The organism is Microbacterium sp., from assembly GCF_041909575.1.
In the GTDB taxonomy this organism is placed as follows: Bacteria; Actinomycetota; Actinomycetes; order Actinomycetales; family Microbacteriaceae; genus Microbacterium.
Map to the genome: position 1 here is coordinate 1 of NZ_JAYRDE010000001.1, position 47,432 is coordinate 47,432.

Annotated in this window: 41 protein-coding genes and 1 pseudogene; 22 read left to right on the forward strand and 20 right to left on the reverse strand. The window is 71.0% G+C overall.

Translation table 11 applies throughout. The features are described from left to right. The 3 genes from ACE3O1_RS00005 to ACE3O1_RS00015 all read right to left on the reverse strand — a co-directional run. The coding region (locus ACE3O1_RS00005; protein WP_374311132.1) for a phosphoenolpyruvate-utilizing N-terminal domain-containing protein at positions 1–629 on the reverse strand (629 nt) is incomplete at its 3' end. A gap of 4 nt (positions 630–633) precedes the next feature. After that, positions 634–909: an HPr family phosphocarrier protein gene (locus tag ACE3O1_RS00010; protein WP_374311134.1), complete on the reverse strand. Its 276-nt coding sequence runs from the start codon at positions 907–909 to the stop codon at positions 634–636. A 19-nt stretch (positions 910–928) separates the two neighbouring features. Further along, complete coding sequence (locus ACE3O1_RS00015; protein WP_374311136.1) at positions 929–1,321, reverse strand: PTS sugar transporter subunit IIB; 393 nt, start codon at positions 1,319–1,321, stop codon at positions 929–931. A gap of 183 nt (positions 1,322–1,504) precedes the next feature. Between ACE3O1_RS00015 and ACE3O1_RS00020 the strand changes: the two genes are divergently transcribed. Then, the gene (locus ACE3O1_RS00020) at positions 1,505–3,430 is read left to right on the forward strand and encodes a transcription antiterminator (protein ID WP_374311138.1); all 1,926 of its coding nucleotides are present in this window, start codon (positions 1,505–1,507) and stop codon (positions 3,428–3,430) included. Positions 3,431–3,541: 111 nt separating this feature from the next. Here ACE3O1_RS00020 and ACE3O1_RS00025 read toward each other — a convergent pair whose 3' ends face one another. From ACE3O1_RS00025 to ACE3O1_RS00045, 5 genes are all read right to left on the reverse strand, one after another. Further along, positions 3,542–4,495, reverse strand: a complete 954-nt coding sequence (locus tag ACE3O1_RS00025) for a hypothetical protein (RefSeq protein WP_374311140.1) — start codon at positions 4,493–4,495, stop codon at positions 3,542–3,544. A gap of 213 nt (positions 4,496–4,708) precedes the next feature. After that, a complete protein-coding gene (locus tag ACE3O1_RS00030) occupies positions 4,709–5,293 on the reverse strand; it encodes a GNAT family N-acetyltransferase (protein WP_374311142.1) in 585 nt (194 codons plus the stop codon). A gap of 63 nt (positions 5,294–5,356) precedes the next feature. Next, a complete protein-coding gene (locus ACE3O1_RS00035) occupies positions 5,357–6,739 on the reverse strand; it encodes an MFS transporter (RefSeq protein WP_374311144.1) in 1,383 nt (460 codons plus the stop codon). Positions 6,740–6,851: 112 nt separating this feature from the next. Then, complete coding sequence (locus tag ACE3O1_RS00040) at positions 6,852–8,558, reverse strand: phospho-sugar mutase (RefSeq protein ID WP_374311146.1); 1,707 nt, start codon at positions 8,556–8,558, stop codon at positions 6,852–6,854. Next, on the reverse strand, positions 8,555–9,388 hold the full coding sequence (locus ACE3O1_RS00045) for a purine-nucleoside phosphorylase (protein ID WP_374311148.1): 834 nt from the start codon (positions 9,386–9,388) through the stop codon (positions 8,555–8,557). The genes ACE3O1_RS00040 and ACE3O1_RS00045 overlap by 4 nt, the downstream gene beginning before the upstream one ends. An 81-nt stretch (positions 9,389–9,469) precedes the next feature. Here ACE3O1_RS00045 and ACE3O1_RS00050 point away from each other — a divergent pair, with 81 nt between their 5' ends. Continuing rightward, positions 9,470–10,927 (forward strand): NAD(P)H-quinone dehydrogenase, encoded by a 1,458-nt coding sequence (locus ACE3O1_RS00050; protein WP_374311150.1) that lies wholly within the window; start codon positions 9,470–9,472, stop codon positions 10,925–10,927. A gap of 189 nt (positions 10,928–11,116) precedes the next feature. On the opposite strand, the gene ACE3O1_RS00055 is transcribed toward ACE3O1_RS00050, so the two are convergent. After that, a complete protein-coding gene (locus ACE3O1_RS00055; protein ID WP_374311152.1) occupies positions 11,117–12,883 on the reverse strand; it encodes a biotin carboxylase N-terminal domain-containing protein in 1,767 nt (588 codons plus the stop codon). A gap of 75 nt (positions 12,884–12,958) precedes the next feature. Then, the gene (locus ACE3O1_RS00060) at positions 12,959–13,663 is read right to left on the reverse strand and encodes a nucleoside triphosphate pyrophosphatase (protein WP_374311154.1); all 705 of its coding nucleotides are present in this window, start codon (positions 13,661–13,663) and stop codon (positions 12,959–12,961) included. 23 nt (positions 13,664–13,686) lie between these two features. Between ACE3O1_RS00060 and ACE3O1_RS00065 the strand changes: the two genes are divergently transcribed. The 4 genes from ACE3O1_RS00065 to ACE3O1_RS00080 are packed head-to-tail and all read left to right on the forward strand — an operon-like array spanning position 13,687 to position 18,009. After that, a complete protein-coding gene (locus tag ACE3O1_RS00065; RefSeq protein WP_374311156.1) occupies positions 13,687–15,024 on the forward strand; it encodes a class I SAM-dependent RNA methyltransferase in 1,338 nt (445 codons plus the stop codon). A gap of 9 nt (positions 15,025–15,033) precedes the next feature. Beyond that, on the forward strand, positions 15,034–15,711 hold the full coding sequence (locus ACE3O1_RS00070) for a response regulator (RefSeq protein WP_374311158.1): 678 nt from the start codon (positions 15,034–15,036) through the stop codon (positions 15,709–15,711). Beyond that, positions 15,701–16,948 carry a sensor histidine kinase gene (locus ACE3O1_RS00075; protein ID WP_374311160.1) on the forward strand — a complete coding sequence of 416 codons (1,248 nt, stop codon included), beginning with the start codon at positions 15,701–15,703 and terminating at the stop codon, positions 16,946–16,948. Before ACE3O1_RS00070 ends, ACE3O1_RS00075 begins: the two co-directional genes overlap by 11 nt. Further along, complete coding sequence (locus ACE3O1_RS00080; protein ID WP_374311162.1) at positions 16,945–18,009, forward strand: hypothetical protein; 1,065 nt, start codon at positions 16,945–16,947, stop codon at positions 18,007–18,009. Before ACE3O1_RS00075 ends, ACE3O1_RS00080 begins: the two co-directional genes overlap by 4 nt. A gap of 425 nt (positions 18,010–18,434) precedes the next feature. Here ACE3O1_RS00080 and ACE3O1_RS00085 read toward each other — a convergent pair whose 3' ends face one another. Together ACE3O1_RS00085 and ACE3O1_RS00090 are read right to left on the reverse strand one after the other, a co-directional pair. Further along, positions 18,435–18,665, reverse strand: a complete 231-nt coding sequence (locus tag ACE3O1_RS00085; protein ID WP_374311164.1) for an acyl-CoA carboxylase epsilon subunit — start codon at positions 18,663–18,665, stop codon at positions 18,435–18,437. Further along, on the reverse strand, positions 18,662–20,251 hold the full coding sequence (locus tag ACE3O1_RS00090; protein ID WP_374311166.1) for an acyl-CoA carboxylase subunit beta: 1,590 nt from the start codon (positions 20,249–20,251) through the stop codon (positions 18,662–18,664). Before ACE3O1_RS00090 ends, ACE3O1_RS00085 begins: the two co-directional genes overlap by 4 nt. A 205-nt stretch (positions 20,252–20,456) precedes the next feature. Between ACE3O1_RS00090 and ACE3O1_RS00095 the strand changes: the two genes are divergently transcribed. The 10 genes from ACE3O1_RS00095 to ACE3O1_RS00140 all read left to right on the forward strand — a co-directional run bounded on the left by ACE3O1_RS00095 (position 20,457) and on the right by ACE3O1_RS00140 (position 32,342). Beyond that, on the forward strand, positions 20,457–22,607 hold the full coding sequence (locus ACE3O1_RS00095) for a serine hydrolase (protein ID WP_374311168.1): 2,151 nt from the start codon (positions 20,457–20,459) through the stop codon (positions 22,605–22,607). Between the two features lie 22 nt (positions 22,608–22,629). Further along, complete coding sequence (locus tag ACE3O1_RS00100; RefSeq protein WP_374311170.1) at positions 22,630–23,427, forward strand: biotin--[acetyl-CoA-carboxylase] ligase; 798 nt, start codon at positions 22,630–22,632, stop codon at positions 23,425–23,427. A gap of 66 nt (positions 23,428–23,493) precedes the next feature. After that, a complete protein-coding gene (locus tag ACE3O1_RS00105; RefSeq protein ID WP_374311172.1) occupies positions 23,494–24,063 on the forward strand; it encodes a PH domain-containing protein in 570 nt (189 codons plus the stop codon). Between the two features lie 55 nt (positions 24,064–24,118). Continuing rightward, the gene (locus ACE3O1_RS00110; RefSeq protein ID WP_374311174.1) at positions 24,119–25,255 is read left to right on the forward strand and encodes a 5-(carboxyamino)imidazole ribonucleotide synthase; all 1,137 of its coding nucleotides are present in this window, start codon (positions 24,119–24,121) and stop codon (positions 25,253–25,255) included. A 128-nt stretch (positions 25,256–25,383) separates the two neighbouring features. Continuing rightward, positions 25,384–25,851, forward strand: coding sequence for a 5-(carboxyamino)imidazole ribonucleotide mutase (purE, locus tag ACE3O1_RS00115; protein WP_374311291.1), 468 nt, complete (start codon positions 25,384–25,386; stop codon positions 25,849–25,851). Continuing rightward, positions 25,848–27,323, forward strand: coding sequence for an LCP family protein (locus tag ACE3O1_RS00120; RefSeq protein WP_374311176.1), 1,476 nt, complete (start codon positions 25,848–25,850; stop codon positions 27,321–27,323). Before purE ends, ACE3O1_RS00120 begins: the two co-directional genes overlap by 4 nt. Position 27,324: 1 nt before the next feature. Next, positions 27,325–28,446, forward strand: a complete 1,122-nt coding sequence (locus tag ACE3O1_RS00125; RefSeq protein WP_374311178.1) for a glycosyltransferase — start codon at positions 27,325–27,327, stop codon at positions 28,444–28,446. A 120-nt stretch (positions 28,447–28,566) separates the two neighbouring features. Further along, entirely contained in the window at positions 28,567–30,624 is a 2,058-nt protein-coding gene (locus tag ACE3O1_RS00130; protein ID WP_374311180.1) for an SH3 domain-containing protein, read from the forward strand. 105 nt (positions 30,625–30,729) lie between these two features. Beyond that, positions 30,730–31,587, forward strand: a complete 858-nt coding sequence (locus ACE3O1_RS00135) for an ABC transporter permease (RefSeq protein WP_374311182.1) — start codon at positions 30,730–30,732, stop codon at positions 31,585–31,587. Beyond that, on the forward strand, positions 31,587–32,342 hold the full coding sequence (locus tag ACE3O1_RS00140; protein ID WP_374311184.1) for an ABC transporter ATP-binding protein: 756 nt from the start codon (positions 31,587–31,589) through the stop codon (positions 32,340–32,342). The genes ACE3O1_RS00135 and ACE3O1_RS00140 overlap by 1 nt, the downstream gene beginning before the upstream one ends. A 9-nt stretch (positions 32,343–32,351) precedes the next feature. On the opposite strand, the gene ACE3O1_RS00145 is transcribed toward ACE3O1_RS00140, so the two are convergent. From ACE3O1_RS00145 to rfbA, 5 genes are read right to left on the reverse strand one after another with little or no spacing between them, the layout of a single operon-like run. Then, complete coding sequence (locus ACE3O1_RS00145) at positions 32,352–33,254, reverse strand: glycosyltransferase family 2 protein (RefSeq protein ID WP_374311186.1); 903 nt, start codon at positions 33,252–33,254, stop codon at positions 32,352–32,354. 9 nt (positions 33,255–33,263) lie between these two features. Continuing rightward, entirely contained in the window at positions 33,264–34,571 is a 1,308-nt protein-coding gene (locus tag ACE3O1_RS00150; protein ID WP_374311188.1) for a UDP-glucose/GDP-mannose dehydrogenase family protein, read from the reverse strand. After that, complete coding sequence (locus ACE3O1_RS00155) at positions 34,568–35,998, reverse strand: sugar nucleotide-binding protein (RefSeq protein ID WP_374311190.1); 1,431 nt, start codon at positions 35,996–35,998, stop codon at positions 34,568–34,570. Before ACE3O1_RS00155 ends, ACE3O1_RS00150 begins: the two co-directional genes overlap by 4 nt. Further along, the gene (gene rfbB / locus ACE3O1_RS00160) at positions 35,999–36,997 is read right to left on the reverse strand and encodes a dTDP-glucose 4,6-dehydratase (protein ID WP_374311192.1); all 999 of its coding nucleotides are present in this window, start codon (positions 36,995–36,997) and stop codon (positions 35,999–36,001) included. Next, positions 36,997–37,866, reverse strand: coding sequence for a glucose-1-phosphate thymidylyltransferase RfbA (gene rfbA, locus ACE3O1_RS00165; RefSeq protein ID WP_374311194.1), 870 nt, complete (start codon positions 37,864–37,866; stop codon positions 36,997–36,999). Before rfbA ends, rfbB begins: the two co-directional genes overlap by 1 nt. A gap of 123 nt (positions 37,867–37,989) precedes the next feature. On the opposite strand from rfbA, the gene ACE3O1_RS00170 reads away from it, so the two are divergent. The 4 genes from ACE3O1_RS00170 to ACE3O1_RS00185 are packed head-to-tail and all read left to right on the forward strand — an operon-like array spanning position 37,990 to position 42,060. Next, positions 37,990–39,948 (forward strand): DUF6541 family protein, encoded by a 1,959-nt coding sequence (locus ACE3O1_RS00170; protein ID WP_374311196.1) that lies wholly within the window; start codon positions 37,990–37,992, stop codon positions 39,946–39,948. Between the two features lie 38 nt (positions 39,949–39,986). Further along, a complete protein-coding gene (locus tag ACE3O1_RS00175) occupies positions 39,987–40,730 on the forward strand; it encodes a glycosyltransferase family 2 protein (RefSeq protein ID WP_374311198.1) in 744 nt (247 codons plus the stop codon). Next, positions 40,727–41,122, forward strand: a complete 396-nt coding sequence (locus ACE3O1_RS00180; RefSeq protein ID WP_374311200.1) for a DUF2304 domain-containing protein — start codon at positions 40,727–40,729, stop codon at positions 41,120–41,122. The genes ACE3O1_RS00175 and ACE3O1_RS00180 overlap by 4 nt, the downstream gene beginning before the upstream one ends. A 17-nt stretch (positions 41,123–41,139) precedes the next feature. After that, positions 41,140–42,060, forward strand: a complete 921-nt coding sequence (locus ACE3O1_RS00185; RefSeq protein WP_374311202.1) for a glycosyltransferase — start codon at positions 41,140–41,142, stop codon at positions 42,058–42,060. Here ACE3O1_RS00185 and ACE3O1_RS00190 read toward each other — a convergent pair. Further along, a complete protein-coding gene (locus ACE3O1_RS00190; protein WP_374311204.1) occupies positions 42,035–43,288 on the reverse strand; it encodes a lipopolysaccharide biosynthesis protein in 1,254 nt (417 codons plus the stop codon). The two genes, ACE3O1_RS00185 and ACE3O1_RS00190, sit on opposite strands and share 26 nt — an antisense overlap. Before the next feature lie 117 nt (positions 43,289–43,405). Here ACE3O1_RS00190 and ACE3O1_RS00195 point away from each other — a divergent pair, with 117 nt between their 5' ends. Continuing rightward, positions 43,406–44,194 (forward strand): glycosyltransferase, encoded by a 789-nt coding sequence (locus ACE3O1_RS00195; protein ID WP_374311206.1) that lies wholly within the window; start codon positions 43,406–43,408, stop codon positions 44,192–44,194. 42 nt (positions 44,195–44,236) lie between these two features. On the opposite strand, the gene ACE3O1_RS00200 is transcribed toward ACE3O1_RS00195, so the two are convergent. Continuing rightward, positions 44,237–45,127 (reverse strand): glycosyltransferase family 2 protein, encoded by an 891-nt coding sequence (locus tag ACE3O1_RS00200; RefSeq protein WP_374311208.1) that lies wholly within the window; start codon positions 45,125–45,127, stop codon positions 44,237–44,239. Between the two features lie 59 nt (positions 45,128–45,186). Next, positions 45,187–46,410 (reverse strand): CAP domain-containing protein, encoded by a 1,224-nt coding sequence (locus tag ACE3O1_RS00205; RefSeq protein ID WP_374311210.1) that lies wholly within the window; start codon positions 46,408–46,410, stop codon positions 45,187–45,189. A 348-nt stretch (positions 46,411–46,758) separates the two neighbouring features. On the opposite strand from ACE3O1_RS00205, the pseudogene ACE3O1_RS00210 reads away from it, so the two are divergent. Next, a pseudogene (locus tag ACE3O1_RS00210) lies at positions 46,759–47,432 on the forward strand (FAD-dependent oxidoreductase); the annotation flags it as partial.

The window sequence follows — 47,432 nt, forward strand, 5'->3', positions numbered from 1 at the left end:
TCGCCCTCGCGCAGGCCGGTCGCACCGACGGCGCCGACGACGGCGACGATCGACTTCTCGCGGGCGAGGATCGCGGTGTGCGAGGTCGGCCCGCCTTCGGTCGTGATGAGCGCGAGCACCTTGTCGAGGTCGAGGAGGGCGGTGTCGGCGGGCGCGAGGTCCTTCGCGACGAGCACGAACGGATGCCCCGGATCGGGCACGCCCGGAGCGGGCACACCGCGCAACCGCGCGATCACGCGCTGCGCGACGTCGTCGAGGTCGGCGGCGCGCTCGCCGAGGTAGCCGCCCAGGGCCGTGAGCCGGTCGCGGAACGACGCGAATGCGTCGAACACGGCGAACTCGCCGGTCTTGCCCTGCGCGATGCGCGCATTCACCTCGTCGGCCAGGCTCGGGTCCTCGGCCATCATGGCCTGGGCCTCGAGCACGTCCTGGGCGGCGCCGCCCGCCTGGGCTCCGCGCGCCTCGAGCTCGCGGGCCACGGCGGCCACGGCATCCTCCACCCGCGACTTCTCCTCGTCGGCGCCCAGCGTGCTCGGCCCGTCGCTCGGCGGCGGTGCCGGTTCGGACATCCGGGCGACCGACCCCTGGGCGACGCCCAGGCCGATTCCCACTCCACGCAACTCGGTCATCGGCTCACTCCGCGTCGTGGTCGGTCGTCAGGAGCTCGGCGAGCGTGTCGAGCGCCGCCTCCGCGCCGTCGCCGTCCGCCGTGAGCGTGACGTAGTCGCCCTGCTCCACGCCGAGGGCGATCACGCCGAGGATGCTCGCCGCGTTGACGGGAGCCCCCGAGTCCTTGGCGACGGTGATCGGGATGCCGGCATCCTTCGCCGCCTGCGCGAAGAGCTTCGCCGGGCGGGCGTGCAGTCCGTGGGCGGAGCCGATCCGGACGGTGCGGGAGATGGGTGGCATGGGGGTGACCTCTCTGTCGTCAGTCGCTGGTCTGGATCGTTGGGGCGGGGGCGGTCGACGCGGCGTCGGTGGTCGGCGCCGACCCGGCTGCCGGCGCGGCGCCTGCGGGAGCCCCGACCGCGTCGTGGACGAGGGCGAGAGTCCGGGTCCCGTCGGTGTCCGCGAAGACGTCGGCCGGCAGCAGCACCACCGTCGTGCCCCGGGCGGCGGCATCCCGCTCGATGCGCTCGAGGGCGTGAGCGAGGTGCGGCCCAACGAGCACGACGTCGGCGGCGTCGAGGTCGATCGGAAGGGACTGCTCGGTGCCGGCGAAAGCGATGTACGGGAGTCCCCGGTCGTGCGCGGCGTGGCGCACGCGCTGAGCGACGAAGGTGCTCGACGCACCCGCCCCGCAGACCACCAGGATCCTCATCGACCCGCCTCCATGTCGCCATTCTTGTGAAAACGCTGGGAGCCGACAACCAGTCCTTCTTCCGCGGGGGCGGAAACCGGCGCCGTCCGAATCGGGCGTATCGCCGCCCGCGTCGTGCCCGCGTGGTTGACTGGCACCACCCCCCGGGAGCCGGAAACGGCGTCCGCGAAGTGAAGGAGCCTCGTGACGAGAGCCCGACAGGACCGGCTGCTCGGCCTGCTCGTGCGCGATGGCGACTGGGCCACCGCGGCGACGCTCGCCGACGCGCTGGGGGTCACGCCGCGCAGCATCCGCTCGTATGTCACCGCCGCCAACGCGCGCGTCGCGCCGGGCGTGGCGATCGAGTCCGGGCCCCAGGGATATCGGGCGGGAGCCGATGCCTCGGCGGCGCTCCGCGCGGGAGGAACGGATGCCGGAACCCCGCGGGATCGGCTGCACACCCTCGTTCGGGCGCTGCTCGACGCGCCGGACGGCATCGACGTGTTCGAGTTCGCGGACCGTCTCCACGTGAGCGCCGCGACCCTCGACGCCGACCTCGCCCGCGTGCGCGGGCTCCTCGGCGGCACCGAGCTGACCCTGGAGCGCTCGGCGTCGACGGCGCGGCTGCGCGGCACCGAGATGGCCCAGCGACGCCTGCTCAGCCGACTGGCTCACGACGAGATGGATGCGGGCTCGTTCGACCTCGCCGCGCTGCGCCGCACCCTCGGCGAGGACTCGGTCGGTGCGGCCGCTTTCGGGCCGTTCAAGGCCGATCTCGTCTCCGAGCTCGGCGCGATGGGGTACTTCGTCAACGAGATCGGCATCGCCGACGTCGTCATGCACATCGCGATCGCCGCCGACCGGGTCGCCCAGGACCGCGGGCTCGAGAGCGCCGCCCCGGATCTGCGCCCGGCGCTGCAGGAGATCGCCGCGGTGCTCGACCGTCTCGCGCGCCGCGACCTCGGGGTCGAGCTGGGCGCCGGCGACCTGCAGCACCTCGCGACGCTCGTGCTCACGCGCGTCGTCGCTCCCGGCGACGAGGCGCCGGCCGACCAGGCCCGCGCGCGCCTGGATCCCGGGATCGAGGCGGCCGTGCGTGACGTGGTCGGCACGGCGGCGGCGGAGTTCCTGGTCGACATCGCCCATGAGGACTTCGTCCTGCGCCTGGCCCTGCACGTGCAGAACCTGCAGCATCGCGCGCGGGAGCAGGCCTGGTCGAGGAACCCGCTGACCCGATCGCTCAAGTCGACGTACCCGATGATCTTCGAGGTCGCCGTGTTCATCGCGAGTAGACTCCAGGAGCGCCTCGGCATCCCGCTGCCCGACGACGAGATCGCCTACATCGCCATGCACGTCGGCGGGCGACTCGAGCGCAGCCGCCGAGCCGACCAGCTGCTGACCGCGACGATCGTGTGCCCCGGCTACTACGACCTGCACGAGCTGCTGCGCTCCAGCGTCGCCCGGTCGCTCGGCCAGGCGATCGAGGTCGTCGGCGTCGAGACGCGGGTCGACCCCGACTGGGCCTCGATCGACACCGACCTGGTGCTCACGACGATCGATCCGGCCGTGCCCGCCGACCGGATCGTGAAGATCCAGCCCTTCCTCACCGACGCCGACATCGAGCGCGTGCAGGCCGCCGCCGGGCGCATCCGCCGCAGCCGGCGTCTCGCGCGGCTGCGGCTCGAGCTCGAACGGTACTTCGCTCCCGCGGCATTCGTGCGGGGGCTGGATGCCTCGGCCGCCGAGGAGGGAGTGATCCGCACGCTCGGCGGCACCCTGATCGCGCAAGGCGTGATCGACGAGGACTACGTGACCCGTGCGATCGAGCGCGAGCGGCTGTCGTCGACCGCCTTCACCGACGCGCTCGCGGTGCCGCACGCCATCGGCATGACCGCCACGCGGACCTCGATCGCGATCGGCATCGCGGACCCGTCGATCCCGTGGGGCGACGGTCGGGTTCAGGTGGTCGCCCTCGTCGCGTTCTCCGAGACCGACCGCGAGGCCTTCCAGACCGTGTTCGAGCAGTTCGTCGAGGTCTTCTCCGAGCGCGACAGCGTGCAGCGGATCGTCCGCCGCGCCACCGACTTCGGCGGCTTCCTCGACGAGCTCGTCGCCGTCATCGACGGCTGAGCCGCGGCATCCGTCCCTTCCGTCCTTTCTTTTCGGGTTTGGGGCGTTTGCCGTCCGTTGGGGCGCACATCGCGCGCCCCAACGGACGCATCGCGCCCCGAAAGGTCAGGCTCAGCGGGGAGGGAGGATGCCGAACGCGGCGAGCCGCGCGCCGAGCGAAGCGGGCGTCGACACATGGGACCATCCCCAGCGCGCGAGCCGCCGCTGCGTCCGCCCTCGAATCCAGTCCTCGCGCCGCTTCTCGCGGTCGAACACCTCGGCCGGGGTCCGCCCGTCCGTCATCCGGTCGTCGACGTACTTGATCGATCCGTCGAACTCGCCGAAGGCCGCTGCCTCGTCGAGCGCGAAGTCGACGAAGTAGTCGCGACCGCCGGGACCAGCGACCCTGCTCTGCAACCCGATCTCCCGAAACCCCAACTGGTGGAGTCGGATCCGGCTGATGCTCTCGCCCGGAAGCTGCGCGCGCCCGTCCGCGAATTCCAGCGCCCGAGTCGCTCGCGCCCTTCCGTGTGCCGATCGAACGGCGATCGCGAGGGCCTGCTCACGGAACGACGCGGCGCCTTCGGTGTCGTACCGCGCGTTCCCCGACGCGAATCGCGAGCGCAGCGCGCCGTCGGCGATCGTCACGGCACGTTCGAAGGTCATCGTCCGCACGACATCGGATACGGTGCGCGCGAGGCTCGTGACGACGAGCCCCTGGCGTTCCTCGACATCCGGATCCGGCTCGCCGCGATGACGGACCACGCCCGATGCCGCGCCAGGGCGCCCGGGCGCGGCGATGACGTGAACGCTCGTCGGATGCGGCCGGAAGAGCGGCAGACCATGCAGCGCCGCCGCCGTCTCATGGGAGAACACGGGCGGCGCGGCGGACACCGCATGGAGCGCCCGCGCTCGCGCGACGATCCGTCGTTCCGGGGTCGCGCTTCGCCACGCCTCCCCGGGGACGAACACCCCCGGCCGGATCCGCACGAGTTCTCCCGACGCGACATCGGCGCGCACCCGCCGGGGCGACGCGCCCTCCGCGATGAGCTCGTCGTAACGGTGCGGGGTGAGGTCGGCGGTCATCCCCCCGAGGATGGTCCACGGTGGTCTTCCCGGACGGCCCGGCCGCGGCATCCGTGGAACCTCTGGCATCTCCCGTCGCTGTGGACGAGCCGTCCCGGCCCTGGCAGGGCCGCGTTCGGGGCGTTCACCGTCCGTTGGGGCGCATATCGCCCGCCCCAACGGACGGGAAGCGCCCCAAAACCCGACAAGAGCGGGACGGATGCCGCAACCCGGTCAGCCGCGGCGGAAGCGCTCCTCGAGGCCGAGGCGCACGGCAGGCCATTCGGTGGGGAGGATGGAGAACACGACCGTGTCGCGGAGCGAGCCGTCCGGGCCGAGGCGGTGGTTGCGGAGCACGCCGTCCTGCTTTGCTCCCAGGCGGGCGATCGCGGCCCGCGACTGCCGGTTGTGCCAGTGCGTGCGGAACTCGACCGCGATCGCGTCGCACGCCTCGAACGCGTGGGTGAGCAGGAGGAGCTTGGCGGCCGTGTTCACCGCCGTCCGCTGCGCCTCGAGGCCGAGCCACGTGTGGCCGATCTCGACGTGGCGGTTGGGCTGGTCGATGTTGCAGAACGTCGTCTCGCCGACCACGCGGCCGGTGTCGAGCCGGCGCACCGCCCACGCGTTCATGTGGCCCTCGGACTGCCACGCGAGCCGCTGGGCGACGTCGGCGGCGGCATCCGCCGGCAACGGCACCGACGTGTACCAGGCATGCTCGAGCCCCGCGGCGGCGAGCGCGAGGTCCTCAGCGTGATCAGGACGCAACGGCTCGAGCCGGACGTGGGCGTTCTCGAGGGTCACGGGCTGCGCGAGGAGCATCCTCCGAGCCTAGAGCCCGCCCGCGCCCGGCGAGCCTGGAGCCCGCGCCCCTCGGGCCCCTGGCTACGCGCCGTCCTCGTGCATCGCCTTCTCGACCACGGCGGCGCGCGCGACCGGGTCGGCCGCCTGCGACGCCTGCCGCGCGGCGGCGATCGCCCGCTGCCCGGCGGGCAGCCAGACGGCCAGTCCGATCACGACGAAGGTGAGGATGCCCGCCGCGATCAGCAGCAGCTCGATCGGCACGACGTCGGCGAGCGGGCCGAAGACCACCATGCCGAACGGCATCGCGACGGCCATGACGATGCCGACGAAGCCGAAGACGCGTCCCTGCCGCTCGGGCTCGACGGTCTCCTGCAGGAGGGTCATCGACGGCGTCGAGAAGAACGGCACGGCGAGCCCGACCAAGAACATGAAGCCGAAGAACATCCAGATGCTCGTCGACAGCCCCAGGCCGATCGACAGTGCGCCGAAGACTAGGGACGACACGACGATCAGTCCTATCCGGCTGCGCTTCGCGAACAGCGACGCCACGAGGATGCCGCCCAGCATCATCCCGACGCTGAACGCGATCTCGAGCACGGCGAGGTTGACGACGTCCTGCGCCTCGCCCGCGGGGAACGAGCGCACGAGCATGAGCGGGGTGAGGTTGGACGGCGCGACCGTGAGCACGAAGATGATGGCGAACACGATCAGGAGCCACCGCACGAACGCGTGGTGCACGATGTAGCGAACCCCGTCGACGAGATCGGCGAAGTACCCGGTCTCGACGTCGGATGCCCGGCGCACCGCACGCACCGGGATGAAGGCCAGGATGCCGATGCCGAGGATCGCCGTCACCACGTCGATGAAGAAGATCGGGACGAGCGACGCGGCGGTGCCGCCGGACGCCGCGGCCGACCAGGCGTAGATCGCACCGGCGGCGGCCGGCGCGAGCAGTGCCATCGCGGACTGGATCGACCCGTTGACGCCGTTCACCCGGATGAGGTTGCGGGTCGGCACGATCTGCGGGATCAGGGCGGAGACGGCGGGCATCTGGATGCCGGCACCCGCCGATCGGATCGCCATCACCGCGAACAGCAGCCAGACGGCGTCGAACCCCGTCATCATGATGAGCGCGAGCGCCAGCGTCGACAGTGCGATCGCGGCGTCGGCCCCGATGATCAGGTACTTGCGGTTGTGGCGGTCGGCCCACACCCCGCCGAAGATCGACACGACGGCCTGCGGCAGGAAGCCGAACAGCGCGGCGAGCATCATGTAGACACCGGAGCGGTACTCGATCGTGAGATACCAGAACACGGCGTACTGCACGAGCATCGAGCCGAACAGGCTGACCGTCTGCCCGCTCAGGAACAGGATCGTGTTGCGCAGCCAGTGCGCCGGATCGGCCGGGGGAGCGGATGCCTCGTCCTGCGGATCTGCTCGGTCTTCTGGCCCCACGCCCGTCATCGTCCGCTCCTCATCGTGCCGAAAGTCCCCCGCGACATCGCGGCCCACGAGGGTCTCACGATACAACGCGAGGGTGACGCTAGCACGCGCCTCCGACACTGCCGCGGGCGGATCAGCCGATCTCGTCGAGCAGCTCCTGCGCCCCCGCCGACAGCCTCGAAATGCGCTCGCGGGCGTCATCCGACGAGTCGCCGCGCACGTCGAGGTAGAGCTTGAGCTTGGGCTCGGTGCCGCTCGGACGCACGATCACGCGGGAGCCGTCGACCAGCCAGATCCGCAGCACGTCTCCCGGCGGCAGGTCGTCGACGCCCTGCAGCAGGTCGTCGACGCGCTCGACCGCGACATCGCCGATGGCGGACGGATGCTGCGCCCGCAGGGCCGCCATGATCCGCGCGATCGCCGACACGTCGTCCACGCGCACCGAGATCTGGTCGCTGGCGAACGCGCCGAACGTCTCGTCGAACTCGGCCAGCAGGTCGGCGACGGTCGCACCGCGGCCTCGGGCTTCCGACACCATGCCGAGCATGGCCACAGCGGCGGAGATCCCGTCCTTGTCCCGGACGGTCTCCGGGTTGACGAGGTAGCCGAGGGCCTCCTCGAAGCCGAAGACGATGCCGGGAGCCCGTGAGATCCACTTGAACCCGGTGAGCGTCGCGTGGAAGTCGAGGCCGAAGTGCTCGGCGACCGTCCGCAGCCCGGGCGACGACACGAGCGAGCAGGCGAGAGACGCACCCTCGGTGCGGCCGGCCTCGGCGGTGCGGCGCGCCGCGCGCCAGCCGAGCAGCAACCCGATCTGGTTGCCGGTCAGACGGCGCCAGCCGCCCTCGGCGGCTTCGTCGGGGATTGCGACCGCGAGCCGGTCGGCGTCGGGGTCGTTCGCGATGATCAGCTCGGCACCGGTCTCGCGAGCCTGGGCGAACGCGAGGTCCATCGCCCCGGGCTCCTCCGGGTTGGGGAACGCCACGGTCGGGAACGCGCCGTCGGGGTCGAGCTGCTCCGTGACGGGAACGGGGGCCGGGTATCCGGCCGCCTCGAGGATGCGCGAGAACGTCTCCCACCCGACGCCGTGCATCGCGGTGTACACCCACCGGAGACCCTCCGCGCCCGCCGGCGCCGGCGCGACGGCGGCGGTCGCGGCGATGTACTCGTCGACGATCGACTCGCCCGCGACCTCGTAGCCGAGCGAACGGGGGAGCGCCGCGACGTCGCCGGCTGCGGCGATGCGCTCGATGTGCGCGGCGATCTCGGCGTCGGCGGGCGACACGATCTGCGATCCGTCGTCCGCGCCGCCGAGGTACACCTTGTAGCCGTTGTCGTTCGGCGGGTTGTGGCTGGCCGTCACCATCACGCCTGCTGCGGCGCCGAGGCGGCGCACCGCGAAGGCGAGCACGGGCGTCGGCAGCAGGCGGGGGAGCAGGACCGCCCGCAGCCCCGCGCCGGCGAACAGCTGGGCGGAGTCCTGCGCGAAGGTGCGCGAGTTGCGCCGCCCGTCGTAGCCCACGACCACCGTGGGGGGCGCAGCATCCGCCCCTTCGCCGGCCTTCTCGAGCACGTACGCCGCCAGCCCTGCCGCGGCCTGCGCGACGAGCACGCGGTTCATGCGGTTGCTGCCGGCGCCGAGCTCGCCCCGCAGCCCCGCGGTGCCGAACGCCAGCCTGGCGGCGAATCGGTCGGCGAGGTCGGCGGATGCCGCGGCGTCGCCGGCCTCCGCCGCCTCGATCAGCGTCTGCAGCTCCGCGCGCGTCTCGGAGTCGGGATCCTGCGCGAGCCAGGCGCGTGCACGGTCGAGGACGGATGCCTCGCCCCCGCCGCCGCTCACAGTGCGCCGATCACGCGGGCCAGCAGCGACGAGATCACCGGCTCGGCCTCGCGGCCGGCGTCGATGACCTCCTGGTGGCTGAGCGGGGTGGTCTGGATGCCGGCGGCCATGTTGGTGATGAGCGAGAAGCCCAGGATCTCCATGCCGGCCTGACGGGCGGCGATCGCCTCGAGTGCCGTCGACATGCCCACGATGTGGCCGCCGAAGGACTTCGCCATCTGCACCTCGGCCGGCGTCTCGTACTGCGGTCCGCGGAACTGGCAGTAGACGCCCTCATCGAGCGAGGGATCGATCGTGCGGGCGAGGTCGCGCAGGCGCATCGCGTACAGGTCGGTGAGGTCGATGAACGTCGCGCCCTCGAGGGGCGAGTCCGAGGTGAGGTTGATGTGGTCGCTGATGAGCACCGGAGTGCCGGGCTTCCACGTGTGCTTGATGCCGCCCGCGCCGTTGGTGAGCACCATGACGCGCGCGCCCGTCGCCGCCGCGGTGCGCACGCTGTGCACGACCCGCCGCACGCCGTGACCCTCGTAGTAGTGCGTGCGGGCGCCGATGACGAGGACCCGACGGCCCTTCGGCGTCAGCACGCTGCGCAGCGTGCCGACATGCCCCTCGAGAGCGGGCTTGGAGAAGCCGGTGACCTCGGTCGCGGGGAACGTCGCGGTGGTCTCGCCGATGAGCTCCGCCGCCTTCCCCCAGCCGCTGCCGAGGGTGAGCGCGATGTCGTGCCGCTCGACGCCGGTGAGGCGGGCGATGTCGTCCGCGGCCGCGGACGCGACCTCGAACGGATCGGTCGCGGGGTCATCGAGGGGGTTGCCGGTGGTGTCTGACATGCCCCCACTCTAGGAACGGGCGAGGGCCAGGGCCAGCGCGCGCCACGGCGGTGTCGTCGCGAAGGCGCCGGGCGGGAGAGAATGGAGCACATGTCCGTGAGCTTCGAGCGCACCCAGAGCGTCGCCGTCATCGGCGGCGGACCCGGCGGCTACGAGGCGGCCCTGGCCGCCGCCCAGCTCGGAGCCGAGGTGACGGTGGTCGAACGGGCCGGCATCGGCGGCTCGGCGGTGATCACCGACGTCGTGCCGTCGAAGACCCTCATCGCCACCGCCGACGCAGCCGTCGCGATCGCCGGTGCGAGCGACCTCGGCGTTCAGCTGTTCGCGAAGGGCAGCGACGGCAAGCCGCTCAAGCCCGAGATCGCGATCAACCTCGCGGCGGTGAACAAGCGGCTGCTCGCACTTGCGCGTCAGCAGTCCGACGACATGCGGGCCTCCCTCGCCGAGGCCGGCGTGCGCATCATCTCCGGCCACGGCCGCATCGACGGCGAGAACGCCGTCGTGGTGTCGACGGGTCCGGGCGGAACGGACTTCGACCGCGTCGAGGCCGATACCCTGCTCGTCTCGACCGGCTCGTCGCCGCGCGAGCTGCCGACGGCCAAGCCCGACGGGCAGCGCATCCTGACGTGGACCCAGCTCTACGACATGAAGGCCATCCCCGAGCACCTCATCGTGGTCGGCTCGGGCGTCACCGGCGCGGAGTTCGCCGGCGCCTACATGAACCTGGGCGCGAAGGTCACGCTGATCTCGAGCCGCGACCAGGTGCTCCCCGGCGAGGACTCGGACGCCGCCGCCGTGCTCGAGAAGGTCTTCAAGCGCGGCGGGATGACCCTGCTGTCGAAGTCGCGCGCCGACAAGGTCGAGAACCTGGGCGACCGCGTGGTCGCCACCCTCAGCGACGGCCGCACCGTCGAGGGGAGCCACTGCCTCGTCGCCGTCGGCTCGATCCCGAACACCGCCGGCATCGGCCTCGAGCAGGCCGGCGTGCAGATGACCGAGTCCGGCCACATCCAGGTCAACCGCGTGGCGCGCACCTCGGTGCCCAACATCTACGCCGCGGGCGACTGCACCACGTTCGTGCCGCTGGCCTCGGTCGCCTCGATGCAGGGCCGCACGGCCATCTTCCACGCGCTCGGAGACGTCGTGATCCCGCTGGAGCGCCGCCGCATCACGTCCAACATCTTCACGGCGCCCGAGATCGCCACGATCGGCTGGCAGCAGAAGGACATCGACGAGGGCCTCATCGACGGCGTCGTCCACAAGCTGCCGCTCGCCGCCAACCCGCGCGCGAAGATGATGGGCATCAAGGACGGCTTCGTGAAGCTCATCGCCCGTCACGGAAGCGGCACCGTCATCGGCGGCGTCATCGTCGGGCCCCGGGCATCCGAGCTGATCTACCCGATCGCGATGGCCGTCGAGCGCCGCCTGTCGGTCGACCAGGTCTCGCGCGTGTTCGCGGTGTACCCCTCGCTGTCGGGCAGCATCACCGACGCCGCCCGCGCGATGCACGTCGTCGACCACCAGGTCTACGGCGGCTGACCCGGCGGAACGTCGGACGTCAGAGCGACGGATGCCGCGGCATCCACTCTCCGTCCCTGCAGGTGAATCCTCCCGCACGCGCGTCGACGAGGTCAGGCGATTCGACGAGATCAGGCGCGTTCGCGCCAGAACTGCCTGATCCGGTCGAATCGCCTGATCCGGTCGACGCCCGAACGGCCCGGACAGGCGTCAGGAGATCGTGAGCAGCTGGTGCCCGGCCGACACGGTCGAGCCGGCTTCGGCGTTGATGGCGCCGATGACGCCGTCCTTGTGGGCCTGGATCGGCTGCTCCATCTTCATCGCCTCGAGGACTACCACGAGGTCGCCCTTGACGACCTGCTGGCCGTCCTCGACGGCGACCTTGACGATGGTCGCCTGCATCGGCGCCTTGACGGCGTCGCCGGATGCGCCGGCCACCACGGTCGGGGCGTGCGCGCGTCGGGCCGGGGGCCCGGCGGCGGGACGTCCCGCAACCCCCGGCGCGGCCACGACGCGGTCGGGCAGGCTCACCTCGAGGCGCTTGCCGGCGACCTCCACGACGACGGTGTGGCGGTTCTCGCTCGGCTTGGGCGCCTCGAGCTCGCCGTCCCACGGTGCGATGTCGTTCACGAACTCCGTCTCGATCCACCGCGTGTAGACGCCGAACCGGCCGTCCTCGGCCGTGAAGGCGGGATCGCGGACGACCTTGCGGTGGAACGGGAGCACGGTCGGCATGCCGGAGACCTCGAACTCGTCGAGGGCGCGGCGCGAGCGCTCGAGCGCCTCGGCGCGGTCGCGCCCGGTCACGATGATCTTGGCGAGCAGCGAGTCGAACGCGCCCGAGACGCTGTCGCCCGCCGTGACGCCGGAGTCGAGGCGGATGCCGGGACCCCCGAACGTCTTGAAGACGTGGATCGGGCCCGGCTGGGGAAGGAAGCCGCGACCGGCGTCCTCGCCGTTGATGCGGAACTCGATGGAGTGGCCGTCGGCCACCGGGTCGTCATAGCCGAGCTCCTCGCCCTCGGCGAGGCGGAACTGCTCCCGCACCAGGTCGACGCCGGTGATCTCCTCGGACACCGGGTGCTCGACCTGGAGGCGCGTGTTGACCTCGAGGAACGAGATCGTGCCGTCAGCGCCGATGAGGAACTCGCACGTGCCGGCGCCGACGTAGCCGACCTCCTTCAGGATGGCCTTCGACGCGTCGTAGAGCGTCTTGTTCTGCGCGTCCGTGAGGAAAGGCGCCGGCGCCTCCTCGACGAGCTTCTGGTGACGGCGCTGCAGCGAGCAGTCGCGCGTCGAGATGACGACGACGTTGCCCGCGGCATCCGCGAGGCACTGCGTCTCGACGTGACGCGGCTTGTCGAGGTACTTCTCGACGAAACACTCGCCGCGGCCGAAGGCGGTGATCGCCTCGCGGGTGGCCGACTCGAAGAGCTCGGGGATCTCGTCGATCGTGCGGGCGACCTTCAGGCCGCGACCGCCGCCGCCGTAGGCGGCCTTGATCGCGATCGGCAGACCGACTTCCTCGGCGAACGCGACGACCTCGTCGGCGCCGTCGACGGGCCCAGGCGTGCCCGGAGCCAGGGGAGCCCCCACCTTCTCGGCCACCGCACGGGCGGTCACCTTGTCGCCGAGCGCCTCGATGGCCTCGGGCGACGGGCCGATCCAGACGAGGCCCGCGCCGATCACGGCGCGGGCGAAGTCGGCGTTCTCAGCGAGGAATCCGTACCCGGGGTGCACGGCGTCGGCGCCCGACCGGCGGGCGACCGAGAGGATCTTGTCGATCGAGAGGTACGTCTCGGCGCTCGTGGAGCCGTCGAGCGCGTAGGCCTCGTCCGCGAGCCGGGCGTGCATGGCATCGCGGTCCTGGTCGGCGTAGACGGCGACGGAGGCCTTCCCGGCGTCGCGGGCGGCGCGGATGACGCGGACGGCGATCTCGCCGCGGTTGGCAACGAGAACCTTGGCGATCTGAGGCATGGTTGTCAGCCTACCCACGGCAACCCGCCTGGTTTTGAGTGGTTCCCACAAGAAGCGAGAGGAAACGTGGGACTCCTACGACAACGACGATCCTCCGGAGAAGGCGTCGCCGGACGGGGCCTGCACCGACGGATCGGTGGTGTGCCACAAGGCCGTCCAGTCCGCGCCGAGTTCGCGCACGAGCCGGCGCAGCGTCGACACCGACATGCCGATGACGGTGGAGGGGTCGCCGTCGACGTGCGTGATGAACGCGCCGCCGAGGCTGTCGACGGTGAACGCGCCGGCGACGTGCAGGGGTTCGCCGGAGGCGACGTACGCGTCGATCTCGGCATCCGTCACGTCGTCGGCGAAGGTGACGGATGCCTCGGCGACGGCGTGCACTTCGTGCGAAGCCCCGCCCGGGGTGACCCGGATCACCGCGTGACCCGAGTGGAGGACGCCGGTGCGCCCGCGCATCGCGCGCCAGCGGGCGATCGCGTTCTCGGCGGTGTGGGGCTTGCCGAGCACCTCTCCGTCCAGCTCGAACATCGAGTCGCCGCCGATCACGATCCCGTCGAAGGCGGGATCGTCGTCAGCGAGGCGCGCGGCGACGTCCGCGGCCTTGCGGCGCGCGAGCAGGAGCACGTGCTCGTCAGGCAGGAGGGTGCGCCCCTCGGATGCCTCGACCGCGGCGATCACCGCCTCTTCGTCGACGTCCGGTGCCACCGTGAGCGGCCGGATGCCGAATTGCTGCAGCAGCATCAGCCGGGCGGGGGAGGTCGAGGCGAGGCACACGCGCATGGCACCACCGTAGGCTCTTCCCCGTGGCGGACACGACAGCGGACGACGGCCGGATCATCGAGCTCGAGATCGGCGACGTCGCGCACGGCGGCGTCTTCGTCGCACGGCACGAGGGGCGCGTGGTGTTCGTGCCCGACGTCCTTCCGGGCGAGCGGGTGGTCGTGCGGCTGACCGACACCCGCAAGTCCTCCTTCTGGCGCGCCGAGGCGCTGGAGGTGACGGATGCCTCGCCCCACCGCCGCCCGCACGTCTGGCGTCAGGCCGACATCGGCGTGGCTCCCGAGCTGCGCCCCGGCGGGGCGGACTTCGGGCACATCGACCTGGCGCACCAGCGCCGGCTCAAGCTCCGCGTGCTGCTCGAGGCGCTCGAGCGGTTCGGCGGCGTGGCGTCGCCGACGGCGACCCTCACCGGAGTCCTGCCGCAGCTCGCTCCGGACGGGTCGCCCCAGGACGAGGAGACGCCGGACGGCACCGGCTGGCGCACGCGCGTGAGCCTCCACGTCGACGCGGACGGACGGATCGGCCCCTTCGCCGCGCGCAGCCACCGCGTGATCGAGGCCGCTGACCTCCCCCTGGCGACGCCCGCCGTCGAGCGGGCCGCTGTCGCGCTTCGTGCCGGCGAGCCCGGGCGGATCGACCTCGTCGAGCCCGCCGACGGCCGGGTGCGCGTGATCCCGCGGCCCGAGCAGCCGCGCGGCCGAGGGCGGGGCCGCGGGCCGCGGCGCCCCGCGACGCCGGCTCCCGAGGTCGTGTTCGAGCAGGTCGGCGCGCGGCGGTTCCAGGTGGATGCCGGTGGATTCTGGCAGGTGCACCGGCTCGCGGCATCCACCCTCACGACTACGGTCGCCGACGCGCTCCGGGGCATCGGCGGCATCGACCCCGACGCCTGGCACCTCGATCTCTACGGCGGCGTCGGGCTCTTCGCGGCGACCATCGCGGAGGCGGGCGGGCCGTCGACGCGCGTGACCTCCGTCGAGGCCGACGTGCGCGCCACCGAGCACGCCGGCGAGAATCTCGCCGGTTGGGTGGGCGCCCGCGCCGAGACGGGCCGCGTCGACCGCTGGCTCGCTCGGCTGGGGGCCGAGGCATCCGCCGCCGAGCGCGAGCGTCTGTCGCGGGGCGTCGTCCTGCTCGACCCGCCACGCGCGGGCGCCGGTCGCGAGGTCGTGGAGTCGGTCGTCTCGCTGGACCCGGCCGCGGTGGTGTACGTCGCCTGCGACCCCGTCGCCCTCGCCCGCGACGTCGCGACGTTCCGTGCGGCGGGCTATGAGCCGGCCGAGGTGCGGGCGCTGGATCTTTTCCCGAATTCGCATCACGTCGAAGCCGTGGCGACCCTCACTCGCGCACGTGGGCGGGTCTAGGCTGACGGCATGACGCGGGTTGCCCTCATCGACGATCACGAGTCCGTCCGCCTCGGGCTCGAGGCGGCGTGCGAGCGGGCCGAGACGAAGGACGTCGTGTTCTCGGGCAGCTCGGTCACCGAGTACCTCACGTGGCGCTCCAAGACCGGGGCGGCGCCGGCCGACGTCGTCGTGCTCGACCTCACCCTCGGCGACGGCACGACCGTCACCGAGAACGTGCGCCGGCTGGTGCTCGACGGCTCGAGCGTCATCATCCACAGCGTCGCCGATCGCCCCGCCGCGGTCCGCGAAGCGCTCGCCGCCGGCGCGGCCGGCGTCGTGAGCAAGTCGTCGCGCATCGACGACGTGATCGCCGCGGTCGCCACCGTCGCGCGCGGCGAGCCCCTGAACAACGTCGAGTGGGCGAGCGCTGTCGAGGGCGACCGCGAGTTCGCCGACGCGCAGCTGTCCGCCCGCGAGCGCGAGGTGCTGCGGCTGTACGCCGCCGGTCTGCCGCTCAAGGTCGTCGCCGACCGCCTCGGGGTGGCCTACTCCACCGCGAAGGAGAACATCACCCGCGTGCGCGTGAAGTACGTCGAGGTCGGACGCCCCGCGCCGACGAAGGTCGATCTGCTGCGACGCGCCATGGAGGACGGCATCCTCGCCGAATCCGCGGCGGAGCCGGGAGGCGGCGCCGGTGACGGCTGAGGCACCCGTCTCGCTCCTCGACAGCGCGTGGGGACAGATCCCGCGGTCTCGGGAGGCGACCGCCGGCATCGGGTCGTTCACCCGCACGCGCGTCGAGCGGATCATCTCGATCGTGGCGGGCTTCGGCTCCCTCGTGCTCGGCGCCCAGGCCCTGCTCACCGCGCTCGGACCCAGCGAGGAGCAGGAGGGCTGGCACTTCCCGCTGATGCTCTTCGTGTTCGTGCCGCTGGCCGTGATGATCCTCGCGTGCTTCGTGGGGCGCGGGGTGCGCATCTGCGCGGGCATTTTCGCCTTCGCCTACGTGCTCGCCCTCATCGTGTGGCCCGTCGCGTCGGCCGGATCGAATCCGGATCCGACCGGTCAGCCGTGGATCTGGTACCTCGTCAACATCGCCACGCTCGCCGCCGTGCTCGCCTTCCCGCTTCCCGTGCAGATCGCCTGGACGATCCTGTGCCCGCTCCTGTTCGGGCTCGTGCGGCTCATCCAGGCCGAGTTCGCCGGGGTGTTCTACCCGCCGCTCGGACTCGACGTGTCGTTCGCCCTCATCCTCGGCGGCGTGATCCTCACGCTGGGCTGGATGTTCCGTTCGGTCGCCGCGAACGTCGACGAGACGCGCGCGCGCGCCGTCGCGTCCTACGCAACGGCAGCGGCGGCGGATGCTGCGGAGCAGGAGCGCGTCGCGGTGGCGGCGCTCATGCACGACAGCGTGCTGGCGGCGCTCATCGCCGCCGAGCGCGCCGACACGCCGCGCGCGCAGACGCTGGCGGCCGCGATGGCGCGGGAGGCGCTGACCCGCCTGGCCAACACCGAGCAGGACGCGCACGAAGGCCCCGACGAGCCTCGCGACCTCAACGCCGTCGCCGACGACATCGCGGCCGGCGCGCACGAGGTCGGCGACGACCTCGAGGTGGTGCGCAACGCCGGTCCCGGCAGTCCGGCTGTGCCCGGCCGAGTGGCCCGCGCGCTCACGCTCGCCGCGACCCAGGCGATCGCCAATGCGCTGCAGCACGCCGGCGGCGTGGGACTCGCGGTCTCGGTCACGGGCGGCGACGGGCGCATCGCGATCGAGGTGCGCGACCACGGCGAGGGCTTCGACCTGGCGGGCGTGCCGGACGACAGGCTCGGCATCCGCGCGTCCATCTTCGCCCGCGTCGCCGCCGTCGGCGGCACCGCGCAGATCGACTCGGGGCACCACGGCACCACCGTGAGGCTCGAGTGGCGGGAGGGGGCGGCATGACCAGTGTGCGGAACGTCCTCGTCGCCCTCGGCGTCGCCTTCACCGCCTACCTCGCTGCGCGCGGCCTGTGGTGGACGGGCGACGTCGCCATCCCCTACCCGCTCGTCGTGGTCGCCGCGCTCGGGCTGTACCTCGCCACGACCTGGATCTGCATCTTCTGGGAGCCGCCGCGGCACGAGCCGACCGCCGAGGCCGGCGGGCCCGAGGCATCCGTCAAGCGCACGCAGCAGCGCCTGCCCGTGCCGGCGCAGATGCTCGCGCTCGCGAGCGCGGCCATCGTGCCGTCGGCGATCTCCCTCGCCGTGGGAGAGGCCTCCCGCACGGCTCCGTTCGCGACGTGGTACCTCGGTGGGATCGGGGCGCTCATGACGATCGTCATGGTGCGCCGCCGCCCCTGGACCGCGTGGACCGGAATCGCCATGCTCGCCATCGCGTCGATGGTGTGGATGGGATGGGCGTCCGCCCTCGCGCTCGGCCTGGTCGGCTCGATCGTGTGGGTGACGTGCGCGCAGCTGCTGGTGCTCTCCATGGACCGCGCGGCCCGCGACACCGGGCGTCTCGCCCAGCTGCAGCGCGCGGCATCCGCCTGGCAGGCCTCGCAGGCCACACGGCAGCGCGAGCGACGCGTGCAGGTGCAGGAGGCGCTGGCCGTCGCCGGACCGGTGCTGACCCGCACGGTCGCCACCGGCGGTCGCCTCGACGAGAGCGACCGGCTCGAAGCCCGCCTCGCCGAGGGGCGTCTGCGCGACGAGATGCGCGGCCCACGCCTTCTCGACGACGATGTGCGCTCCGAACTCGAGCGGGCACGTCGCCGCGGCGCGAACGTCACCGTCCTCGACGAGGGCGGGCTGGAGGGCCTCGACGAGCCGACGCTCTCGATCATCCGCGCGCAGCTGGCCGAGGCGCTGCGTTCGGCGAGCTCGGACCGCCTGTACATCCGCACGTCGCCCGACGCGCGCGTCGCCGTCACCGTGGTCGGTCGCTCCCCGTCCGTGGGCGGCCCCTCCGACGAGGACGGCGTCGATCTCTGGCGCGAGATCCCGCACCCCGGCGTAGCCTGACCCAGCGGCTCTCGGCTCCTTCCCGCGCCGAAAGACTGCTGTGCGCACACGACACGCCGGAGACGGATGCCGCCCCCCGGCGTGACGCGTCGCCGAGCCGTCTCTTGGGACAGTGGGCAGAGCGAACTAATCGCTCCCCGTTCCGGTGGGGGAGGGGAACCGAGACGGGGAGCGGAGAAGAGGAAGGCGAGGGGCGGCGAAGCCGCCCGCCCCTCGCCTGGCGGACTGTTACCCGAAAACAGTCCGCGTGGCCGAACTCGGGTCACCGCGGAGCGGAGAGCGAGTCAGCCGAACGCAGAAGCGTTCCAGCGATTCAAGTATCACCGCGGTGCAAGAGGTGCGTCTGTAGGTATTTCGGGGGACATTTTGAGACCCCCAGTCCCTAATCCCGTGACTTCGCTCCGGCTTCGCGGTCTGAGCGCAGCTCAGCCCGCGAATCGCCCCCACGGGATGTCGCGGCGCAGCGGCTCCCGCAGGCTCCGCTGGGTCAGCTCCCAGGCGGTGCGGCCGCTGTCCTCCTCGGCAACCGCCTCGGCGGCCTCGCCGGCGTAGGCCTCGCTCACCACTGCGATGAGCGCCGCGAGCTCGTCCTCGTTCGGCGTGCCCCGCAGGACTTCGATGCGGACGCCCTCGGCGTCGCCGTCCGCCGCGGTCACAGCGGGATGTTCCCGTGCTTCTTGGGCGGGAGGCTGGCGCGCTTGCCCCGCAGAGCCCGCAAGGCCTTCGCGATGGAGACGCGGGTCGCGGCCGGCTCGATGATGCCGTCGAGCTCTCCGCGCTCGGCGGCGAGGAACGGCGAGGCGACGTTGTAGGTGTACTCGTTGGCGAGGCGGGTGCGCACGGCCGCGACATCCTCGCCGGCCTCCTCGGCCTTCTTGATCTCGCCGCGGTAGAGGATGTTCACGGCGCCCTGGCCGCCCATCACGGCGATCTCCGCCGTCGGCCACGCGAGGTTGACGTCTGCGCCGAGCTGCTTCGAGCCCATGACGATGTACGCGCCGCCGTAGGCCTTGCGCAGGATCACCGTCACGAGGGGAACCGTGGCCTCGGCGTACGCGTAGAGCAGCTTCGCGCCGCGCCGGATGACGCCCGTCCACTCCTGGTCGGTGCCGGGGAGGTAGCCGGGAACGTCCACGAGCGTGACGATCGGGAGCGAGAACGCGTCGCAGAAGCGGACGAAGCGGCTGGCCTTCTCACCGGCCTCGATGTTGAGCGTGCCGGCCATCTGCGAGGGCTGGTTGGCGATGATGCCGACAGAGCGGCCCTCGATGCGCCCGAACCCGATGACGATGTTCGGCGCGAAGAGGGGCTGCACCTCGAGGAAGTCCTCGGCGTCGACGATGCCGCGGATGACCTGGTGGATGTCGTACGGCTGATTCGGGGAGTCGGGGATGATCGTGTTCAGCGCGCGGTCGGCATCCGTCGTCTCGAATTCGAACCCGGTCTCGTAGACGGGAAGCTCGGCCATGTTGTTGTCGGGGAGGAAGCCGAGCATCGTGCGGACGTAGTCGATCGCGTCCTCCTCGTCCTCGGCCAGGTAGTGCGCGACGCCCGAGCGGGTGTTGTGCGTGTAGGCACCGCCGAGCTCCTCCATTCCGACGTCCTCGCCGGTGACCGTCTTGATGACGTCGGGCCCGGTGACGAACATCTGGCTGGTCTTGTCGACCATGACGACGAAGTCCGTCAGCGCGGGGGAGTAGACGGCGCCGCCCGCGGCGGGTCCCATGATGATCGAGATCTGCGGGATCACGCCCGATGCCCGCGTGTTCAGGCGGAAGATCTCGCCGTACTTGCCGAGGGCGACGACCCCCTCCTGGATGCGCGCACCGCCCGAGTCGAGGATGCCGACGATCGGGATGCCGGAGCGCAGCGCGAACTCCATCACCTTGATGATCTTCTCGCCGGCGACCTCGCCCAGCGAGCCGCCGAAGGTCGAGAAGTCCTGCGAGTACACCGCGACGGTGCGGCCGTGGATCGTGCCGACGCCCGTGACGACGGAGTCGCCGTAGGGACGAGACCGATCCATGCCGAACGCGGTGGTGCGGTGGCGCACGTACTCGTCGAGCTCGACGAAGCTGCCGGTGTCGAGCAGCTGGTCGATGCGCTCTCGCGCGGTGCCCTTGCCCTTGGCGTGCTGCTTCTCCTTCGCGACCTCCTCGGGATCGAGGACAGCCTCCTGGAAGCGGGCGCGGAGGTCGGCGATCTTGCCGGCGGTCGTCGAAAGGTCGGGCTGCTCGGTCACGGCTTCCACCCTATCGGCGGCTTCCGCGCAGCGGTTGGAGGGTTCGCACAAGGGCTCGCGGCATCCGCTGTCCATGGCACTGCGCGTTCCGAGCGGCCTCTGTCCAGGTTGCGCAAGTCTCACGTCCTTCTCATTCCGCGCGTGAGCGGGGGCCGCTATCGTCGGGGGCACTGTGACTGGTGTGAATCGTGTGATGAAGAATCGGATGCTGCGAACTCTCGCGTGGGTCGCGGCGCTGGCGCTGGTCGCACCGGTCGTGATGGATGTCGGCGCCGCGCGGGCGGTGGACGTGCAGCCCCCGCCCGAGCCGACCACCGCGGTGGACGTCGCCCCGGCCGACGACACCGCGCCCGAGCCGTCTCCGACGCCGACGCCGACCCCCACGCCCGACCCGACCCCCACGCCCGAGCCGACTCCGACACCCGAGCCGACTCCCGAGCCCGGTGACGAGGCCGACGAGACCGTTGCTCCCCGGAGCGAGGAGGCCGAGACCGTCGCGCCGCTGGCCATGACCACGGCCGCCATTCCGCCCGCGGGACGCATCTCGGGCGCCGACCGCTACGAGGTCGCCGTCGCCGCCTCGCGCATCGCGTTCCCGGGTGGAGCTCAGACGGTGCTCATCGTGCCCGGCGATTCGCCGCCCAACGGCTCGGTGGCGGCGTGGACGGCCGGCATCGTCGGAGCGCCCCTGCTCTTCGTCGAGCAGTCCCGGATCAGGTCGGCCGTCGTGGCGGAGATCCGCCGGCTCGCCCCCACGACGGTGCTGGTGTACGGCGGTGCCTCGGTGGACGAAGCGGTCCTCGATCAGCTGCGCACGCTGGCCGCCGACGTCCGTCGCGTCGGCGGCACCGACAGGTACGGCCTGTCTCGCGCAGCGCTGCAGTCGGCGGGCAGCTTCGAGACCGTATACATGGCGGAGGGCATCGATCTCATCGCAGCCCCGCTCGCTGCGGTGACGGCGTCCGCCAACCGTCAGGGCTTCGTGCTCGTCCCGAAGGGCAAGAGCGCCGTGGACAGCCGCACCCTCGAGACTCTGCGCGCGGTCGGAGCGGGGGCCGTCGTCATCGTCGGCGGCACCAGCGGGATCACCGCGGCGTACGAGAGCTCTCTGCGTGCTGCAGGATTCGCGGTCGAGCGACGCGTGGAGGCGGACCGCTATCTGTCGTCGGTGACGATGGCGAAGGACCGCACTCAGGCAGTGCAGCGGGCGATCGTCACGAACCCGGAGAGCTGGCCGGGAACCTCGGTCGCCGCAGCACTCGCCGCAGCGTCCGGCCAGCCGCTGCTCTACAGCATCCAGGCGTGCATGGTGGACGCGGTGGCGAGCTACGTGCGCTCGAAGGGGGTGACCGTAACGGCCGTCGGGAGCGAGGGGCACCTGGGCGGCGCCGTGCTGCGGAACGGCTCGTGCACCGCGGAGAAGGAGCGCAGTCAGTCGACGCTCAACTCGGCCATTCGGGCGACCTTGGCCGCGTACCCGGGCACCTACTCCGTCACCGTCAGGCAGGAGGGCGGCCTGAACGCCGTGACGAGCGTCAGCGGCAGCACGGTCCGAGAGCCTGCGAGCATGATCAAGATCTTCGCCGCGTGGGCCGCGCTATCCAGGATCCAGGCGGGTCGCGCGTCCTTCAGCACGGTGCTCTCGTCGGGGGTCGACCTGCGCATGTGCATCCACGTGATGATCCACGCGTCGGACAACTACTGCCACACCGACATCGTGCACTGGATCGGGATCGCCGAACTGAATCGCATGATCCGGGCAGCCGGGTTCTCCAACACGTACTACGGCTCCGTCCCGGTGGGGACGAGCGTCCTCTACGCCGGCAACCGCACCACGACGAACGACCTCTCGACGATGGTCAAGCGCCTCAACGCGGGCACGGTCCTCTCACGCAAGTACGCGGACCACCTCCTCAACGAGATGAAGAACCAGATCGGGCGTTCCCGCATCGCGTCGGGGATCCCGCGGGGCGTGGTGCAGGCCAGCAAGCCCGGCGCGCTGTGGGTGGCCTCCGGTCTGCTGCAGGGCGACACCGCCATCGTGTACGGCTCGAAGTCGACCTACGTCCTCTCGATCATCGGCGACAACAGCCCTCCGAAGGCGGCCTTCCAGGCCGTCTCGCGCACGGTGTACGAGCACTTCAACGGCGCCTTCGGCACGGCGGCCTCCTATCCCGCACAGCAGCTGGTCACCGTGAGAGCCACCGCGCTGCGCTCCTCGCCCGGCGGGCCCATGGTGGTCGTGGCGCCGGCCGGCACCTTCCTCGAGAACTTCGAGACGAACCGCATCTGGTACGAGGTGCAGTACGGCTCACGGAAGCTGTGGACGATCGTGACCGACCTGCGCAATCGCTGACGACCTCGCTAACGTGAAGACCATGCCGATCGCATCCCAGGGCTATCCCCGATCCGCGGCGGTGAGTCCCCGCGTGCAGGTCATCGAGACGACCGACTCGACGAACGCCGACGTCGTCGCCCACGTGAAGGACGCGCCCGACGAGTGGCCGCACCTGTCGCTGCTGCTGACGAACGATCAGCGCGCGGGCCGCGGCCGGCTCGACCGCACCTGGACGGCGCCTCCGGGCACGGCTCTTGCCCTGTCGGTCGTCGTCCGCGTCGGGGCGATCCCGGGCGCGTCGCGCGGGTGGATCCCTCTCATCGCCGGCGCCGCGATGACCCGGGCGATCGCCGCGCAGCTGCGCGGAACCGGCCATACGGCCCGCCTCAAGTGGCCCAACGACGTCCTGCTCGACGGGGCGAAGGTCTGCGGCATCCTCGCGGAGGTCGTGCCGGGGCATCCCGACACCGTCGTCATCGGATCGGGCGTCAACACCCGCATGCCGGCGAGCGACCTCCCCGTTGAGACGGCCACCTCCTTCGAGGCCCTCGGGCTGGTCGCCGACGAGGACCGCCTCATCGCCGACTACCTCTCGGCGCTCGCCGAACAGCTCGACGCGCTCGTCTCGGCGCGCGGCAGTGCCGCGGCGTCGGGCGTGCTCGCCGAGATCGAGGCGCTGTGCGCCACGATCGGCAGCGATGTCGCGGTCACGCTCCCCGACGGCGAGGTGCTGCGCGGCCGGGCGCAGCGGATCGACGAGGACGGGCGGCTCGTGGTCGTGCAGGAGTCCGAGTTCGAGAGCGCCGTCTCCTCCGGCGACGTCGTGCACGTGCGCTGAGCCGCGGGATGCCGCCGCGCCGCGATGCGCGCGCCTCACGGTCATGCGACCGCGCACAATGGGAGCATGACGCAGCCGATGAGCTACGGCGGGAGGCCGATGGCACCCGCGCCGGGTGCGCCGACGCCCGAGCTGCGCGTCGCACGCTTCCGCGGCCACGCGCGCCGGCTCACCTGGTCGGCGCTGGTGCTGATCGCCGTGGCGGGGGCCTGCGGCTTCTTCTACGACAACCTTCCGGCGCCGCTGGAGAACTGGATGCTGCTGGCCGGCGCGGGCGTGGTGGTGTTCCTGCTGGTCCTGCTGCCGTTCCTCTCCTGGTGGGCGCACGTCTACACGATCACGACGCGGCGCGTGATGGAGCGGTCGGGGATCCTCGTCGCCCGTCGCCGCGAGCTCGCACACGTCCGCGGGTACACCATCCAGGTGCGCCGCGGCATCCTGCAGCGCCTGTGGGGGGTCGGCACGCTGACGCTGTCCAACGGCGTCGATGCGCCGCTGCGCCTCGCCGACGTGCCCAGCGTCGGGCTCGTTCACGAGGCGCTCGTCGATCAGGTCGAAGTCAATCAGATCCTCGCCCACCGCGACGCGCAGCCCCCTCTCCCGCCGCCGCCCCCGCCCCTCGCCGGCGCGCGCTGACGTCCGCGCGCACGCGGTCCGTGCGGGATGATGGACTGCGAGGAAAGGTGACGGAATGGCGCTGCGAGTCGGAGTCGTCGGAGGCGGGCAGCTGGCCCGCATGATGATCGCGCCCGCGGTCGAGCTCGGAGTGAATATCCGGGTGCTCGCGGAGGAGGAGGCCATGGCGGCCTCCCTCGCGGCATCCGCGGTCGGCGACTACCGCGACGCCGCCACCGTCCTCGCCTTCGCACGAGAGGTCGACGTCGTGACGTTCGACCACGAGCACGTGCCGCAGGATGTGCTCGAGACGCTCGTCGACGCCGGCGTGCCGGTGCATCCCGGCCCGGGTGCGCTGCGCTTCGCGCAGGACAAGCTCGTGATGCGGGCCCGCCTCGCCGAGCTCGGGATGCCGCAGCCCGACTGGGCGGCCGTCACCGGTCCGGACGAACTCCAGGCCTTCCTCGACGCCCACGGCGGACGCGCCGTCGTGAAGACGCCTCGCGGCGGCTACGACGGCAAGGGCGTGCGCGTGGTCACCGCCGCGACCGAGGCGGACGACTGGTTCGCGACGCTCGCCGAGGACGCCCGTGGCGGAGCTCTCCTCGTCGAGGAGCTCGTCGACTTCTCCCGCGAGCTCGCGCAGCAGGTCGCCCGGCGCCCGTCGGGTGAGGTCGCCGTCTACCCGGTCGTCGAGACGGTGCAGCGCGGCGGCGTGTGCGCCGAGGTGATCGCCCCCGCCCCCCACGCCGGCGACAGGCTGCGCGAGGTCGCTGCGAGCATCGGCACCGCGATCGCCAAGGGTCTCGACGTGACGGGAATGCTGGCGGTCGAGCTCTTCGAGACGACCGACGAGCGCCTGCTCGTGAACGAGCTGGCGATGCGCCCGCACAACAGCGGCCACTGGACCCAGGACGGGGCGACCACGAGCCAGTTCGAGCAGCACCTGCGCGCAGTGCTCGACCTGCCGCTCGGCGACCCCTCCCCGCGCTCGCCCTGGGCGGTCATGATCAACATCCTGGGTGGCCCCGCCGAGGGCGGGCTCGAGGGGCGGTTCGGCGCCGCGATGGCCGAGCACCCCGATGCCAAGGTGCACACCTACGGCAAGGCTCCGCGGCCGGGACGCAAGGTCGGCCACGTCAACGTCACGGGGGACGATCTCGACGACGTCGCCTACCGGGCCCGGGCCGCGGCATCCGTCTTCCTCGACTGACGCGGCCGCAGCGCGGCGGAATCGGATGTCGGACCGCGCCGTTGCGGGGATCTTCCAGCCTTGCGCCCTAGCCTTATCGGGTGACTGGGCCGCTGCATTCCTCGGACTCGCCCCTGGTCGGCGTCGTCATGGGCTCCGATTCGGACTGGCGGATCATGAGCGACGCCTCGCAGATCCTCACCGACTTCGGCGTTGCGCACGAGGTCGAGGTCGTCTCGGCCCACCGCACCCCCGACAAGCTCATGCGGTACGGCCGTGAGGCACGCGCACGCGGACTCAAGGCCATCGTGGCGGGCGCCGGCGGCGCGGCCCACCTGCCCGGCATGCTCGCGTCGGTCACCGCGGTCCCGGTCATCGGAGTGCCGGTGCAGCTCTCGACCCTCGACGGCCTGGACTCGCTGCTGAGCATCGTCCAGATGCCCGCGGGCATTCCGGTCGCGACGGTGTCGATCAACGGGGCCAAGAACGCCGGCCTCCTCGCGGCGCGCATCCTCGGCACCTCCGACGCCGCGCTGGCCGAGCGCGTCGAGGCCTATGCGCGCGAACTGGAGGCGCAGGTCGAGGAGAAGAACCGGCGGCTCAAGGAGTCCCTGTGAGCGTCGCCAGCCCGCCGCGCGCCACCGCCGCCGCGCGCTCGCTGCGGGTCGTCGAGGAGCGTCCGCTGCGGAATCCCGATGTCACGTCGCCGGCGATGATGACGCGTCGCGGCTGGTGGCTCGTCGCGTTGAACTTCCTGATTCCCGGCTCCGCGCAGGCGGTGGCCGGAAACCGCCGCCTCGGCAAGATCGGTCTCGCGTCCACCGTCGTGCTGTGGGTCGCCGTCGCGCTGGCCGTGCTGTTCGCGCTGCTCGCGCCGACGGCCGGACTGAGCGTCGTGACCGGGGCCTGGCTTCCGGCGTGGCTCGGACTCCTGCGCCCGCTCCCGCTCCTCATCATCCAGGGGGCGCTCCTGGCCTACGCGGTGCTGTGGATCGTGCTCACGATCGACACGCTCCGCCTGGTGCGTCTGGTTCGCACAGGCCCCGGCGCGCGCTATGCGATCGCCGCGGCCGCCGCCGCGCTCCTCGTGGTCGCGAGCGGCACGGCCGCGTACGCCGCCAGTGCGGTGGGCGCCGCCCGCGAGACGCTCGGGGCGATCTTCGAAGCGACAGGACCGGCGGTTCCGCCGTCGGACGGCTACTACAACATCCTGCTTCTCGGTGCCGACAGCGGCGAGGGTCGCGACTCGATGCGGTTCGACAGCATCTCGGTCGTGTCGATCAACGCCGAGACCGGCGCGACGACGATCACCGGCATCCCGCGCGACATGCCCCACTTCCCCTTCGCCGAGGGGCCGATGCAGGATCGCTACCCGAACGGGCACGAGGGTCATGCCGATCCGACCTGTGGCTGGGGGAGCGGCATCAACCAGCTGCGCACCGAGGTCGAGGTCTGCCAGGACGGCGATGCCCTGTACCCCGAGGCCACCGCGAACTCCTCGGCGCCCGGCATCGAGGCGACGAAGGACGCGGCCGAGGGCATCCTCGGAATCGAGATCCCGTACTACGTCTTCGTCGACATGCACGGCTTCGCGTCGCTCATCGACGCCCTGGGCGGCGTCGACATCACGGTGGCCGAGAGGCTCCCCAAGGGCGGCGGACCCGCCTACGACGGCCAGCCCGCCGAGGAGTGGGCCATCGGATGGATCGAGGCCGGCCCGCAGCACATGGACGGCGACACTGCGCAGTGGTACGCCCGCTCGCGCTACACCACCGACGACTTCGACCGCATGGAGCGCCAGCGCGTGCTCCAGCAGGCGATCCTCGCCCAGTTCACGCCGCAGACCGTGCTGACGCGGTTCCAGGACGTCGCCGCCGCCGGTCGCGACATCGTCCAGACCGACCTGCCGCAGTCGCTGATCCCGGCGCTCGCCGATCTCGGGCTGAAGGCGAAGGAGCTGCCGGTCTCGACGATCGAGCTGACCCCCGCCGGCGGCATCGACGAGTACGACCCGGACTACCCCTACATCGCCGAGCTCATCCGCACCACGCTGCACCCTCCCACTCCGACCCCGACGCCGGAGGGGTGACGTGGTCGCCACCCTGCGCGTCATGCTGGATCAGCTCGTCGTGCCCACCGAACCCGTGCTGGCCGAGGCATCCCGCGATCTCACCCGCGCGCTCATCGCGGGCGCGCCCGCGGGCTGCGAGGTCGAGGGGATCGCACCGGCGGGCGGTGACGGGGACCCCGAGGTCCCCGGGCTCTCCGGGCTGCGGCGCACTGCGCTGCCCCGGCGCGAGCTCGCCGCGGCGCTTCAGCTGGGCGTGGGCACCGGCATCGGCGGCGGAATGATCCACTCCCCGACGCTGCTCGCGCCACTCGTCAAGCACGATCGGGTGCACGACAACGACCAGACCGTCGTCACCGTGTGGGACCTGCGGCCGTGGGAGACCCCCGCCGATCTGTCCCGCGCCGCCGTCGGCTGGCACAAGGCCATGCTCAAGCGCGCGGTCCGGCACGCCGATGCGATCGTCGTGCCGACCCACTCCATCGCGGAGCGCCTGTCCGATCTCGCCAGGGTCGGCGACCGCGTGCGCGTCGTCGCCGGTGCGTCGCCGCTCGGCTTCGCCGTGCCCACCGACGAGGTCGGTCGACGCCGGGCGCTCGATCTGCCGGAGGGCTTCGTTCTCCTCGCCGGAGGCCCGATGCCTTCTGATTCGCTCGACACCGGCTTCCGGGCGATCGCGGCGTCGGGCGTGGACCTGCCGGTCGTGGTGATCGACGTCGAGGACGGCCACGAGCCGGCGGTCGCCGAGCTCGCCGCCGCCGCGGGTCTGCCCGAGCGCCGTCTCCACGTGCGCGGCGCTCTGGATGCCGCCGACCGGGCGGCGGTCTTCGGAGCCGCGGTCGCCTTCCTCGCGCCGAGCAGGCGCGGTGCGTTCCCGTGGCGGGTCATCGACGCGCTGACGCTGGGGGTCCCGATCATCGCCGCGGCATCCGATGTCCACTCCGAGGTGATCGTCGACGGGGGCGAGCTGGTGGCGGTGACGGATGCCTCGTCCCTCGCCGAGGGGATCGGAGCCGCCCTGCAGAGCGCCCTGGCCTCGACGACGGCCGCGGACCGGCTGGCGGTGCTGTCCGGCGACCGGGGGCGTGCGTTCTCTTGGCGCGAGGCCGCCGACAAGGTGTGGCTCCTCCACGCGGAACTCTGACTGCGAACGGGCCGTGAAGTGCGTCGGAAGGGCGTGTCAATGTCCGGATTACCGGATTAAGTTGTCATCATTCGCCACTTCCGTCACACTGGTCACATGGTGGGGGCTAAGGGGCGACGCGTGCGCGCGTCCGTGATGAGGATCAGCGCGGCGGCGATCGCCATCACCGCACTCGTGATCGGCGTGGTGAGTGCACCGGCTGCTGCTGCGGGCCCGGCCCCGGCCGCTGCTCCGGGGGAGGCGGCGACCGCGGGGATCGTGCAGACGGCCGATCTCTCGAAGTTCCAGCCCGGCAACATCGTGTCCGACGCGGTCTTCTTCGCGCGCTCCACGATGACGGAGGCGCAGATCCAGACGTTCCTCCAGTCGAAGGTCTCGACGTGCCGCGCCGGCTACACCTGCCTGAAGGACTACTATGACACCTCGCGCTCCACGAGTGCGGATGCGATGTGCGGTGCGTATTCCGGAGGCGTCCGGGAGCGTGCATCGCGCATCATCTACAAGGTCGCGCAGGCCTGCGGCATCAACCCGCAGGTGATCCTCGTCATGCTCCAGAAGGAGCAGGGCCTCGTGACCACGACGGCGCCCTCGTCGTACTCCTACCGTGCCGCGATGGGACAGGGCTGCCCCGATACGGCGGCCTGCGATACCCGGTACTACGGCTTCTTCAACCAGGTCTACGGCGGTGCGTGGCAGCTCAAGCGCTATGCGAACCCGCCCGGGACGAGTCAGTTCTTCACGTGGTACGCACCCGGGAAGACGTGGAATGTCCTGTTCCACCCCAACCGCGCGTGTGGCACGTCCCCCGTCACGGTTCAGAACCAGGCGACGGCGAACCTGTACTACTACACGCCGTACCAGCCGAACGCGGCCGCGCTGCGCGCCGGCTACGGCACCGGAGACGGTTGTTCCTCGTACGGCAACCGCAACTTCTTCAACTACTTCTCGGACTGGTTCGGCTCGACGCAGACTCCGACGAACGCCTGCGGCGTCCCCGCTGGAACGCGCACCGCCACCAAGGCCTACGTCGTCGAGGCGAGCACGCTCAATGCCAGGATCGCCCCGAGCACGTCGTGCACGAAGAGCGTGACGGCGCTGTCGCAGGGCACAGTCCTCCGCGCGGTGGCCGTGAACGGAGACTGGCTCAAGGTCTCGGTGGAGACGCGCGAGCTCTGGGTGCACCGGGACTACGTCCGCTACGCCACTGACGCCGAGGCCGCGTGCGCTCTGCCCGGCGGGGTGACCTCCGCGGGCCTCGCCTACGTGGTGACCGCCGCCGCATCGTCGACGCGCATCGTTCCGAACGCGGCCTGCGGCACTGCCGCCGGTCAGCTGTCGCAGGGCTCCATCGTGCAGGCCATCCAGGTCAACGCCGAGCGGACGTGGGTGAAGGTGCACACGGGTGCGACGGATCGCTGGGTCCTGCGCAGCGAACTCCGGCGCGCGACGACCACCGAGTCGGCCTGCGCGCTTCCGAAGACCGGATCGGCCGGACTCCGGTACGTCGTGAAGGCCAGCGGCACGACGGCGCGAAGCGTGCCCAACGCGGCATGCAGCACCGGCCGGGTCTCCATCTCCGGCAGCACCGTCGTGCAGGCGATCGAGGTGAACGCCGCGCGGGATTGGCTCAAGGTGACGACCGGTCGCGGCGACCTGTGGGTCCCGCGCGCCGACGTGGTCAGGGCGACGGCCGATCAGCCGTGCGCGCTGACCCCGCCCTCGCGCGCCGCCACGCGCGGGTACGTCGTCCTGGAGTCGGGGGCGACGGCGTACGCGAAGCCGACCACCACCTGCGCCGAGGGTTCGACCCCCATCCCCGGGGGCACGGTCTTCACCCCCATCAGCGGCACCGCTGCCGGGGACTGGCTGCAGGTGCGCTACGGCAACGCCGACCTCTGGCTGCCGCGCACCGCCGTCCGCTACGCGACCGACCAGGAGGTGTGCAGCCCCCCGAACGAGAGTCGCGCGGCGATGTACACCTACCGCGTCGTCGGAACGGCGGTCACGGCGAGGCTCGCGCCGCGGACGGGCTGTATCACGGGCGCGACGACCGTCGCGATCGACACCATCGCGACGGCGACCGAGGTGACCGGCGACGGCGAGTGGATCAAGCTGAATCTGCCGGTCGGCTCGCGGTGGGTCCTGCGCGCGGACGTGGTCCGGCACATCGCACCGTGACGCGACCCGCGCGTTCGGCGATTCACCAGGGTGGACCGGGCTAGGATCTCTACGGGCTGAAATCGTCGCGTTCGCGCGGGCCCAACTCCCGAAAGCTTCGCTGACGTGACTACTCTCGACCTCGCCCAGTACGACGTCCCCGGCCGCGGCCGCGGCATCCTGGACGTCTTCCGCTGGCGCTACCTCCTGCGACTCCTCGTGCGCAAGGGCACGGCGACCCGCTACCGCAACTCCGTCCTGGGCTGGACCTGGTCGTACGTCAAGCCGGCGGCGCAGTTCGCGGTCTACTACTTCGTCATGGGGTTCATCCTCGGCGGCCACGGCATCGACAACTTCGCGATCTATCTGTTCAGCGGCATCGTGATCATCAACCTCTTCAACGAGGCCTTCGGCAACGCGACCACCGCGATCGTCGACAACGGGTCGCTGGTGCGGAAGATCTATCTGCCTCGCGAGCTGTTCCCGATCGCGGCCATCATCGTCGCGTTCGTGCACTTCCTTCCGCAGGTCCTGATCCTGCTCGTGGTCTGCCTGCTCGTCGGGTGGACACCGTCGCTGCTCGGCATCGGCGCGGTGCTGCTCGGCACGCTCATCGTCGTCGCCCTCGCCCTCGGGCTCGGCCTGTTCTTCGCGGGCCTGAACGTGCGGTTCCGCGATGCGCAGAACTTCGTCGAGATCATCCGGATGTTCTCCGTCTGGACCTCGCCCGTCCTCTATCTCTGGGTGCTCGTCGCCGAGAAGCTCCCTTCGTGGGCGTTCGCGATCTACATGGCGAACCCGCTCGCGGTCGCGGTCGAGCTGTACCACACCGGTTTCTGGAGCGCGACGGCATCCCACACGCACGGTCTGCCGCCCGGTTTCGGCACGAGCATCGCCGTGGCGCTGGGAATCTGCGTCTTCTTCCTCATCCTCGGGCAGGCGATCTTCCGCCGCTTCGAGCGAACCTTCGCCCAGGACCTGTGATGCCCGCACCCATCATGGCCGAGACGGCCACGCCTCCCTCGATCGTCGTCGACAACGTCTCGAAGGACTTCCTCAAGCGCAACTCGCACTCCTTCAAGGAGGCCTTCATCGGCTGGATCCGCAAGCGGAAGGTGCGCGCGGACGTCTTCCGTGCCCTAGAGGAGCTGAGCTTCCAGGTCGGCCAGGGCGAAGCGGTGGCCGTCCTCGGGCTGAACGGCTCGGGCAAGTCCACGACCCTGAAGCTCGTGTCGGGCGTGCTGGAACCCGATGAGGGCCGTGTGCTCACGCGGGGGCGGGTCGCGGGACTCATCGAGGTCGGCGCGGGGTTCCACCCCGATCTCTCCGGCCGCGAGAACGTGTACCTGAACGCCGCGATCCTCGGCATGCAGAAGACGGAGATCGACGAGCGCTTCGACGACATCGTCGCCTTCTCCGAGATCGGCGAATTCATCGACCAGGAGGTCAAGCACTACTCGTCGGGCATGTTCATGCGGCTCGCCTTCTCGGTCGCGATCCACGTGGAGCTGGACGTCCTGCTCGTCGACGAAGTGCTCTCGGTCGGCGACGCGCCGTTCCGGGCCAAATGCGCCGCAAAGATCAAGGAGCTCACGGCGAAGGGCGTGACGATGCTCGTCGTGAGCCACGACATGAACATGGTGAAGGAACTGTGCGAGCGCGGCATCGTGATCGCCAAGGGCAAGAAGGTGTTCGACGGCCCCATTCTGGAGGCCGTCGAGTTCATGACCGGACGCTGACGCCCCGCGTCAGTGCCGCCGCCAGCGCTCCCGCAGGTGCCGCTCGAGCCGCCGCATGAGCGACCATCGCTGGAGGTCGCTGCGGATGCCGTTCTCGACATCCACGAAGCGCTGGTCGATGAACTTCGTGAGGTAGAGCGCGAGGCCGAGGCCCTCGCGCTGCGCGTACTCGCGCAGCGCCTCGTCCCGGATCCTCGCGTCCGTCGCCGCGTGCGCTCCCCGGGAGTCGATGACGCTGTTGCCGTCCGCACCGGTGGCGTCGACCCGCTGGTGCCAGTAGGCATAGGGCTGGTCCGCCAGGTACTCCAGGGGACCGTGGGTCAGGACGCGCAGGTTGAACGCCCAGTCGCCGACGACGGGCAGGCTGTCGTCGTACAGGCCGAGCTCCTCGTGCAGCGCGCGACGGTAGACGAACGCGATCGGGACGAATCTGTTGAACAGGAGCGTATCGCCGAGCGTCGGAGCGCTCAGTCGTGGCTGGAAGACCTCGCGCGAGGTCACCTCGAACCCGCCCTTGCGGCGACGCTCCCAGCGGATCTCGATGCGCGAGACGACGCCCCCGCGATCGGGGTTCTCGTGCAGATACTCCACCGCGCGCTGCAGGAACTCCGGATGCCAGCTGTCGTCGTCGTCGTGGAGGACGAGCAGCGGCGCCGTCGTGGCGAGGACGCCCGCATTGGCGCTCACCCATCGCCCGCGGGAGGCGGGGGAGTGCACGACGGAGAACCGGGCGCGGTCGGCCGCACCGAGCCCGGCGATGAGCGCGTCGACCGGCGCGGCGTCGCCGCCGTCGTTCACGACGACGCAGTGCCAGGACCCGAACGTCTGGGACGTGATGCTCGCGAGCGCACGGGCGAGGAAGTCCGGACGATCCTTCGTCCGCACGACGATGGCGACCTCGGCGTCAGGCATGTCGCGCTCCTATGGTCGACCGAGTCCGTGGAACTGCCAGCCGCGCGCGCGCCAGGCGTCGGAATCGAGGCAGTTGCGTCCGTCGATCACGACCTTGCGTGCGACGAGATCGGCGACAGCGGCGGGGTCGAGGTCGCGGTACTCGCGCCACTCGGTGACGAGCACGACGGCCTCTGCGTCGTTGAGCGCCTCGCTCGTCGTCGCTGCGTACTCCAGCTGCGGATGCTGGCGCCGGGCGTTGTCGATCGCCTGCGGGTCGGTGCAGACCACGTCCGCGCCGAGGCCGTGCAGCCGCACGGCGACATCGAGTGCGGGCGAGTCGCGGGTGTCGTCGGAGTCCGGCTTGAACGCCAGCCCGAGGACGGCCACGCGCTTGCCGTGGACCTGCCCCTCGAACGAGTCGACGACGAGGTCGACGACGCGCTGGCGCCGGCGCAGGTTGATCTCATCCACGTTCTTGAGGAACGCGACCGACTCGCCGCGACCGAGCTCCTCGGCGCGGGCGGTGAAGGCGCGGATGTCCTTCGGGAGGCAGCCGCCGCCGAATCCGACGCCGGCGTTGAGGAAGCGGCGACCGATGCGGGCATCGTGCCCGATGGCGTCGGCCAGGGTCGTGACATCCGCACCCGTGACCTCGGCGATCTCGGCCATCGCGTTGATGAACGAGATCTTCGTCGCGAGGAAGGCGTTCGCGGCGACCTTGACGAGCTCGGCCGTCGCGTAGTCGGTCACGAGACGGGGCGTGCCCGTCTCCAGCGTCTGCGCATACACGGCGTCGAGCACCGCCACGTCGTCCGCGGCGTCGTCGTCCGACGCCACGCCGTACACCAGGCGGTCGGGCTCCAGGGTGTCCTTCACCGCGAAGCCCTCCCGGAGGAACTCCGGATTCCACGCCAGCCGTGCTCCCGCCGCGTGCACCGCGGTGGCCAGGCGAGCGGCGGTGCCCACCGGCACCGTCGACTTGCCCGCGACGAGGGAGCCCGGGGCGAGGTGGGGGAGCAGCGCGTCGATCGCGCCGTCGACGTAGGTGAGGTCGGCGCCGCCGCCGTCCTTGCGCTGCGGCGTCCCGACGCCGATGAAGTGCACGGCGGCGTCGTGCACCTCGGAGATGTCGGTGGTGAAGCGCAGGCGGCCCGAGGCGATCGCCTGCTCGAGCAGTTCGGGAAGACCCGGCTCATGGAAAGGCGGAGTGCCGGCGGAGAGGGCGGCGATCTTCGCCGGGTCCACATCGACGCCGACGACGTCGTGGCCGATCGACGCCATGGCCGCCGCATGCACGGCGCCGAGATAGCCGCACCCGATGACGCTCAGCTTCATGAAGGATCTCCCGAGAGGTGGTGCTGGAGGTGGTCGCGCAGTGCTTCGCCGCCGTCTCGCGGCTCGAAGCCCGTGCCCGAGAGCTTCTCGAGCGACAGCACGCTGTTGCGCGGGCGAGGGGCGACGGGTCCGTCTGCGGCGGCGAAGTACTCGTCCGTCGTGACGGTGGTGACGCGGTCGGCGTCGTGCCCGCTCAGCGCGAAGACGCTCCTCGCGACGTCCGCCCACGTCGTCGCGTCACCCGAGCCGGTGAGGTTGTACGTGCCGTACGGTGCGTGCGATTCGAGCAGGTGGCGGATGCCGCGGGCGAGCTCGTCGGTGAAGGTCAGGCGCCCGGTCTGGTCGCCCACCACCTTCGGGTCGATGCCGCGCTCGGCGAGCGAGGCCATCGTACGGACGAAGTTCTTGCCGTCGCCGATGACCCAGGAGGTGCGCACGACGTAGTGGCGCGCGGCGGTCTGCGCGGCGAGGTCGCCGGCAGCCTTCGACTGCCCGTAGACGCCGAGCGGGCTCAGCGCGTCGTCCTCGCGGTACGGGCGCTCCGACGTCCCGTCGAAGACGTAATCGCTCGAGACGTGGACGAGGGTGAGGTCGTTCTCGCTCGCGATGCGGGCCAGAGTCGCGACTCCGGCGGCATTGGCCGCCCAGGCGGCGCGGCGGCCCTCCGCCGTCTCGGCGGTGTCGACGGCGGTGTACGCGCCGGCGTTGATGATCGTGTCGTAGTCGCGCCAGCGACGAGCGGTCGCGGCATCCTGATCCGTCACGTCGAAGTCTGCGCGGCCGGCGTACTCGAAGCGGTCGTCGTCGCCGAGCTCGGCGCGCAGCGCACGACCGAGCTGGCCGTTCGCCCCGACGACCAGGGTCTTGCGGGGTGCCATCGGCTCCACGTCGGCGAGCCTGGGGTGCGCGAGGTCCTTCGGGGAGATCTCGACGTCGGCGAGGGGGATCGGCCAGGGGATCGCGACGGTCTCGTCAGCGAGGTTCAGGAAGGTGTACGACGCCGTTGGCGACCAGTGGTCGTTCACGAGGTAGACGTAGGCCGTATCGGCCGCGAGCGTCTGATAGGCGTTCCCGACGCCGCGCGGGACGAAGATCGCCACGGACGGATCCAGCTCGGCGGTGAACACCTCGCCGAAGCTCGGACCGCGACGAAGGTCGACCCAGGCGCCGAAGATCCGGCCGCTGGCCACCGACACGAACTTGTCCCACGGCTCGGCGTGGATGCCGCGCGTCGTGCCGATCGCGTCGTTGAACGAGATGTTGTTCTGCACCGGGCCGAAGTCCGGCAGTCCGGCCGCGACCATCTTCTCGCGCTGCCAGTTCTCCTTGAACCAGCCGCGGGTGTCGCCGTGGACGGGAAGGTCCCAAAGAACCAGCCCGGGGATGTTGGTCTCAGTCGATCCGAGCGCCTTGCCGAAGGTCGTCACTCACTGCCCCTTCGACGCGTAGAACGCCTCGGTGGCGTCCTTCGCGGGTGCCCACCAGTCCTCATGCTCCTGATACCAGCGGACCGTCGCGGCGAGGCCGGACTCGAAGTCGCCGTACTGCGGCGACCAGCCGAGCTCGGTGCGCAGCTTCGTCGAGTCGATCGCGTAGCGCAGATCGTGGCCGGCGCGATCGGTGACGTGGTCGTACGCGTCCCTGGGCTGACCCATGAGCTCGAGGATGAGCTCGACGACGTCTTTGTTGTTCTTCTCGCCGTCGGCGCCGATGAGGTAGGTCTCACCGATCTCGCCCTTGTCCAGGATGGTCAGGACCGCCGACGAGTGATCGTCCGCGTGGATCCAGTCGCGCACGTTCTCGCCCGCGCCGTAGAGCTTGGGACGGATGCCGCGCAGCACGTTCGTGATCTGGCGCGGGATGAACTTCTCGACGTGCTGGTAGGGGCCGTAGTTGTTCGAGCAGTTGGAGATCGTCGCCCGCACGCCGAACGAGCGCACCCACGCGCGCACGAGGAGATCGCTGCCCGCCTTGGTCGACGAGTAGGGGGAAGACGGGTTGTAGGGCGTCGACTCGGTGAACCGGGCGGGGTCGTCGAGCTCGAGGTCGCCGTAGACCTCGTCGGTCGAGATGTGGTGGAACCGGCGGTCGTGGCGGCGTGCGGCCTCGAGGAGCGTGTAGGTCCCGATGATGTTGGTGTCCAGAAATGGGCGCGGGTCGTGCAGCGAGTTGTCGTTGTGGGACTCGGCGGCGTAGTGGACGACCGCGTCGACACGCGCGAACAGGCTGTCGACGAGGGCGGCGTCGGCGATGTCGCCCTGCACGAACTCAAGGCGGTGCTCGGGCAGGCCCTCGAGCGACGCACGGTTGCCCGCGTACGTCAGCTTGTCGAGGACGATGACCTGGTGGTCGGTGTTGCCGATGACGTGATGGACGAAGTTCGAGCCGATGAAGCCGGCCCCTCCGGTGACAAGCAGGCGAGCCATCAATGGCCTCTCTCGAGCGTCTCGATCAGGTAGGTGCCGTAGCCGGACTTGACCAGCTTCTGGGCGCGTTCGCGCAATGCGTCGTCGGAGAGGAAGCCCTGGCGCCAGGCGACCTCCTCGGGGACTCCGATGCTCAGGCCCGTGCGCCGCTGGATCGTGCGCACGTACTCCGCGGCATCCGTCATCTGATCGAACGTCCCGGTGTCGAGCCACGCGGTGCCGCGCGGGAGGACCTCGACCTGCAGCATCCCGCGCTCGAGGTAGGCGCGGTTGATGTCGGTGATCTCGTACTCGCCGCGCGGGCTGGGCGCGAGGCTGCGCGCGATGTCGACCACGTCGTTGTCGTAGAAGTACAGGCCCGGCACGGCGTAGTTGCTGCGGGGCTCGGCGGGCTTCTCCTCGAGGGACACCGCGCGGCCGGCCGCGTCGAACTCGACCACGCCGTACGCGGAGGGCTCCGCGACCCAGTAGGCGAAGACGGCGCCGCCATCGACGTCCGAGAAGCGCTTGAGCTGAGTGCCGAGCCCGGGGCCGTAGAGCAGGTTGTCGCCGAGCACGAGCGCGACTTTGTCGTCGCCGATGAAGTCGGCTCCGATGGTGAACGCCTGCGCGAGACCGTCGGGCGAGGGCTGGACCGCGAAGGTGAGCGAGATCCCGAACTGCGATCCATCGCCGAGCAGCCGCTCGAAGAACGGCGCGTCGTGGGGCGTCGTGATGATCAGGATGTCGCGGATGCCCGCCAGCATGAGAGTCGACAGCGGGTAGTACACCATCGGCTTGTCGTAGACGGGGATCAGCTGCTTGGAGACCCCGAGGGTGATGGGGTGCAGCCTCGTGCCCGACCCGCCGGCGAGAATAATGCCTTTCACGAGACTCCATCCTGCCATGTCGGGTTCCGGGAACCCGCTGAGCGTCACGGCGGGCGCCCAGGTGAGGTCTCGCTATTCTTGAGCGACCGTCTGCGGCCCTCGCCGGTCAGGAAGGCCCTCCTCGTGCAGTGGTATGCGTTCGCCGGGGCGACGCTCGCGATCCTCGCCCTCTTCGCCGTCATCGGATTCCCGCTGGCGCGGCTCATCGGCCTGCGCGGATTCTGGGGCATCGCGGCGGCGCCGGTGTTCGCGGTGACGGTCATCGGAGGCTCCGCGACCGTCGCGCCCTGGCTCGGGCTGTCCTTCTCCCTCGTGCCCGTCCTGCTCGTGGCGGCGATCATCGCGGCAGCGCTGGCGCTGCTGCGCCGGGTGCTGTCGGCCCCGAGCCTGCACGTCGGGCCGCGCCACCGATTCGACGCCTGGCTGCTGGCGGCGTTCGCCATCGCGGCGGTGCTCCTCGCCGTGCGGTTCGTCGCGATCGTGGGGTCGCCGGACAGCATCTCCCAGACGTTCGACAACGTCTTCCACCTCAATGCCGTCCGCTACGCCCTCGACACGGGCAGCGTGTCGTCCCTGACGATCGGCCGCATGACGAATCCCGGCGGCGCGCTGGCGTTCTATCCGGCTGCGTGGCACGCCCTGGCGGCTCTCGTCGTGCAGCTGAGCGGAGCATCCATTCCGGTCGCGATCAACGCGGTGACCTTCGCCACCGCAGCGGTCGTGTGGCCGCTGGGGATCCTGCTGCTCGTGAGGACCCTCTTCGGTCGCGCGCCGGTGCTCTCCATCAGCGTCGGCCTGCTGGCGGCATCCCTGCCCGTGTTCCCGTTCCTGCCCATGGACTACGGCGTCCTCTACCCGAACCAGCTGGGCATCGCGCTCGTCGCCCCCGCGCTCGCCGCGACCCTCCGCCTGCTGGGCATCGGCGCCGGAGGCCGCGCGCCCGGCGCGCTGTGGTGGGGGATCGTGCTGGCCGGGATGCTGCCCGCCCTCGCGCTCGTGCACCCCGGGGCCTTCATGGCGTGGCTGGCGCTCTCCGGCCCGTTCGTCGTCGTGTTCGTCGCCCTCCAGTGGCGGGACGCGCGGACCGCCCCTCGTCGATGGGCGATCGCCGGCGCCTTCCTGGCCTACCTCGAGGTGGGGGCAGCCGCCGCAGCGAACCTTCGCCCCCCGCTCGGTGCTCGCGGGTGGCCGCTGCAGCGCTCGCTGCCCGAGGCCGTGATGGACGTCCTAACCGGTGCCGCTTGGTACCGCGCCGCCGCCGTCGTTGCCGCGGCCGCCGTCATCGTCGGCATCGTCTGGACACTGATCCGCCGTTCGCCGGCAGCAGTCGCCGCCCTGGGAACGTACGTCGTGGCGGCGGCGCTCTATGTGATCTGCGCGGCGCTGCCCTTCCTCGGCCTCCGGGATGCCTTCACGGGTCCCTGGTACAACAATCTGCCGCGGCTGGCCGCGCTGCTGCCGATCGGCATGATCCCGCTCGCGGCGTACGGCGTCGCCTGCACCTGGGCGTTCGTGCGGAGTCGGCCGCGCGTGCGATCCGCCGTCCGCGGCCAGCCGCGCTGGGCGCGCGCGGCCGGCGCCGCGGCCGGGATCGTCGCCTTCGGGCTGGCGCTGCAGCTCGGACCGGGCACCCCGCTCCCGGTCGCGACCGCCAGCGCCGCCGCCGCCTACGTCTCGACCGACGACTCGGCGCTGCTCAGCACGGACGAGCGCGCGCTCCTCGCCCGCGTGGACGAGCACGTCCCGCCGGGCGTGGCGATCGCGGGCAGTCCCTGGACGGGGGCGTCCCTGGCCTACGCCTTCGCCGACCGGCCGGTGCTGATGCCGCACACGCTCATGGAGATCACCCCCGACGTCGGCGCCATCAACGACGGCCTGGCCGACGCGGTGGACGGGAGCGCGGCGTGCGATGCGGTTGACGCGCTGGGCGTCGGCTTCGTCCTGGACTTCGCCGGACGCGAGGTGCATCCCGGCGAGCATGTCTTCCCCGGGCTGACCGACCTCGCGGATTCGGGTGCCCTCCGCCTCGTGGACAGCGAGGGCGACGCGCGACTGTACGAGATCGTCGGATGCTCGGGCTGACGGGCCGACGGACACGCCGCCGATAGGATGACAGCACTATGACCGAGACTCCAGACCGGGTCCTCATCATCGTCCCCGCGTGGAATGAGGCCCGGAACGTCGGCGCCACGGTCGCAGAGATCCGCGCCGCGAGCCCGCGGTACGACGTCGCCGTGATCGACGACGGCTCGACGGACGACACGGCGGAGGTGGCCCGCGCCGCAGGTGCCACCGTCCTCTCCCTGCCGTTCAATCTCGGGGTCGGCGGCGCGATGCGCACCGGCTTCACCTATGCCCAGCGACACGGCTATCACCGCGCCATCCAGGTCGACGCGGACGGCCAGCACAACCCCGCCGACATCGACCGAGTCCTCGCCGGGCTGGAGCGCGCCGACATCTCCATCGGCGCGCGCTTCGCGGATGTCGGGACCTACGCGGTTCGCGGCCCCCGTCGCTGGGCGATGGTCTTCCTCGCCTCGGTCGTATCGCGGACGGCGGGAACCCGTCTGACCGACGTCACCAGCGGATTCCGCGCAGCGAACGAGCGGGCGATCGCCCAGTACGTGAGGTACTACCCCGCCGAATATCTCGGCGACACCCTGGACTCGCTCGTCGCGGCATGCCACGCCGGCCTCAGCGTCACCCAGGTGCCCGTGGCGATGCGGCCCCGCTCGTCGGGCAAGCCGAGTCAGGGCGCGGTCGGCTCGACGATGTACCTGCTGCGGTCCGTCTTCGCGCTCTCCCTCGCGATCGTGCGTCGGCCGCGATTCATCCAGGCGGAAGAGGCGGGGACCACCGCGTGATCGTCTTCGCCGGCATCGCGCTCGCCGCGATCATCATCGCCATCGTGTTCTGGATGCTGGTGACGCGCAGGCTGCGCGAGAAGTACGCGGCCCTGTGGCTCATCATCGGACTGGGCGTGCTGGTGCTCGGCGCGTTCCCCCAGCTCCTCCTCGGGCTCACGAGCGCGCTGGGCGTCCAGGTGCCGGCGAATCTGCTGTTCTCGATCGCCATCGTGCTCCTGCTCGGAGTGGCGCTGCACCTGTCATGGGAGCTCTCGCAGGCCGAGGACGAGATCCGCCGGGTCGCCGAGGAGGCGGCGATCGCCCGTGCCGATCTCGACGCCGTCACTGCGCGGGTGGTCGAGCTCGAACGACAGGTCAGCGAGGAAGCGGACGACGGGCGGTCTTCGTGACGGAGAGGGTCGGCGCGGTGTTCTCCGCGTTCCGTCCCGACCAGGCGATCGTGGATGCCGTGCGATCGGTCGCGGGGCAGCTCTCCGGCCCCGTGGTCGTCGTGGACGATGGAAGCGGAGCCGGGTACGAACACGTCTGGTCGGCGCTCTCGGAAGCCGGTGCGCGGGTTGTCCGCCGGGAAGAGAACCAGGGAATCGCCGGCGCCCTCAATCACGGCATCCGTGTCGCGTCGGCCGGCGATGCCGTCGACGCGGTGATCACTTTCGATCAGGACTCGACGGTGGACGACGGTTTCGTGTCCGCGCTGGTCGAGGCGGAGGGTGATGCGGTACGCCGAGGCCACGGAGTCGGCGTGGTGGTGCCCGAGTTCTTCGCCGGCGTGAGCCAGGTGCGCTCCCGCCGCCCAGACGGCACGCTTCTGGCGCGTCACGCCATCCAGTCGGGAATGCTGATCCCGCGGCGGACGATCGAGGCCGTCGGCCTGCTGCGCGAGGACCTGTTCATCGACCTCGTGGACACCGAGTACGAGCTGCGCTGCCACGTGGCGGGACTCGCCTCGGTTGCGGCACCGGGAGTCCGCCTCGGGCACGCCCTCGGCAGGCAGTACCGCAGAGAGAGCTTCGGTCGTCCCGTGTCCCTGCCCGGGATCCCGCCGGTCGTGACGCTCAGCACGCCCTTCCGGTACTACTACCGGGTGCGCAATCGCAGGGTCGTCAACCGGCTCTACCTGCGCCGGGCACCCGCCTGGATCCTGCGCGACTCGCTCGTGGAGGTGCTGCATTTCGGGAATGCATGGATGCTGGCGCGTCCGCGCCGCGCGCTCTGGAGGCTCTACCGCGGCGGATGGCGCGACGCGGGGGCCGGGCGGCTGGGCCGCATCCCCGACTCCCTCGAGCGGGAAGCCGCGTCGATCAGCTGGGCCGCGCCGCCGGCGTGACCTGCTCCCCGGCATCCGGGGAGCTGCGCCACAGCCGCATCCCGGGGACCAGCAGCAGTACGAAGGACACCGCTTCGGCCACGGCGACCCCGAGCGCGATGCCCGCACTGGATCCCGCGGCTGCCCCTGCGAGCATCGTCGCGACGCCCACTCCAGCCGAGACGAGAGTGACCGTGAGCACGAATCGGTAGCGCCCCGCGGGAATGAGCAGGTTCCGGATCAGGGGCGTCGCGGATGCGAGGAAGAGGAACGCGATGCCGAACAGCAGCGAGGGCAGCGGCTCGGCAGCCACATCGGCGCCGAACAGGACGCCCGTTGCCCAGGGGCCGAGCAGCGCGATCCCGATTCCTCCGACCGCCCCCAGCGAGGTGAGCGACGCGATCGCCACTCCGTGCCGCCGCCTCGGGTCGGTGGCCTGCGGGTCGAGCACCCACGCCTGGAAGGAGTTGCCCACCGCGACGACCGCGAGCAGCCCGATCCGGTAGACGCGATCGGCGGAGGCGAACGTGCTGGCCTCGGCGGGCGGCAGACCCGCGGTCGCGATGGGGATGGGAGTGGACCCGTAGGCGTTCCCTGCGGCGTCGATCGCGGCAGTGGGAACGAGGGCGGTGAGCACGGTGAGCACCCCCTGGGCGGGTTCTCCGGCCGGGTCATGGCCGGTCCGCACGAGCATCGCGTGCCACGCGAACGCCGGGAGCGTGCAGATGGTGAGCAGGATCGGATACCAGATCACCTGTCCCGTCCACAGCAGCACGGGAAGCGAGAGCGCCGAGGCGAGCAGCTTGGGGGCGGCGTCGAAGAGCATGAGGGCGCGGGGGTTGCCGTCGCCGATGCAGAACCAGGCAGGGGTGAACCCGCCCAGGGCCATCGCCACCGCCACCAGGACGGCATCGAGTCGGTGATCGGGCCCGCTCACCAGGTATGTGATCACCCCGGCGGCGGGCACGGCGAGCACCGCCGTCAGGGCGCGCGAGCGCAGGCTCTCGCCGAGGATCACCGCGCGCTCGTGCGGTGTCCTGCTCCGGGCCACTCGGACCGGTCCCACGACGCTCCACCCGAACAGCACGCCCACCATGCCGAGGATGCCGATGGATTGGCCCGTCGAGAAGTTCGCCCAGCCCTCCGGTCCGACGAGTCGTGACACGACGGGAAGGATGATGAACGGAGCGAAGGCCGAGAGGATCGGCGCCCCTGCGAACCCTGCGAGGCGCAGCATGAAAGGCCGCATCGCCCCCAGTGTATCCGCGCCCGTGCGCGAAACCGGATTCGCGCGGGAACAGTCCCGCGCGGCACGTCACCTAGACTGATCGGCGATGTCCAGGCCACTCGGAGAGCGACGGCTCGCATGAGCGACGCCACGCGGGTGAGCGTATGCATGGCCGCCTACAACGGCTCGAAGTACGTGCGCCACCAGCTGATCTCGATCCTCGAGGAGCTGACGGACGACGACGAGGTCGTGGTAGTCGACGACGCGAGCACGGACGACACCGTCGCGGTCGTCGAGTCGATCGCGGACCCGCGGATCCGGCTGTTCGCGCAGCCGACGAACAGCGGCTACGTCCGCACTTTCGAGACGGCGCTGCTGCGCGCGACCGGCGATGTCCTGCTGCTGGCCGATCAGGACGACGAATGGGTGCCCGGGCGCCGGGCGGTGCTCGTCGAGGCGGCCCTGTCGGCCGGGTTCGCGGCATCCAATCTCGTCTTCCTCGGCAGCGGCGCGCCTCTGCGTTCCCCTTGGACGGGGCGGCCCTGGCGGTTGCGGTCGCAGGCCTCACGGCATGTGGTGCGCAATCAGCTGCGGATCTTCGCCGGTGACGCGCCATACTTCGGCTGCGCCATGGCGATCCGGCGTGACGTGCTGCCGCTGGTGGCCCCGTTTCCGGCGTTCCTCATCGAGTCGCATGATCTGTGGATCGCGACCGTGGCCAACCTCGGTCGCCGGCTGCGCCACGTCGACGAGGTCACCGTGCGCAGGCGTCTCCACGACGCGAACGCGTCGTCGGAGCGCCCCCGCGGGCTCGCGCCGGCGCTCCGGTCGCGGGTGATGCTGGTGCGGGCCCAGTTCGAGGGGGGACGCCCGCGTAGCGGCCGGCGCCCCGGGCACGCCCGGGCCACCACCCGCGCTGCGGATTAGGCACGCGCGCCGCCCGACATACGGCGTCGGTGGGCGAGGCTCTCACAGGGCGAAGATGTGGGCCAGCGTCGATCGCAGCCCGGCGGCTGTCCCATGCCGGAGGACGCCCGGGAGCTCCGTGACGGCATGCAGACGCGACATGAGGCGCACGCGGGCTGTGAAGACCGTGCGCCCCCAACCCCGCTGCTCTGCGAGTTGCCGCGCCAGCGCATAGTAGCGCCGCTCGTCGCGGAAGCGGCGGCCGTCGAGCAGCGTCGTCTGCGATGCGCTGCCCGCGTGCCGGCGGTAGGAGAACGCCCGAATGGGGTTGAAGGCGAGCGTCCCGCCGTCGAACGCGATGTCCATCAGCAGGGCGAGGTCCTGGATGATGGGGAGCCCGTCGCGGAAGTCGATCCGCCGCATCGTCTCGGTGCGGAACGTCAGCGACGGGAAGTAGAGCCAGTCGCCGCGGATGAGACTCGTCGCCATGCGCTCGCCCGTCAGGACCGCGATCCCCGACCCGCCCCGCGGGGCGAGCAGACCTTGCTTGACGCGGTCGACGAGCGGCCTGACGATCCGGCCGTGCTTGTCGATCACCTGCACTCCGGGCTGGATGACGTCGGCGCCCGGCACGGCGGCGATCGTGCGTCGGACGATGGAGACGTAGTCGGGGAGGAGGAGATCGTCGCACCCGAGGATCGTCACGTACTCGCCCTCGGCTCGGCGCACGGCCTCGCGGAAGTTCTCGGTGATCCCGACGTTGACCTGATTGCGCACGTAGGTGACGCGAGGATCGTGCAGTTCCGCGAAGAACGCGGCGACCGAGGCATCCGGATAGCAGTCGTCGATGACGACCAGGCGCCAGTCCGGGTCCTCCTGTTCTCGAACGGAGCGGACGGCGTCGTAGAGGAGAGACGGCTCGCCCCAGAACGGGATGGCGATGTCGAGGGTCATAGCCCTTCGAGACTAGAAGATCCGGCTGGGAAGCCCGTCCGCCGGGCCGCGCCCGAGGGTCATCCGAACCCGTGGTAGGCGTTCCACCCGGTCGCGATGGTGATCGAGGTGTAGCGGCCGCCCTTGCCGTTCCCTCTCGCGAGCGCGACCGATCCGTCGGCGCGCACGGCGATGATGTCGGACGTGCCCGTGCCGTCGAAGTCGCCGGGGCTGAAGACGGCCACCAGCGAGTCCCACCCGGAGGCGAGCCGCACCGCGGACTTGAAGCCGCCCGTGCCCGTCGTCGGGTGGACCACCGCCTCGCCGGTCGTGCGACGTGCGATGAGGTCCCCGAACGAGTCGCCCGTGAAATCACCGGCGTAGAACAGGGCGGTCGCCGAGGCGAACTTCGTCGACACGACGGAAGTCCCGCCTGTCCAGCCGCCCTTGCCGTTCCCGCGATGGAGGATCAAGGCGCCGGCGAGGTTCACGCCGAGGACGTCCGTGTAGCGGTCGCCGTCGAAGTCGATCCCGCCGACGATCAGGCGATAATCGCCCCAGCCCGTCCCGATGGAGGTGGGCGCCGCATACGAGCCGCCGCCGGTGCCCCGCATGAGCTCGAAGTATCCCTGGCGTACGCGCCCGATGTCGCTGATGCTGTCGCCGGTGAAATCGCCGAGCGTGACCAGCTTGTCGTCGGGCAGCCAGCCGGAGCCGATCACCGAACGGCTCTGCCACTTGCCGGTGCCGGTTCCGCGATGGAGGATCAGCCGGCCCTGCGCATCCCGTGACAGCACGTCGGAGTCGAAGTCGCCGTCGGCGTCGCCCGTGCCCGGGGCTCCCGCGGTCTTGGCCCAGCCGAAGATCTGCACCCAGTACGTCGAGTAGCACGTGCCCTTCGCATATCCGACCCCCATCCCCGTGTACTTCGTGTTGAGGATGTTGGCCTTGTGACCGGCGGAGCCCATCCAGGCGGTGACGACGGCGCTCGCGCTGTATCCCGCGGCGATGTTCTCCCCGGTCGCCGACCAGCCGGCCTTCGCCACGCGATTCGCTCGCCAGGTCGCGGTGCTGTGGGCGAACGTGCACGTGTTGGCGAGGTGCTGGGCCCACGCCTTCGCCGCCTTGTCAAGGGCAGGGTCCGAGATCAGCGGCTTCAGGCCGGCCTTGGTGCGCTGCGCGTTGGTCTGCGTGAAGACGCTCGCGGCGTCGCCGGTTGCGGCCTGCGCCGGGGCGGCGGTGGCGATGCCCGCACCGACGATGAGGACGCTGGACAAGACGATGGAGAGGATGCGGGCGCGCATGGCGAGCCCTCCTTTGCACGCTGGGTTCGTACAAACGACATGGGCCTGGGGACGCCCGGGCGCCCGGGTTAAGCGCCTCCGATCACGGTAGCGGAGGGACTGGTGTGAAAGAAGTGCACTTCTGTCCCCTCTTCGGGGGACAAGAGGGGCGCGTTTCGGCGTGTCGAACCGCCTTGTGCGCCGTCGACAGCTATGTTGGCGCGCCGGCGTCGCGGTGTCCCGGCCGCTTCGGGATCTCGCTCAGGTCCCGTGCGAACGCCCCCGGTAAGCTGATCCGGTGCGGCGGTGCGTTGTGCCCGCCGCGTCGCCGTGTGCGCGGCATCCGTCTCACGAAAGCATCTCACCGCCATGGATCTCCTCGTCGTCGGCTCGGGCTTCTTCGGGCTCACCATCGCGGAACGGGCCGCGGCATCCGGTCGCAAGGTCACCGTGATCGACCGTCGTCCCCACATCGGCGGCAACGCGTACAGCGAAGACGAGCCGACCACCGGCATCGAGGTGCATCGCTACGGGGCACACCTCTTCCACACGTCGAACCCCGGCGTGTGGGAGTACGTCAACCGCTTCACGACCTTCACCGACTACGTCCACCGCGTCTACACGAACCACAAGGGAGTGGTCTTCCCTCTGCCGATCAACCTCGGCACGATCAATCAGTTCTTCCAGGCGGCGTATTCACCCGACGAGGCGAAGGCGCTCGTTCACGAGCTGGCGGGGGAGTTCGACGCGAAGGATGCCGCGAACCTCGAGGAGAAGGGCATCGCCCTGATCGGGCGCCCCCTGTACGAGGCGTTCATCCGCGACTACACCGCGAAGCAATGGCAGACCGACCCGAAGGACCTGCCCGCCGAGGTCATCAGCCGGCTCCCGGTGCGGTACACCTACGACAACCGCTATTTCAACGACACGTGGGAGGGCCTGCCCACCGACGGCTACACGGCGTGGCTCGAGCGCATGGCCGATCACCCGAACATCGAGGTCCGGCTCGACACCGACTTCTTCGACGCGTCGCAGCCCTTCAA

Bases quoted from the DNA above. Each gene is read 5' to 3' on its own strand.
- ACE3O1_RS00010 (WP_374311134.1), bottom strand. From the start codon at position 909: ATGCCACCCATCTCCCGCACCGTCCGGATCGGCTCCGCCCACGGACTG.
- ACE3O1_RS00015 (WP_374311136.1), bottom strand. From the start codon at position 1,321: ATGAGGATCCTGGTGGTCTGCGGGGCGGGTGCGTCGAGCACCTTCGTC.
- ACE3O1_RS00025 (WP_374311140.1), bottom strand. From the start codon at position 4,495: ATGACCGCCGACCTCACCCCGCACCGTTACGACGAGCTCATCGCGGAG.
- ACE3O1_RS00030 (WP_374311142.1), bottom strand. From the start codon at position 5,293: ATGCTCCTCGCGCAGCCCGTGACCCTCGAGAACGCCCACGTCCGGCTC.
- ACE3O1_RS00035 (WP_374311144.1), bottom strand. From the start codon at position 6,739: ATGACGGGCGTGGGGCCAGAAGACCGAGCAGATCCGCAGGACGAGGCA.
- ACE3O1_RS00045 (WP_374311148.1), bottom strand. From the start codon at position 9,388: ATGTCAGACACCACCGGCAACCCCCTCGATGACCCCGCGACCGATCCG.
- ACE3O1_RS00050 (WP_374311150.1), top strand. From the start codon at position 9,470: ATGGAGCACATGTCCGTGAGCTTCGAGCGCACCCAGAGCGTCGCCGTC.
- ACE3O1_RS00055 (WP_374311152.1), bottom strand. From the start codon at position 12,883: ATGCCTCAGATCGCCAAGGTTCTCGTTGCCAACCGCGGCGAGATCGCC.
- ACE3O1_RS00060 (WP_374311154.1), bottom strand. From the start codon at position 13,663: ATGCGCGTGTGCCTCGCCTCGACCTCCCCCGCCCGGCTGATGCTGCTG.
- ACE3O1_RS00070 (WP_374311158.1), top strand. From the start codon at position 15,034: ATGACGCGGGTTGCCCTCATCGACGATCACGAGTCCGTCCGCCTCGGG.
- ACE3O1_RS00080 (WP_374311162.1), top strand. From the start codon at position 16,945: ATGACCAGTGTGCGGAACGTCCTCGTCGCCCTCGGCGTCGCCTTCACC.
- ACE3O1_RS00095 (WP_374311168.1), top strand. From the start codon at position 20,457: ATGCTGCGAACTCTCGCGTGGGTCGCGGCGCTGGCGCTGGTCGCACCG.
- ACE3O1_RS00100 (WP_374311170.1), top strand. From the start codon at position 22,630: ATGCCGATCGCATCCCAGGGCTATCCCCGATCCGCGGCGGTGAGTCCC.
- ACE3O1_RS00105 (WP_374311172.1), top strand. From the start codon at position 23,494: ATGACGCAGCCGATGAGCTACGGCGGGAGGCCGATGGCACCCGCGCCG.
- ACE3O1_RS00110 (WP_374311174.1), top strand. From the start codon at position 24,119: ATGGCGCTGCGAGTCGGAGTCGTCGGAGGCGGGCAGCTGGCCCGCATG.
- purE (WP_374311291.1), top strand. From the start codon at position 25,384: ATGGGCTCCGATTCGGACTGGCGGATCATGAGCGACGCCTCGCAGATC.
- ACE3O1_RS00140 (WP_374311184.1), top strand. From the start codon at position 31,587: ATGCCCGCACCCATCATGGCCGAGACGGCCACGCCTCCCTCGATCGTC.
- ACE3O1_RS00145 (WP_374311186.1), bottom strand. From the start codon at position 33,254: ATGCCTGACGCCGAGGTCGCCATCGTCGTGCGGACGAAGGATCGTCCG.
- ACE3O1_RS00150 (WP_374311188.1), bottom strand. From the start codon at position 34,571: ATGAAGCTGAGCGTCATCGGGTGCGGCTATCTCGGCGCCGTGCATGCG.
- rfbB (WP_374311192.1), bottom strand. From the start codon at position 36,997: ATGGCTCGCCTGCTTGTCACCGGAGGGGCCGGCTTCATCGGCTCGAAC.
- ACE3O1_RS00175 (WP_374311198.1), top strand. From the start codon at position 39,987: ATGACCGAGACTCCAGACCGGGTCCTCATCATCGTCCCCGCGTGGAAT.
- ACE3O1_RS00190 (WP_374311204.1), bottom strand. From the start codon at position 43,288: ATGCGGCCTTTCATGCTGCGCCTCGCAGGGTTCGCAGGGGCGCCGATC.
- ACE3O1_RS00195 (WP_374311206.1), top strand. From the start codon at position 43,406: ATGAGCGACGCCACGCGGGTGAGCGTATGCATGGCCGCCTACAACGGC.
- ACE3O1_RS00200 (WP_374311208.1), bottom strand. From the start codon at position 45,127: ATGACCCTCGACATCGCCATCCCGTTCTGGGGCGAGCCGTCTCTCCTC.
- ACE3O1_RS00205 (WP_374311210.1), bottom strand. From the start codon at position 46,410: ATGCGCGCCCGCATCCTCTCCATCGTCTTGTCCAGCGTCCTCATCGTC.